This is a genomic window from Nocardia sp. NPDC059764 (assembly GCF_042732555.1).
GTDB lineage: Bacteria > Actinomycetota > Actinomycetes > Mycobacteriales > Mycobacteriaceae > Nocardia.
Window position 1 is genome coordinate 1 of record NZ_JBHWHH010000055.1, and the last position, 40,446, is coordinate 40,446.

General features: G+C 67.6%; 37 protein-coding genes and 1 pseudogene. 18 read left to right on the plus strand and 20 right to left on the minus strand.

Going from position 1 to position 40,446, the window contains the following annotated elements; genetic code table 11:
• The first annotated feature begins 177 nt into the window (after positions 1-177).
• From ACFV4K_RS14815 to ACFV4K_RS14825, 3 genes are all read left to right on the plus strand, one after another.
• Positions 178-588, plus strand: coding sequence for a hypothetical protein (locus ACFV4K_RS14815; protein ID WP_379275152.1), 411 nt, complete (start codon positions 178-180; stop codon positions 586-588).
• 100 nt (positions 589-688) lie between these two features.
• Positions 689-1,057 (plus strand): nuclear transport factor 2 family protein, encoded by a 369-nt coding sequence (locus tag ACFV4K_RS14820; protein WP_379275154.1) that lies wholly within the window; start codon positions 689-691, stop codon positions 1,055-1,057.
• Positions 1,058-1,130: 73 nt separating this feature from the next.
• Positions 1,131-1,949, plus strand: coding sequence for an alpha/beta fold hydrolase (locus ACFV4K_RS14825; protein WP_379275155.1), 819 nt, complete (start codon positions 1,131-1,133; stop codon positions 1,947-1,949).
• Positions 1,950-1,960: 11 nt separating this feature from the next.
• Here ACFV4K_RS14825 and ACFV4K_RS14830 read toward each other — a convergent pair whose 3' ends face one another.
• Complete coding sequence (locus ACFV4K_RS14830) at positions 1,961-4,699, minus strand: AAA family ATPase (RefSeq protein ID WP_379275157.1); 2,739 nt, start codon at positions 4,697-4,699, stop codon at positions 1,961-1,963.
• 306 nt (positions 4,700-5,005) lie between these two features.
• On the opposite strand from ACFV4K_RS14830, the gene ACFV4K_RS14835 reads away from it, so the two are divergent.
• Together ACFV4K_RS14835 and ACFV4K_RS14840 are read left to right on the plus strand one after the other, a co-directional pair.
• Entirely contained in the window at positions 5,006-6,487 is a 1,482-nt protein-coding gene (locus tag ACFV4K_RS14835) for an MDR family MFS transporter (protein WP_379275159.1), read from the plus strand.
• 116 nt (positions 6,488-6,603) lie between these two features.
• Positions 6,604-6,915: a hypothetical protein gene (locus ACFV4K_RS14840; RefSeq protein WP_379275160.1), complete on the plus strand. Its 312-nt coding sequence runs from the start codon at positions 6,604-6,606 to the stop codon at positions 6,913-6,915.
• Positions 6,916-6,922: 7 nt separating this feature from the next.
• Here ACFV4K_RS14840 and ACFV4K_RS14845 read toward each other — a convergent pair whose 3' ends face one another.
• The 6 genes from ACFV4K_RS14845 to ACFV4K_RS14870 all read right to left on the minus strand — a co-directional run bounded on the left by ACFV4K_RS14845 (position 6,923) and on the right by ACFV4K_RS14870 (position 13,014).
• On the minus strand, positions 6,923-8,389 hold the full coding sequence (locus tag ACFV4K_RS14845; protein WP_379275162.1) for a peptide MFS transporter: 1,467 nt from the start codon (positions 8,387-8,389) through the stop codon (positions 6,923-6,925).
• Positions 8,390-8,522: 133 nt separating this feature from the next.
• On the minus strand, positions 8,523-9,539 hold the full coding sequence (locus ACFV4K_RS14850; RefSeq protein ID WP_379275163.1) for an exopolyphosphatase: 1,017 nt from the start codon (positions 9,537-9,539) through the stop codon (positions 8,523-8,525).
• 52 nt (positions 9,540-9,591) lie between these two features.
• Positions 9,592-10,140: a DUF501 domain-containing protein gene (locus ACFV4K_RS14855; RefSeq protein ID WP_357280342.1), complete on the minus strand. Its 549-nt coding sequence runs from the start codon at positions 10,138-10,140 to the stop codon at positions 9,592-9,594.
• On the minus strand, positions 10,137-10,814 hold the full coding sequence (locus tag ACFV4K_RS14860; protein ID WP_379275167.1) for a septum formation initiator family protein: 678 nt from the start codon (positions 10,812-10,814) through the stop codon (positions 10,137-10,139). The genes ACFV4K_RS14855 and ACFV4K_RS14860 overlap by 4 nt, the downstream gene beginning before the upstream one ends.
• Positions 10,815-10,865: 51 nt before the next feature.
• Entirely contained in the window at positions 10,866-12,152 is a 1,287-nt protein-coding gene (eno, locus tag ACFV4K_RS14865) for a phosphopyruvate hydratase (protein ID WP_357091949.1), read from the minus strand.
• 109 nt (positions 12,153-12,261) lie between these two features.
• Positions 12,262-13,014, minus strand: coding sequence for a lytic transglycosylase domain-containing protein (locus ACFV4K_RS14870; RefSeq protein ID WP_379275169.1), 753 nt, complete (start codon positions 13,012-13,014; stop codon positions 12,262-12,264).
• A gap of 215 nt (positions 13,015-13,229) precedes the next feature.
• On the opposite strand from ACFV4K_RS14870, the gene ACFV4K_RS14875 reads away from it, so the two are divergent.
• The 8 genes and pseudogenes from ACFV4K_RS14875 to ACFV4K_RS14910 all read left to right on the plus strand — a co-directional run bounded on the left by ACFV4K_RS14875 (position 13,230) and on the right by ACFV4K_RS14910 (position 21,408).
• Positions 13,230-14,318: a TauD/TfdA family dioxygenase gene (locus tag ACFV4K_RS14875; protein WP_379275204.1), complete on the plus strand. Its 1,089-nt coding sequence runs from the start codon at positions 13,230-13,232 to the stop codon at positions 14,316-14,318.
• Between the two features lie 23 nt (positions 14,319-14,341).
• Positions 14,342-15,304: an ornithine cyclodeaminase family protein gene (locus tag ACFV4K_RS14880; RefSeq protein ID WP_379275205.1), complete on the plus strand. Its 963-nt coding sequence runs from the start codon at positions 14,342-14,344 to the stop codon at positions 15,302-15,304.
• Positions 15,305-15,473: 169 nt separating this feature from the next.
• Positions 15,474-16,850, plus strand: a complete 1,377-nt coding sequence (locus tag ACFV4K_RS14885) for an alanine racemase (protein WP_379275171.1) — start codon at positions 15,474-15,476, stop codon at positions 16,848-16,850.
• Positions 16,851-16,910: 60 nt separating this feature from the next.
• Positions 16,911-17,942 (plus strand): annotated as a pseudogene (locus ACFV4K_RS14890) (PLP-dependent cysteine synthase family protein); the annotation flags it as partial.
• 380 nt (positions 17,943-18,322) lie between these two features.
• Positions 18,323-19,720, plus strand: coding sequence for an MATE family efflux transporter (locus ACFV4K_RS14895; protein ID WP_379275172.1), 1,398 nt, complete (start codon positions 18,323-18,325; stop codon positions 19,718-19,720).
• A 96-nt stretch (positions 19,721-19,816) separates the two neighbouring features.
• A complete protein-coding gene (locus ACFV4K_RS14900) occupies positions 19,817-20,770 on the plus strand; it encodes a phosphodiesterase (protein ID WP_379275174.1) in 954 nt (317 codons plus the stop codon).
• Between the two features lie 77 nt (positions 20,771-20,847).
• A complete protein-coding gene (locus ACFV4K_RS14905) occupies positions 20,848-20,973 on the plus strand; it encodes an Rpn family recombination-promoting nuclease/putative transposase (RefSeq protein ID WP_379275176.1) in 126 nt (41 codons plus the stop codon).
• Between the two features lie 267 nt (positions 20,974-21,240).
• Entirely contained in the window at positions 21,241-21,408 is a 168-nt protein-coding gene (locus ACFV4K_RS14910) for a hypothetical protein (protein ID WP_379275177.1), read from the plus strand.
• A 114-nt stretch (positions 21,409-21,522) separates the two neighbouring features.
• On the opposite strand, the gene ACFV4K_RS14915 is transcribed toward ACFV4K_RS14910, so the two are convergent.
• The 7 genes from ACFV4K_RS14915 to ACFV4K_RS14945 all read right to left on the minus strand — a co-directional run bounded on the left by ACFV4K_RS14915 (position 21,523) and on the right by ACFV4K_RS14945 (position 27,472).
• Positions 21,523-22,362 (minus strand): DUF4389 domain-containing protein, encoded by an 840-nt coding sequence (locus ACFV4K_RS14915; protein WP_379275179.1) that lies wholly within the window; start codon positions 22,360-22,362, stop codon positions 21,523-21,525.
• 131 nt (positions 22,363-22,493) lie between these two features.
• Positions 22,494-22,874 carry a hypothetical protein gene (locus ACFV4K_RS14920; RefSeq protein ID WP_379275180.1) on the minus strand — a complete coding sequence of 127 codons (381 nt, stop codon included), beginning with the start codon at positions 22,872-22,874 and terminating at the stop codon, positions 22,494-22,496.
• Positions 22,875-23,140: 266 nt separating this feature from the next.
• A complete protein-coding gene (locus tag ACFV4K_RS14925) occupies positions 23,141-23,539 on the minus strand; it encodes a hypothetical protein (RefSeq protein WP_379275182.1) in 399 nt (132 codons plus the stop codon).
• Positions 23,536-25,824, minus strand: coding sequence for a hypothetical protein (locus ACFV4K_RS14930; RefSeq protein ID WP_379275183.1), 2,289 nt, complete (start codon positions 25,822-25,824; stop codon positions 23,536-23,538). Before ACFV4K_RS14930 ends, ACFV4K_RS14925 begins: the two co-directional genes overlap by 4 nt.
• Entirely contained in the window at positions 25,824-26,150 is a 327-nt protein-coding gene (locus ACFV4K_RS14935) for a hypothetical protein (RefSeq protein ID WP_379275185.1), read from the minus strand. The genes ACFV4K_RS14930 and ACFV4K_RS14935 overlap by 1 nt, the downstream gene beginning before the upstream one ends.
• A gap of 110 nt (positions 26,151-26,260) precedes the next feature.
• Complete coding sequence (locus ACFV4K_RS14940) at positions 26,261-26,593, minus strand: DUF397 domain-containing protein (RefSeq protein ID WP_379275187.1); 333 nt, start codon at positions 26,591-26,593, stop codon at positions 26,261-26,263.
• Between the two features lie 12 nt (positions 26,594-26,605).
• The gene (locus tag ACFV4K_RS14945; RefSeq protein WP_379275188.1) at positions 26,606-27,472 is read right to left on the minus strand and encodes a helix-turn-helix domain-containing protein; all 867 of its coding nucleotides are present in this window, start codon (positions 27,470-27,472) and stop codon (positions 26,606-26,608) included.
• Between the two features lie 551 nt (positions 27,473-28,023).
• Here ACFV4K_RS14945 and ACFV4K_RS14950 point away from each other — a divergent pair.
• Positions 28,024-28,257 carry a hypothetical protein gene (locus ACFV4K_RS14950; protein ID WP_379275190.1) on the plus strand — a complete coding sequence of 78 codons (234 nt, stop codon included), beginning with the start codon at positions 28,024-28,026 and terminating at the stop codon, positions 28,255-28,257.
• A gap of 295 nt (positions 28,258-28,552) precedes the next feature.
• On the opposite strand, the gene ACFV4K_RS14955 is transcribed toward ACFV4K_RS14950, so the two are convergent.
• The gene (locus ACFV4K_RS14955; RefSeq protein WP_379275192.1) at positions 28,553-29,806 is read right to left on the minus strand and encodes an FAD-dependent monooxygenase; all 1,254 of its coding nucleotides are present in this window, start codon (positions 29,804-29,806) and stop codon (positions 28,553-28,555) included.
• A gap of 405 nt (positions 29,807-30,211) precedes the next feature.
• Here ACFV4K_RS14955 and ACFV4K_RS14960 point away from each other — a divergent pair, with 405 nt between their 5' ends.
• A complete protein-coding gene (locus ACFV4K_RS14960) occupies positions 30,212-30,379 on the plus strand; it encodes a hypothetical protein (RefSeq protein WP_379275194.1) in 168 nt (55 codons plus the stop codon).
• Positions 30,380-30,388: 9 nt separating this feature from the next.
• Here the strand turns inward: ACFV4K_RS14960 and ACFV4K_RS14965 are convergent, their stop codons facing one another.
• Positions 30,389-31,843 carry a stealth family protein gene (locus tag ACFV4K_RS14965; protein WP_379275206.1) on the minus strand — a complete coding sequence of 485 codons (1,455 nt, stop codon included), beginning with the start codon at positions 31,841-31,843 and terminating at the stop codon, positions 30,389-30,391.
• Between the two features lie 440 nt (positions 31,844-32,283).
• Between ACFV4K_RS14965 and ACFV4K_RS14970 the strand changes: the two genes are divergently transcribed.
• From ACFV4K_RS14970 to ACFV4K_RS14980, 3 genes are read left to right on the plus strand one after another with little or no spacing between them, the layout of a single operon-like run.
• Complete coding sequence (locus tag ACFV4K_RS14970; protein WP_379275196.1) at positions 32,284-32,772, plus strand: hypothetical protein; 489 nt, start codon at positions 32,284-32,286, stop codon at positions 32,770-32,772.
• Between the two features lie 16 nt (positions 32,773-32,788).
• Positions 32,789-33,364 carry a TerD family protein gene (locus tag ACFV4K_RS14975; protein WP_379275198.1) on the plus strand — a complete coding sequence of 192 codons (576 nt, stop codon included), beginning with the start codon at positions 32,789-32,791 and terminating at the stop codon, positions 33,362-33,364.
• Positions 33,361-33,657 carry an MTH1187 family thiamine-binding protein gene (locus tag ACFV4K_RS14980; RefSeq protein WP_379275199.1) on the plus strand — a complete coding sequence of 99 codons (297 nt, stop codon included), beginning with the start codon at positions 33,361-33,363 and terminating at the stop codon, positions 33,655-33,657. Before ACFV4K_RS14975 ends, ACFV4K_RS14980 begins: the two co-directional genes overlap by 4 nt.
• A gap of 332 nt (positions 33,658-33,989) precedes the next feature.
• Here ACFV4K_RS14980 and ACFV4K_RS14985 read toward each other — a convergent pair whose 3' ends face one another.
• The 4 genes from ACFV4K_RS14985 to ACFV4K_RS15000 form a co-directional block, all read right to left on the minus strand.
• Positions 33,990-35,000 carry a hypothetical protein gene (locus ACFV4K_RS14985; RefSeq protein WP_379275200.1) on the minus strand — a complete coding sequence of 337 codons (1,011 nt, stop codon included), beginning with the start codon at positions 34,998-35,000 and terminating at the stop codon, positions 33,990-33,992.
• A 118-nt stretch (positions 35,001-35,118) separates the two neighbouring features.
• Positions 35,119-35,835, minus strand: a complete 717-nt coding sequence (locus ACFV4K_RS14990; protein WP_379275201.1) for a MazG family protein — start codon at positions 35,833-35,835, stop codon at positions 35,119-35,121.
• Entirely contained in the window at positions 35,832-39,449 is a 3,618-nt protein-coding gene (mfd, locus tag ACFV4K_RS14995) for a transcription-repair coupling factor (RefSeq protein ID WP_379275202.1), read from the minus strand. The genes ACFV4K_RS14990 and mfd overlap by 4 nt, the downstream gene beginning before the upstream one ends.
• Before the next feature lie 260 nt (positions 39,450-39,709).
• A complete protein-coding gene (locus tag ACFV4K_RS15000) occupies positions 39,710-40,357 on the minus strand; it encodes a TetR family transcriptional regulator (RefSeq protein WP_379275203.1) in 648 nt (215 codons plus the stop codon).
• Positions 40,358-40,446: the final 89 nt, after the last annotated feature.

Genomic DNA, 40,446 nt, shown 5'->3' on the forward strand with positions numbered 1-40,446 from the left:
AAGTGCGGGCGGCCGTTTCGTGTCCGGCTGCGCGCGAACGACTGACGGTCACGAACTTATCAATTGTCCAACATGGTTGGTTTGTTATGCACTACCCTGACCCGCGATGCGCCGCTGACTTCCTGAAATCTGGTGCAGGAAACAGTGAATCGGTTCCGGAACAGCAAGGAAACAACCGTGCACGCACGCAGCCTCGTCACCGCCCTCGGCGCGTTCGCCGCCGCCATCACCCTGGCCGCCGGTAACGCGCAGGCCATTCCCGCGCTGGCCGTCGACAGCGCGCGCGAGACCAATGGCAATGCCGTGATCACGATTTCGTATTTGTGTACCGGACCCGCCGCCGCCCTGTCGGTGACGGTGCGGGCGACGCCCTACCAGGGGTCCGGGGTCAATGGCAGCACCCTCGCACCGGTCGTGTGCGTCGGGCAGCCGCAGCAGGCCACGGTCACGGTCAATCCGGTGCAGCTGTTCGGGGAATCGGCCAAGTTCCAGTCGGGGGCGCTCACCGACGTGACGGTCACGGTGCTGGATCTGACCCTGAATTCGCCGGTCAACACCACCAAGAAGCGGATCGAACACCTCGGCTGAGCGAGACCGGTCGTCAGTACCTAATGACGACAGATTCCCGGTCGCCGCGATCTTCATAGCGTTGTCCTCATCAAGTTCACACGAACCGAGGAGAACGACGATGAGTGACATCACCGAACTCGTGCAGCGCTACCTGACCGCCTGGAACACCACCGACGCCGGGCAGCGGGCCGCGCTGGTCGCCGAACTGTTCACCGCGGACGCCGAATACACCGACCCGCTGGTGTCGGTGCGCGGGCACGCCGGACTCGACGCCACCATCGCCGCCGTGCAGGCGCAGTTCGCCGGGCTCGAGTTCACCCTCGGCGGGGCCGTGGACGCCAACCACCACATCGCCCGATTCACCTGGCACCTGGGCGCTCCCGGCGCGGAACCGCTGGTGATCGGCTTCGACGTGGCCGCCCTCGCCGCCGACGGACGCATCGAGCGCGTCTACGGCTTCCTCGACCAGGTCCCGGCCGGACTCTGATCCACGACCGGCCGGGCGGCACGCGACACCGCCCGGCCCTCCACCGAAACTTCGGTACGACAAGGGGATTCCCATGTTCTTCACCACTCCCACCGACGGCACCACTCTCGCCTACGAGGACTACGGCACCGGCGCACCGCTGGTCTTCATCTCCGGCTGGGCCCTGCCCACCGACATGTGGGAGTGCCAGGTGCCCTTCTTCCTCGAGCAGGGCTACCGCTGTGTCCTGCTCGACCGGCGCGGCCACGGCCGTTCGGACCGCCCGTCCGCCGGCTACGACACCGACACCCGCGCCGACGATCTCGCCGCACTGCTCGAACACCTGGACCTGCGGGACGCGACCCTGATCGCGCACTCCACCGGCGCGGCGGAAGCCGTCCGCTACCTCGCCCGCCACGGCGCGGACCGGGTATCGCGAATCGCCTTGCTGGGCCCCGCGATTCCGTACCTGCTCCAGACCGAGGACAACCCGATCGGCGTTCCCGCCGCGATGATCGACGCCTCCACCGCGGACCTGCGCGCCGACCGCGCCCAGTGGCTGGCGGACCGCGCCCAGGGCTACTTCGCCACCCACCTCGGCACCCGGGTCTCCCCCGCCGCCATCGAGGCCGAGGTGCGGCGCAGCATGAGCTGCTCCCCGATCGCGGCGCTCGAGGTCCAGAAGGCGGTGGCCCGCACCGACCACCGCGCCGATGTCGCCGCACTGACGGTGCCCACCCTGCTGCTGCACGGCCTGCACGACCAGTCCATCCCGATCGAGGTCAGCAGCCGCCAGGCCGTGCGGCTCTACCCCGAGGCGGTGCTGAAGGAGTACCCGACCGCCGGCCACGGGCTGTACCGGAGCCACGCCGACCAGGTGAACGCCGACCTCCTCGAGTTCGTCAAGGCGTGACGGCGCCGCGATCAATGCAGCTGCGCGGCAATTCCTTTCAACTCGCCGCGGGAAGTCACCCCGAGCTTCGGGTACGCCTTGTACAGGTGGTAGCCGACGGTGCGGTGGCTCAGGAACAGCTGGGCCGCGATATCGCGATTGGACAGGCCCTCGGCGGCCAGGCGGACGATCTGCAACTCCTGCGGGGTCAGGCCGGTGGCGGTCGTCCGCGCACCGGGGGGATCGGCGGCGGGGGCGCCCGCCGCCGACAGCTCGTGGCGGGCCCGCTCGGCCCACGGGCGCAGGTCCAGGCGATCGAAGACCTCGAGGGCCTCGGTCAGGTGGGTACGGGCCTCGGACTTGCGGCGGGCGCGGCGCAGCCATTCGCCGTACAGCAGTGCGGTGCGGGCGAATTCGATGGGGCGGGCCTCGCGATCATGGATCGCCAGGGCCCGGGTGTAGAGGTCCTCGGCGTGATCGTCGTCGAGCAGAGCGCGGCAGCGCAGTACCAAGGCCTCGGCCCAGGGCTGGCCCACCGATTCCGCCCAGCCTGCCAGCTTCGCGAACGGGGCGGCGGCGCGGTCCGGGGCTCCGAGCCGGACGGCGGCCTCGACCAGATCCGGAATCGAGCGGGTGGCGCAGATGTGGTGGCTGAAGGGGACTTTCGTCAAACGCTCGAAGCGGGACAGGGCGGGCTCGGCGCGGCCGGCGCCGAGCTCGAGCAAGCCCAGCGACCAGTGCGCCCAGGGCGCGCCGGGGGCGATCGATCCGGGGGTGTCGCCTTCCAGACCGAGGTCGGCGTGCGCACGGCATTCGGCCTCATCGCCGCGCAGGGCGTCGAGATGCGCCAGCACACTGCTGAGTTGGCGCACCCACTGCTGCTGGCCGGTGTCGCGGGCGAGGTCGCGGGCTTCGACGGTGGCGGTGCGCGCGTCGGTCAGGCGGCCGGTGAAGATATCGGCTTCGGCGGCGAAGAACAGCACGGTCGGCAAGCGGCCCGCGGCACCGGCGGCACGGTGCCGGGCCGCCAGGGATACGGCCAGATCGAAGGCGGGGCCGTCTTGGCCGCGGGCCAGGGCCACACCACACAGGATCAGCAGAACCTGGTCGGAAACCTCACCACGGGAACGGATCTCGGCGAGGGTCTCGGTGAGTGACAGCGGCGCGCCGGGGCCGGTGTCGAACAGTCGGCCCAGGAACCGCACGACCGGTGCCACGGCGGGTTCGTCCGTCAGACGTAGGTCGCCGAGGCGCTTCAGCACCTCGGTCAGTTCCGGCTCGCCCAGGTACCAGCCGGTGTGGATGGCCTGCACCAGCATTCCCGCGGCCTGCTCCGGATCGTCGGCGGCGATGCTCGCGGCCGCGTCGATCAGCAGCCGATGCGCCTCGGGGAACTCGCCCTGCCAGAACTTGGCCAGGGCCTGAACCTGGGAAAGACCGGCGCGCAACGATTCCGAGCTCACTTCCCGGGCGGTGCGGCGGGCCAGGTCTCCGGCCCGCTCGACATCACCCGATTCCAGGGCTGCCTGGGCGGCCAGGGCCTGTCGGCGCGTACGGTCCTCGGGCCCATCGCTCAGGCGCGCCGCGCGATCGTAGGCGGCGGCCGCCGCCGTGTGACCGCCGCGCTCACGAGCCCGAACGGCGGTGCGCTCCAAAGCATCCGCCACCTCGGCATCGGGACCCAGCGCCGCCGACGCCAGATGCCAGGCCCGCCGATCCGACTGCTCCGGCGCATCGAGGGCTTCGGCCAGGGCCCGGTGCGCGGCCAAGCGCTGTCCCAGCGGGGCACGTTGGTAGACGGCCGCGCGAATCAGGGGGTGGCGGAAGGTGATCGAGGTCCCGGAGCCGGGGCGCAGCAGATCCGCCGCTTCCGCGGGTGCGAGATCGTCGACCCCCGCGCCCAGGCTCGCCGATGCGCGCAGGATGACGGCGGCTTCACCGGATTCATCCGTGGCGAGCACGGTCAGCAGTGTTCGGGTCGCCTCCGGCAGGCGGCTGATCCGGCCGTGGAAGGCCAGGCGCAGCCGATCGGTCAGCGGCAGCGCGCCCGCGGCGAGATCGGGGGTGGCCTCGGCGGCCATGGCCAGCGGCAGTTCCCGCAGCGCGAGGGGGTTGCCGTGCGCTTCGGCCAGCAGCCGGTAGCGGACGGCCGGGGTGAGGTCGTGCTCATCGAGCAGGGCGGCGGCGGCCTCGGGTGACAGACCGGTCAGTCGCCGCTCGGTCAGGCCGACCGCCTCGAACGCGCCCTCCCCGTCCCGCACGCCGAACACCATGGCCACGCCCTCGGCCCGCAGCCGCCGGGCCGCGAACAGCAGCGCGTCCCGTGACGCCCGGTCCAGCCACTGCGCGTCGTCGACGACGACCAGTAGACCCGATCCGTCCGCGTACTCGGTGAGCAGCGACAACACCGCCAGTCCGGTGAGCATGGGTTCGCGACCGCCGGGGCCGAGCCCCAGCGCCGCCGACAAGGCCTCACGCTGCGGTTCCGGCAGGCCGGACAGCCGGTCCAACGCCGGGGACAGGAGTAATTGCAGACCGGCGAACGGCAGTTCCGCCTCCGCCTCCAGGCCGGTGCCGCGCAGCACCCGCAATCCCTCGGCACGCGCGGCGGCATCCTCCAGCAGCGCGGTCTTGCCGATCCCGGCCTCGCCGCGCAGTACCAGGACCGCGCTGCGACCCTCACGCACGCCGTCGATCAGCGCGCCGAGCGCCTGTTGCTCCTGCTCGCGTCCACGCAGCGGCGGAAGCTGTTCGGCCACGGTCGTTCTCACACCGTCCATCATGGCGGGTTACAGACCATGCGCCGCCGGGCCGGTGGGTACGGAAGATCGTGACCTGCCTCACTTTTCGATCTTTCCGGCAGTCATAGGCACTGGTGAGAGCGCATATTCAGCATCCCGCTCAGCGGTGAGACGCCCGATAATCGGATGAATCCTGTCGGACCCCGCCGGAATACTGGCCGCCGACCGATGAGTTGAGCGATCAGTACCCGTCTGCATCGATGTGGCACCCGGACGGCGATCACCGATTCCGCGGACCACCCACCCCTCGAACACGAACACCCCGGAGGTTTACCGATGCCCGCCGACTTATCCGCGAGCTCGACCAAGCAGCGGACACCAACGGTCATCCGGTTGCTGGTGCTCGCGACATTCACGGTCATCCTCAACGAGACCATCATGATCAACGCGATTCCGCGGCTCATGAACGATCTCCACGTGACCGAGCGGTCCGCGCAGTGGGTGTCCACCGTCTTCATGCTCACCATGGCCGCCGTCATTCCGGTGACCGGCTGGTTCCTGCAGCGGGTCTCCACCCGCCGCGCGTACGCCATCGCCATGGGCGTCTTCCTGGTCGGCACCGCGCTCGCCGCGGTCGCGCCGTCGTTCGCCGTGCTGCTGATCGCGCGCGTCATCCAGGCCGGCGGCACCGCCGTCATGATGCCGCTGCTGATGACCACGCTGATGACCGTGGTTCCCGAGCAGGATCGCGGCCGCGTGATGGGCAATGTCACCCTCGCCATCTCGGTGGCCCCGGCCATGGGACCGGTCATCTCCGGCGCGGTGCTCAACTACGGCTCCTGGCGCTGGCTGTTCGTGCTGGTGCTGCCGATCGCCGGAGCGGTGACCGTGTTCGGTCTGCGCAACCTGGAGAATGTCGGTGAGCCGCAGGCCGGTTCGATCGACTGGTTCAGTGTGGTGTTCGCGGGCTTCGGTTTCGGCGGTCTGGTGTACGGCCTGAGCAAGTTCGGTTCCGGCAGCGTCGCGACCCCCGCCCTGTTCGTGGCCGGTGGTCTGGCCCTGGTCGCCATCTTCGTGGTCCGTCAGATCTCGCTGCAGCGCAACGGCACCCCGCTGCTGGACCTGCGCGTCCTGCTGTCGGGCACCTACGCCAAGGCGCTGGTCCTGATGGCCGTGGCCTTCCTGGCCATGATGGGCTCGATGATCCTGCTGCCGCTGTACCTGCAGACCCTGCGGGAACTCACCCCGCTGCAGACCGGTCTGCTGGTCATGCCCGGCGGCCTGGCCATGGGTCTGCTCGGTCCCACCGTGGGCAAGATCTTCGACCGCTTCGGCGGACGGGTCCTGGTGATCCCCGGCTCGATCGGCATCACCGCCGCCCTGGTCGGCTTCACCCAGATCTCGCTCACCACCCCCTACGCCGCCCTGGTCGCCCTGCACATCCTGCTGATGGTGTCCCTGGCCGCCGCCTTCACCCCGGTCTTCACCCTGGGCCTGGGCGCGCTCCCCATGCACCTGTACTCCCACGGCAGCTCGATGCTCGGCACCCTCCAGCAGGTGGCCGCCGCCTTCGGCACCGCCCTGGTCATCACGGTCATGACCTCCCGCGCCACCCACCTGGTCGACGGCGGCGAGAACCCGCTCAACGCCCACCTCGACGGCATGCGCCTGGCCTTCCTGGTCTCGGCGGGCCTGGCGCTGATCGTCATCGTCATGGCGGTCCTGCTCCCCAACCGCTCCGACGCCCCGGCGCACGGCGAGCAGATCCCGGACACCCTGGACCAGCTCGACGACGCCCCGCAGCTGGTCAAGGACTGAATCCCGGTACCGAAAGCGCCCACGGCCGAACGCCGTGGGCGCTTTCGCATACCCCGCACCGTGTCGCGGAATCTCGGCATACGATTGGCGAACAGTCGGAGAGACAGGAGCCACCGATGACCAAGTTCCTCGTGCTCTACAAATCCGATCAGTCCGCTCGCGAACAGATCGCGCAGAGCACCCCCGAGGCGCTCGCGGCCGGGATGCAGGCCTGGATGGATTGGGCCGGGCGCGCCGGCGCCGCGCTCGTCGATCTCGGTTCACCCCTCGGACCGGGCTCGGTGAACGCCGATGGCGGTGTCGGCGGCTTCTCGATCCTGCAGGCCGATTCGGCCGGGGATCTCCAGAAGGTCCTGGAAGGCCATCCGCACACCGCATCGGGCGGCACCATCGAGGTCTATGAATTCCTCGCCATGCCCGGCATGTGACGGAGGGTCAGTGCACGCCCTCCATGTGGCGGCTGATCCACGGGGAGAGGGACCAGACGACGATGCCGACGACGATGGCCACCAGGCCGGTGATGCCGAAGTAGGCGAGTTCGCGGGAGGGGTCGTAGTACTTGGCGAGGACGCCGGACATGGAGGTGCCGATGCCGACCGAGAAGAAGTAGAGGGCCATCATCTGGGCTCGGAAGGCGTTGGGGGCCAGCTTGGTTGTGACCGACAGGCCGATCGGGGACAGCATGAGCTCGGAGACGGCGAAGGCGCCGAGGATGAAGAAGACGATGACGAAGGACACCGACTTGCCCTCGGTGCCGGAGAAGAGGGTGAACAGGAGGAAGGCGGCGCCCATGCCGATGACGCCGAGGGAGAACTTGCGCGGGGTGCTGGGGGCGCGCGTGCCGAGGCGGGTCCACATGATGGCGAACAGCGGCGACAGGGCGATGATCCAGACCGGTTCCATCGAGCCGATCCAGTTGGAGGGCGCGGTCCAGCCGAAGATGGACCAGGTCATGCGCTTGTCGGAGTAGGCCGACAGGACCGTGAAGATCTGCTGGAACAGCGACCAGAAGACGGCGTTGGCGATGAAGAGGGGCATGTAGGCGCGAACCCGGGTGCGCTCCACGGGGGTGACCTTGGCGCTGGTCAGCATGATGCCGAAGTAGACGATCGACGCGGCGGTGATGACGCCGGTGGTGACGTTGGGCAGGTTGGACAGCGTCACCAGCCCGGTGGCGGCGGCGATCGCGACGATCACCGCGAAGGCGGCCAGGACGGCGATCACCTTCGGGATCTCGGTGCGCGGCAACGGATTCGGGACGTCGCGGCCGTGCTCACCGAGGTTCTTGCGGAAGATGACGTACTGGGTGAGGCCGACCGCCATACCGACCGCCGCGGCGCCGAAGCCGAAGTGGAAGCCGATGTGGTCCTGCAGCAGGCCGGTGATCAGCGGGCCCGCGAAAGCGCCCAGGTTGATGCCCAGATAGAAGAGGGTGAAGCCGCCGTCCGCGCGCGGGTCGTCCTTGTCGTAGAGGGTGCCCAGCAGCGAGGAGGCGTTCGCCTTCAGACCACCCGAACCCAGCGCGACCAGCACCAGACCGACGCCGACACCGGCCAGTCCGGGCAGGATGGCCAGCGCGATGTGGCCGGCCATGACGATGACGCCGCCGTAGAAGACGGTCCGCTCGGAACCGAGCAGCCGGTCGGCCACCCACGCGCCGAGCACCGTCGACAGATAGACCAGACCGCCGTACGCGCCGACGATGCCGAGACCGGTCGACTGGGCCATGCCCAGGCCGCCGTCGGTGGTCGAATAGTACAGGTAGTAGCCGAGAATGGTGAGCATCCCGTAGAACGAGAACCGTTCCCACAACTCGACGCCGAACAAATTCGCGATACCGATGGGATGGCCGAACAGGGTCCGTTCAGTGGCCGGTTTCGCGTCGTGTGCTACTCCTGACATACCGAGACCCTCCCATATCGGGCAATCTGACAGCAACCTCACGAGTTAACCTACGTCACATTTTCCCAGGGGAAGGTCGGCCCGACCTCGACATCGGGCAAATGGCCTCGAACGCACTCGAAGAATGGCCTTATCAGGCAATCGAAAGCGCGATGCCGTCCAGGATGTCGTGCTCGCTGACAATAAGTTCGGAGATCCCGGCCCGCCGCGCCAGCTCATCCGCCAGCACCTCAGCAACCACAGCGCCACCGCCGATCACATCCACCCGGCCGGGGTGCATGGGCCCGAGCGCCGCCCGCTCGTCATGGTTCATGCCGATCAGCCGATCGCACACCTTGCGCAGGCCCGACAGCGGCATGCGGGTGAGATGCACTCGCTCCGAATCGTATTCGGGCAGATCCAGCGCGACCGCCGCGATCGTGGTCATGGTTCCGGCCACGCCCACCCAGGTGCGCGCCCGCTCCACCGGCACCACGCCGAAGGCCTGCGCCAGCCGCTCGGAGGCGAAGAACCGCGCGGACGCGACCTCCTCGCGGGTGGGCGGATTGCCGTGCAGGCAGCGCTCGGTGATCCGCACGCAACCGATATCGGCCGAATACGCCGACTGCACACCGGCGGCGTCGCCGAGCACCACCTCGGTGGACCCGCCGCCGAGATCGACCACCACGAAAGGCCCTGCGGCGCTGGACAGTTCGCCGACCGCGCCCGCGAACGACAGCCGCGCCTCCTCGTCACCGGTGATGACCTCGGCCTGCGCCCCGGTCACCACCCGGCCCAGTTCCTCGCCGGTCATGCCGAAGAAGTCCTCGCGGTTCGAGGCGTCGCGGGTGGCGGAGGTGGCGACCATCCGCACCCGCGTCACCCCGTGCTTCAGCATCAGGTCCACGTAGTCGCGCAGCGCGACCCGGGTCCGTTCGATCGCTTCGGGATTCAGCGCGCCGGTGGCGTCGACGCCCTGCCCCAAGCGCACGATCCGCATCTCGCGGTGCACGTCGGTGAGGTGCGGCGCGCCCGCCTCGTCGTGGGTGGCGTCGGCGATCAGCAGACGAATCGAATTGGTGCCGCAGTCGATCGCCGCGATCCGCTCGTGTCCTTCGGCCGCCGTGTCGCCGGCAGCCGCCGAGCTCTGGGCGAATTCCGCATTGCTCATCAGTGACCTCTGAATTCGAGTGGTGCCGAACGACTCCGGCGAACGCGCCGGGTCAGGCGTCGCCGGTGGCCGAATCGGTGCGGTACTGGTCGTATTTCGGCCAGTCGGCGGGGATGGCGGTGCCGCGCAGGCCGTGTTCGGCCGCCAGGGCGACGGCTTCGTCACCGAGCGTATTGAGCCCCGGCCCCTTGGCCAAGGAGTGGGCGATCAGGACGTGCAGGCACTTCACCCGGTCGGGCATGCCGCCCCCGGCGAAGTCGGTGCCCAGGTCCTCGATGGCATTGCGTTCGGCCAGGTAGCTGTCGTACGCGGCGCGGTAGGCGGCGGCCAGTTCCGGATCGCGGGTGAGGCGTTCGGACATGTCGCGCATCAAGCCCGTGGTCTCGAGCCGACTCGCTTCCGCGGTCAGCCGCGGGTCGGTCAGGTAGTACAGGGTCGGGAAGGGCGTGCCGTCGGGCAGCTTGGGCGCGGTCTTCACGACCGCGGGCAGGCCGTCGGGGGTGTGGTACGCGATGGCGAGCACGCCGCGCGGAGCCCGGCCCAGTTGCTCGGCGACGATCGCGAGATCGCGCTCGCTGGGTTCGTTCTCGGCTGCGGTCACCTGGGTTGTCCTTCCTCGGAGGGTATGGGCGGCGGGGGCGGCGCCGGGGTGGTGGTGGGTGCGGGAGCGGCGACCGGTTGCGGCGACGAGATGCTGCGCCACACCTGCGTGTACCAGGGGTCGGGCTCCCGCGGTTTGGCGGGCTGGGTCGGGATGGCCGGCTGCTCGATCTCGGGGATCTGCACGATGTAGGGGGTGTCCCCCGGCATCACCAGGCGCAGGCGGTCCCGGGCCTCGGCCTTGATGTAGTTCGGATCCTGTTGCTGCGCACGGCGATCACGCAGCACCGAGACTTCCTCTTCCAGCTGACGGTGCTGGGTGGCCAGTTCGGCGGCATCGGTGCGCTGGGTGAAATAGGTGCGCAGCGGGACCGCCAGGGTGAGCGCCAGGCCCGCCAATACCGCGGCCAGCAGGACCGCGCGACCCGTGGAAAGGCCCAGGATCTTGCGTTCGTGCCGTTCGGAATTCGCGGCGGGCGTGGTGCGGCGCTTGGCCGTGGCCTTGGCCGCGCTCCGAGTCTTGCTCGCGACCTTGGCGGCCGCGCCGGACTTGGATGCCGCGGTGGCGGTTTCGGTCCGCTTCCCGCCCGAGGCGGTCTTGGACCGGGTGGAGCGCGACGGGCGCCGGTCACTTCGTCCCGCAGGACTGGTACCGCGCGCCCGTCGCTCCGTCATCTCACACCTCGAAAGTCAGCTGATCGATTGCCTTCTCAGCCTTCGACTATGTCAGCCTTCGAACGCGAAACGCGGGAAGGCCGCGTCACCGGCGTAGCGCGCCGAGTCGCCCAGGGCGTCCTCGATACGCAGCAGCTGGTTGTACTTGGCGACACGCTCGGAACGAGCCGGGGCGCCGGTCTTGATCTGGCCGGAGCCGACGGCCACGGCCAGGTCGGCGATGGTGGTGTCCTCGGTCTCGCCGGACCGGTGACTCATCATCGTCTTGTAGCCGTTGCGGTGGGCCAGGTCGACCGCGTCCAGGGTCTCGGTCAGGGTGCCGATCTGGTTGACCTTCACCAGCAGCGCGTTGGCCGCGCCCTTGGCGATGCCCTCTTCCAGGCGGTCCGGGTTGGTGACGAACAGGTCGTCGCCGACCAGCTGCACCTTGTCGCCGATCTGGTCGGTCAGCGAGACCCAGCCGTCCCAGTCGTCCTCGGACAGCGGGTCCTCGATCGAGACGATCGGGTAGTTGCCCAGCAGGCCGGCGTAGAAGTCCGACATCTCGGCCGCGGTGTGCAGCTTGCCCTCGAACTTGTAACCCTCACCGGTGGTGTAGAACTCGGTGGCGGCCACGTCGAGCGCCAGCGCGATCTCGCTGCCCAGCTTGAAACCGGCCTTCTCGATCGCGGAGACGATCAGGTCCAGGGCGGCGCGAGTGTTGGCGACCGACGGCGCGAAACCGCCCTCGTCGCCCAGGCCGGTGGACAGGCCCTGAGCCTTCAGCACCGACTTCAGCGTGTGGTAGACCTCGGCACCCCAGCGCAGCGACTCCTTGAAGGTCGGCGCGCCGATGGGGGCGATCATGAACTCCTGGACGTCGACGCCGGAGTCGGCGTGCGCGCCACCATTGAGGATGTTCATCATCGGGACGGGCAGCACGTGGGCGTTCGGGCCGCCGACGTAGCGGAACAGCTCCAGGCCCGAGGACTCGGCGGCGGCGCGGGCCACGGCCAGCGACACGCCGAGCAGGGCGTTCGCGCCCAGGCGCGACTTGTCCGGGGTGCCATCCAGATCCAGCAGGGTCTGGTCGACGGTGCGCTGCTCGACGGCGTCGAGACCGATCACGGCCGGGGCGATCTCGTCGAGGACGCCCTCGACGGCCTTCTGCACACCCTTGCCCTGGTAGCGGTCGCCACCGTCACGCAGCTCGACGGCCTCGTGCTCACCGGTGGACGCGCCGGAGGGCACGGCCGCGCGGGTGAGGGTGCCGTCGTCGAGAGCGATCTCGACCTCGACAGTGGGGTTGCCACGAGAATCCAGGATCTCGCGAGCTCCGACCTGTTCGATGATGGCCACGAAACGACACTCCTTCGGCTGCTGACTCGGCAGGTCGCACGGCTATCCCCGTGCTGCCGAAAAGCCTAGCAGTGCGCAATTCGACTTCTGGGCCTCACTCCGGGACCGGTCAGACGGTGCGGCCCACACTGTAGGCGGCGGCGCGATACCGGACGGTATTCATGTAGCTGGTGGATTGGTTATAGGTGAGCAGAGCCTGCTGCCAACCGGGGGCGGCGGTCAGATCGCCACCCATGGCGCAGAGGTAGCGGGCGGCGGTGAGGGCGGCGTCGTCGATGTTGTCGGGATCGATCTTTCCGTCGCCGTTGGCGTCCACGCCCCAGCGCTGCCAGGTCTCGGGGATGAACTGGAACGGGCCCATGGCGCGGGCGTAGACCGGGTTCGCGTCGGTGGCGCCGACATCGAGGATGCGGGCGCGGCCCGGCGAACCGTCCAGGGCCAGGCCGCGGATCGGGGGCGACACCGTGCCGTCGTCGGCGATGCGGGAACCGGCGTGGGTGCCGTGCCGACTCTCGACGCTGGCGATGCCCGCCAGGGTGGTCCAGCCGATCCCGCACTCGGGCCTGGAACGGGCCATCACCGCGGCCGCGTACCCGTACGCCTCGAGCGCGAGCACCGGGATGCCGGTCGATTCGCGCTGTTCCTTCGCCCAGTCGCGGAGCTGAATCGCGGTGCGGCCCGGGGCATCCAGATCGATCGCGGGCACCGGCGCCCCCGCTCGGGGCGGCATGTCGTCGGGCACCGGCGTGAGATGGGTTGTCCCGCAACCGGTCAGCACGAGCAGAGCGACGGCCGCGCCCACCAGGCCGGCGCGGGTCAGCGGGGCCCGGAGCCCGGCCATTCGGATACGCACACCGTTCATCATCCAGATGGATCGGCACGCAGGCGAGAAACGTCAACGCGGTTCGCCCGAACGAGACCGATTCGATTACCCTCCGCGCGGGAATCCTATACGCATTCGCTATTTCTACGACACACCGTTAGGTAAGCCTTGCCAAATTAATGCGGGGGCAATACCGTCTTCGGTCGAGCCGAGATCACCATGTCACCGCCCCAGCCAGGAAGGCCCTTCCCTTGGTGAAAAGCGTTCTCTCCGAACGTCACCCGCTCCACCCCGACCACCCCGACCAGCTCGAACGCCGCGATCTGCCGGAAGCCGCGACCCGGGCCATCCGCTACCTCGCCGCTGAGATCGCGGTCACAGTGGGCGCCACGCCGGAGATCGCAGCCACCCTCTCGCATCCGGTCCTGGTGCGCCACATCGACGCCAAATACGGCAGGTTGCCCGACGTCGTGCACGAGGCCATGCGCCCGCCCGCCACCGCCGCGGGCGTCGCGGTGATCGGCCGGCTACCGATCGACGAGGATGTGCTCGGCCCGACCCCGTTCAACTGGGAGGAGGCCGCGCGCTGGGCCGGCGAACGCTCGCGGCGAGCCGGGTCGTTCGAACTCGACATCGCCATGCTGCTGCTGGCCCGGTGCGCCGGTGAGCCGTTCGGCTGGCACGGGCAGCAGGCCGGGCGGCTGGTGAACAACATCCTGCCCACCCCCGGCCACGAACATGAGCAGTCCGGGGCCAGCAGCACCGCGCTGCTCAGCCCGCACACCGAGGACGCCTTCCACCCCGAGCGCGCCAACCTGCTGATGCTGGGCTGCCTGCGCAACCCCGATCTGGTCGCCACCACCGTGTCCTCGATCCGGCAGGTGGAACTCGATGCGGCGCAATGGGACATCCTGCGTACAGCCCGGCTGCCGATCCTGCCCGACGTCTCCTACGGCGAGGATTTCGGCGGCCGGTCCGCGCCGCCGATCCCCACCGTCGGGGCCGACACCGACGGGCCGACACTGCGTTTCGACCCCGCGTACACCCCGATCGACCGGGCCGACGACGAATTTCGTTGTGCCTACCAGCATTTGACCAGCGAATTGCACCGTGTAAGTCGCGCGGTCGCTTTGGCTCCCGGCGAGCTATTGCTGGTGGACAATGATTCCGTGGTCCACGGCAGGGTGCCTTTCGCGCCGCATTACGACGGCACCGACCGCTGGCTCAAGCGGGTGAATATCCGTCTGCCCCAGCGCCGCCGCGCCGCGGCCGAAGCCGAGGAGGACGGCTACGGTCAGCGCGTGATCGCTCCCTTCAGCACGACCAGAGGACAGCGCCCGTGAACTACCGCCCCACCCCGCTCCGGGTGCTCAGCCGCAGCGATCTGGCGGATGTCCCGATCAGCCCCGCCGAGGTGGTGCGCGCCGTCGAGGACGCGTATCTCGCACTGGCGGGCGGTGATTCGGACAACCCGCGGAAGCTGAGCGTGGCGCACCCGGACGGCTGGTCGGTCGCGTACGCCATGCTGGGCCGCGACGGCCGCCGCCGGGTGGTGGCGATGAAGACCAGCTACAAGTTCGATCCGCACCACGACCGCTCCAACAAGCGGTACTTCACCACCATCTCGCTCTACGACGACTCCACGGGAACGCCCATCGCGCTGATGGATTGCGCCCGCGTCGGCGCGCTGCGCACACCCGCGGTCTCGGCTCTGCTGGTGCGCGAATGCGTCCGGCCGGGCGCGCGCAGCGCGCTGCTGATCGGCACCGGCACCCAGGGGCGCAACGCGCTGCCCCACCTGCTGGCGGCGAACCCGCAACTGAACCGACTCATGCTCTATGGCACCCACCCCGAAGGCCGGGAAGCCGTGTATCAGCAACTGCTGCACCACCATCCGCACGCGGAACTGGAGACCGTCGACGACCCCAACGCGGCCGCGCGGGAGGCGGACGTCGTCCTCGCCACCGCGGGTCCGGGCACCCGGGTCGCCATCGACTCCGAGGATCTCGCGCCCGGCTCGACCGTGGTGCTGGTCGGCTACGGCCTCGCCCCCTCCACGCTGGTGCACGCCGATCGCGTGATCGCCACCAGCGCCGAGCAGATGGCGCTCACCGGAACCGATATGGCGGGCCCGGACGGCCGACTACGCCGGGTCGACGCCGAGCTACCCCAGATCCTGGGACATCGCGCCGTCGGCCGGATCTCCGATGACGAACGAATCTTCGTGTACAACAGCGGGCTGGTGCTCACCGATATCGCCGTCGCCCACGCGCTGGCCAATCGCGCCATCGCCGAGGGACGCGGCACCGAGGTTTCGCTCTGGGACTGATCGCCGGAATTGACCGGCTGGATTCGCCTCAGAAATTCACCCGAAACGGCTATTCGCGACATTGATCCAATCGATAACCGCTCGGGTCTAACGTTTCGAACGACACACTCCCATGCATGTCGGCTATCGCCGCGCCCGAGAGGCAGCCCCCGCGCGCCCGAAAGGAAAAATGTCCGCCTCCACCGAGACCGTGGTCGCCCCTCCCGGTATCTCCACCATTACCGCCAGCCCGATGCCCGCGCACCGACACGCCTGGGAACAGGGGCTACTCGACCACCCGGAGGCGCTGCGGCAAATCGCCCGGCAGATCGACGGACCGTTCCACGTCATGTACCCCGAGCAGGTCGTGGAGAACATTCGAGGATTCCAGCGGGTATTCACCCGGGCCGGAGTGCGGGGCTCTGTCTACTACGGGAAGAAGGCCAACAAGGCCGACTGCGTCGTCCGCGCCTGCGCCGAGGCCGGCTGCGGCGTCGATGTCGCCAGCGTCGACGAGCTGAACGACGCCATCCGGGGCGGCATCCCCGGGACCGACCTGATGGTCACCGGACCGGCGAAATCGGATCGGCTGCTCGAACTCGCGACCCGGGCGCGGGCGCTGATCGCGGTCGACGACCTGGACGAGCTCACGCGACTGAGCAAGTTCGCGGAACCGAGCCGGGTCCTGCTGCGCGTGCTGCCCCCGGGCTCCACCAGCCGGTTCGGGCTGACCGAGCCGGAATTGGACCTCGCCCTCACCGAGATCGATCGCAACGTCGTTCACCTGCACGGCTTCAGTTTTCACCTCTCCGGCTACGAGGCGGCCCCGCGCGCGGCGCTCACCCACGCGCTGATCGAACGCTGCCGCAAGGCCCGCGTGCTCGACCATCCGATCAGCACCATCTCGATCGGCGGCGGCTTCGGCGTGGACTACGTCTCCGGCGACGACTGGGATGCCTTCCGCAAGGGCGTGAATCCACGCTGGTTCCACGGTGACCGGGCCCCCGGCGCGGGCTCCTACTACCCGTATCACTGCCCGGTGCCCGGGCCCGCCATGCTCGCCACCATCCTCGGAACCGACGACCTCGCGGACACGTTGCGCGAAACCGGCATTCGGCTGGCGATCGAACCCGGGCGGGCGCTGCTGGACCGCGCGGGCAGCACGGTATTCGGGATCCAGGGCGTCAAAACGCGGTACGCGCACGGCGTCCCATACGACATTCTCACCGCCAACGGGACCAGCCTCAGCCTTTCCGAACAATGGTTCAACAGTGAATACCTGCCCGACCCGGTGCTGTGGCCGCAACGCCCGGGAAATCTCACCCCGACCTGCGTCGGCGGGTCGTCCTGCCTCGAAGATGACATGCTGAGCCGGCGCCGGATCCCGCTCCCCCGGCCCGCCACCACCGATGATCTGCTCATTTACCCGAATACCGCCGGTTATCAGATGGACAGCAACGAGTCCTCATTTCACGGGCTTCCCATTCCGCCGAAGGTAGTCTTGCGAAGCTCGCCGGATCGACGACAATTCAATTGGCACCTCGATTCCGCTCTCGACGCGTTCTGAACCGTTTTCAGTCACCGCCCCGCGCCCCGCTCCAGCGACCTTCCCGAGGAGAAACACTCGATGCCGGTTATCGCCAGGCGAGTGTCCGAGCTGATCGGCCGGACCCCGCTGTTCGAGCTGGCCGTCAGCCCGGCCACCGGGACACGGCTGTTCCTGAAACTCGAGACCATGAACCCGACCGGGACCGCCAAGATCCGGATGGCCCGGGCCATGGTGCTGGACGCGGAACGGCGCGGGCAGTTGGGGCCGGGCGGGCACATCATCGAATCGACCTCCGGCAATACGGGTTTGGGGCTGGCGGTGGTCGCGCGCGAACGCGGGTACCGCTTCACCGCGGTGGTCGACCATCACGCGTGCAAGGCCAAGCTGAACGCCATGCGGGCCATGGGCGCGACGCTCGAATTCGTCTCCGACGAGGGTGACGACGGGCTGTCCACCTCCGCGCGGGAGGAGCGGGCGGCGGAGATGGCCGAGCAGACCGGCGCGTACTTCCCGGCGCAGCACGCCAATCCGGCCAATGGCGTCGGATATGTCGCGCTCGCCGGGGAATTGGTGGCCGACCTCGGACACGTCGACGTGCTGGTGGCGGCGGTCGGGACCGGCGGATCCCTGTTCGGGACGGCACGGGGGCTGCGGGAGAAGGGTTGTGATCCGCGGCTGATCGGCGTCGAGCCGGAAGGGTCCATCGCTTTCGGCGGGCCCGGGCACGACTACTGGCAGTCCGGGACCGGGACCCCGATCGGCGCGGAACCCGGGGTGCACGTGGATCAGGACCTCCATCTGATCGACGAGCGGGACCGGGTGAAGGTGTCGGACGTGAACGCCTTCGCCACCACCCGCGCGCTCGCCGCCCGGCTGGGACTGCTGATCGGCGGGTCGTCGGGCAGCTCGGTGTACGCGGCGCTCACCCGGATCGACGAATTCCCCTGCCACTCCACGGTTGTCGTGATCATCAACGACGACGGCGAGAAGTACCTCGACACCGTCTTAGACGACGAGTGGATGAGCGACCGCGACCTGCTCGACACCGAACGCGAATCCGAGATCGCGCGCCTGCTCGAGACCCACCGGCCCGCCGCCCGCCCCGACCCGCGCGAGCGCGCGGCGCTGCGGCACCTGCACTACGCGCTGCCCGACGACTACGCCGTCGAACGCGGCCTCACCGGACGGCCGCTGCGCGACTACGCCGACCAGAAGGTGCCCGAGGCCGGTCTGATCCACCAGCTGGAACTGGCCGACATGCCCGCCCACGAGATCGGGGAGCTGCTCGCCGCCGGCGACACCGGACTGGTCTGCCTCGCCCTCGACAAGTACCGGCAGCGGCTCGAGGACCAGGCCGCCATGGTCGCGCAACTGCTCTCGAAACTCCGTGGCACCACGCCCGAACCGTCCGGCACCCACACCATCCTGGTGCCGGACGCCACGCCCGTCGCGGACGCGGCGACCACACCCGCGGACGGGGCTGCCACGAAATGATCGGGGCGCTTCGGCAATCCGATGGGCGGCAGCTGACCTCGCTGGCCACGCCCATCGCGCTGACCCAGCTCGCCCAGGTCGCGGTGTCCACCACCAATATCGCGCTGATGGGGACGCTCGGCGTGCGGGAAGTCGCCGCGGGCGGGCTGGCGCTGGTGCTGTTCAACCAGATTCGGACCATGTGCGTCGGGTTGATCACCGGGACCGGGAATCAGGTGGCCACCGTGGTGAGCCGCGCCGAGAAGCAGGGGCGGCGGGCCGAGGCCATGGTGCGGGAGGTGGTGCGGTCGAGTTTCCTGATCGCCACCGTGGCCGGATTGCTCGGCGGCGCACTGCTGATCGGGCTCGGATGGGCGTTGCGGTGGCTGGGGCAGGACGCCGCGGTGCTGGCGCAGGCGCGGCCGATGATGGTGGCGCTCGCGCCGGGACTGGTGCCGTGCCTGTGGTTCCAGGTGCTGCGGCAGTACACGGTCGGGATGCAACGGCCGCAGGCGCTGCTGCTGGTGACGCTCGGGTCGGTAGCGCTGAATCTGGTGCTGGCGCTGGCGTTCATGCACGGCTGGGCCGGGCTGCCGGCACTCGGGTTGACGGGCGTCGGCGTGGCGACCTCGCTGGTCTTCCTGATCACCTTCGGGGTGTTCTGGGCGATGGTGCGGCGGGATCCGAAACTGCGTGCGACGCTGCCGGTCCGGATGTGGCCGGTGCACGCGGCGACGGTGCGGGAGGAACTGCGGCTGGGGACGCCGATCGCGCTCACCTACGGGTCCGAGGCGGGCATGTTCTCGGTGCTGGCGCTGGTCATGGGGAGTCTCGGGGCGGCGGCGCTGGCGGCGCACAATGTCGTCTACCAGATCGTGTACATCGTGTTCCAGGTGGCGATCGGGCTCTCGCACGGGGCGTCGATCCTGGTCAGCCGGGCGGTGGCGCGCGACGAGTACTCGCACGCGCGCTCGGTGGCGTGGCTGGCGCTGCGCTACGCGGGACTGGTCGCGGCGCTCACCGGGCCGGCGTATGTGCTCGCGCCGGACTGGGTGTTGAAGCCGTTCCTGGCCGACAGTGATTCCGCCACCGTGGCTTTGGCGCACACGCTGCTGCTGATCGCGATCGTGCTGCAGTTCTTCGACGCCGCCCAGAACATCGGGGTGGGGTTGCTGCGCGGGCTCAAGGACACCAAGGCCGGGTTCCGGCTCTCGCTGGTGGGGTATTGGGGTGTGGGATTGCCCACGGCGCTGCTGCTCGCGTTCCCCGTAGGATTGGGCGCGGCCGGGGTCTGGTGGGGACTGACGGCCGGACTGGCCACCACCGCTGCCCTGATGCTGCGTCGCTACTTCACCCTGCTGCACGCACGTGAGCAGGAACATCCGCGAGTGCTGGCCGGTAGCCTCGGGCACTAGCCCGACACCCAAACCTCACCTTCCCGCAAGCATGCCGTCATTGTGCGCGGGCAATCTGGAAGAAACGGCCTGACGAACATGCCGGGGAGGATGTCCGTGCACATCTCGCGAGTCGCCGAATACGCCAGGGCGGACCATGTCCTGTTCCACTTCAGCGACACCCACCTGATCGCCGCCGACACCGAGCTCTACGGCGCGGTCGACGCGGAGGCGCGACTGTCGACGCTGCTGGGCCAGGCCGAGGCCAGCGGCATCGCCCCGACCGCCATCGTCTTCACCGGCGACCTCACCGACCAAGGCGAGCCCGGCGCGTACCGCAAACTGCGGGACCTGGTGGAGCCGTGGGCCGAACGCATCGGCGCCCCCGTCGTCTGGGTGGCGGGCAACCACGACGAGCGCGGCGCCCTCCGTGAGCACCTGCTCGACGAAACCCCTTCCGCCGCACCGTTCGACGCCGTCCACCTGTTCGACGGCCTGCGCGTCATCGCCCTCGACACCACCGTCCCCGGCCACCACTGGGGCGAGATCACCGATGCCCAATTGGCCTGGCTGCGTGACGTTCTCGCCGAACCGGCCCCCTTCGGCACCATCCTCGCCATGCACCACCCGCCCATCCCCTGCGTCCAGGACCTGGCCGTCCTGGTGGAGCTCCGCGACCAGCGCCGCCTGGCCGACGTCCTCGACGGCACCGACGTCCGCGCCATCCTCGCCGGCCACCTACACCTGTCGAGCACCGCCACCTTCGCCGGAATCCCCGTCTCCGTGGCCTCCGCGACCTGCTACAGCCAGGACATGTCCGCGCGCGACGGCGGTCAGCGCGGCCGAGACGCCGCCCAAGCCTTCAACTACGTCCACATCTACCCGGACACCATCGTCCACTCGGTGGTCCCCATCGGCCACGGCCCCACCGTCGGCAAACCCGCCGACCCCGACCAGGCCGCCGCCAAGCTCGCCGAAGCCGGCATCGTCATCCCACCCGCGGCCCGCATCCCCCACGTCCTCCGCCACCGCACCGAAGCCTCCGAATCCGACGGCGAAACAGTCCTCTGAGCAATGCCCGCGCGTCGGATGGCGTGTAGCGGTGAATTCGCCTGCACCGGACTTCATTCGGCGTAGCTTGCCCGAATATGGCTGACCCGCCGAACAATCCGCACGACGCCTTCTTCCGCCACGTCCTGGCAAGACCCGCCAATGCTGCCAGCGAGCTTCAATCCGTGCTCCCGGCCGCCGTGGCGAGGCCCGCGGCAAAGTAGAGGGCCGTGCAGAGGCATTACGGGAACTGCTGTCGCTGAAGTTCGGGGAATTGCCCTCATCGATCATCTCGACCGTGCGCGCCGCGGATTTGCCCCAGCTGCGAACCTGGTCCGCACGAGTACTGACCGCCACCAGTCTCGACGAGGTATTCCGGTTGAGGACGCTGCCATACACGCACGTCCAGAGATCACCGCGATAGTCTCACCGCTGCTGGTACTCACATGCGATCTTCACAGGTGGTGTAAACGCTGGGGAGGCGACCCGCTATGACTGATCCGTTCCACGATATGAGCCCCGACGAGGTCGCGAAGATCAAGGACCGCCTCGTGTATTCGGGCGAGACCGTGAACGAAGAGGATCTGGGGATCACCATCGGTCCAGGCGCCGAACCCGTTTTCGTACCGCGTTCTATCAAGATGCCCTACGACGCTTAAAGCGTGGTCGGAGCGGGTGTTGACCGCTGACAGCCTCGACAAGGTGTTCCAGTAACGGATGTGACAGTCGAAGCCGGGCCGGGATTCGTCCTCGGCCCGGCTTCGACTACTGGCTCAGGGGGTCGGGCGGGGCCATTCGATGTGGGTGGGCTGGGTGGGGCCGTCGTCGTCGGTGTCGAAATCGGCGCGGGGGTTGAAGAAGCTCCAGATGATGCCGAGGACCAGGATGACCCAGAGCAGGATCTTGCCTGCTTGGGAGACCAGGAGGGGGCGGGTCGGGGAGACGGGGGTGAAGCCGGGCGGGAGGGCGGCCTCCGGTTCGGGGAGGGGGCCGTCGCCGAAGACCTGCTTGACGTAAGTGGGGGTGAGCATGAGCCAGTAGGACTCGGTGCGGATCTGGACTCGGAGGACTGCCGAAGTCGCCTGGAAGAGGGCGGCTGGCATGCGGCCGGTGATCAGGACGATCAGCCAGACGATCGGGGAGATGACCATCCAGCCGGTGGAGAGCCAGGTGGCGAGGACCTGGATGGGGAAACCGAGAATGAAGCGGAACAGGACGGCCCAGCGGTTGAGACGGGTGGGGGCCGGGAACAGTACGCGCACCGGGTAGTTCACGTCGGTGTCGACGGTGAACGGGGGGTACTCGTCGACCAGCAGATAGAGGTAGCCCTCCACGCGGGCCGTGTACGCGACCGTCCAGCGGAGGTAGTCGGCGCACCACTGGGGCAGGGCTCCGGTGATCAGGGCGCCGAACCAGCCGATGATGGCCACCACGAACTGGCCGAGGACCAGGATGAACAGCACGAACAGGTGCGGGATGGCGAGGATGAAGCGGATCAGGACGGTCCAGCGGCGCTGTTGCGCGGGCGGGAAGACATCCAGGTCGACGCTGGGCTCGAGTATCGGCTGCGGCGGCGGCATCGACGCCGGCGGCATCGGCGGGTATTCGACCATGATCGCGCCCTCGCTTCCAGATCCGTGATCGGCGGAAAGTGACGTTTCCCGGTCAGCGTCCCACATGAATCAAGGAGCGCGCCGAGGGCGCGCTCCACGAATTCAGGACAATGGGATGGGAATCGGGACGATCAGTTGATCTTGACGCCGAGACCGTAGTCGAGGGTGCGGTGCTGCGGCGAGGTCACCACGACCTCGTAGGAGCCGTTCACCGGCAGGGTGAACTTGGCCCACTGCTGCCCGGAGGTCAGGGTGCCGGTCGGGCCCTTCACCGTGACCACCACGTCCGACCAGTACGGGGCCGCGCTGACGATCATCGTCTGCCCGCCCCGGGCATCGAGCTTGTAGTGGTCGCTGTCGAACCCCTGCAGGTGGCCGCTGACGAAACCGTTGTCGGAGCCGTAGGCGAAATGGATCTGACGGGTCTCGTCCGCGGCGGCCGAACCGGTGCCCAGAATGGTGGCGGCGGAAGCGGCGGCGAGAACGGCGGAGGCGATGAACTTCTTTTTCATGCCGTAAGCGTCGACCCCGGCACCAATCGGATTCCAACAGAAGACTATTGGCCGAGATCCCGCCGCCAACGGTCACCAGTTGGGCGGCGCGGAGATCCTCGACCCGAACTCCTCCTCGTACCAGTCCTCGTGACTCAACGAGTCCGGATGCCCAGCCGACTCCTCCGCTGCTCGCGACTCCGCCCAAGCCCGCTGTGCATCAAGCTCTTGTTGCTCTCCGCGCGCCCACATCTCCGCGTACTCGGGCGGGAGCTCAATTTCGTCACTCAGTGGTCGCTCCCGCAGATTCGAGTCCGATTGTTGCGGTAGTCCTCGTACATCTGCTGCCCGACGCTGACGCCGCCACCGATCTTGTACAGCAGCTCCTCGATACCCACATAGCGAGAGTTGACCTCATATGCCTGCCCGGTGCCGATGACATCCCACGGTTTCAGGTGACCGTTCTCGAAGAGATCAGGATATTGCTGCTGCAATTCCGGCGAAATGGTCATCTTGGCCAGGGCGTTGTAATTCCATTCATCGAAGTTGGGCCATGGTTCGGAACACAAGGCCGGTTTCTCGCCGACAGGCGCTGACGGCTTGTCCGCGCAGGCTGTCATCCAAGGAACCACCATCAGCACCATGATCACGCCACCAGCTCGAAAAGCGCGCTTCTCCAGTTTCATCGCCCCTCCGGTCGTCCAGGTAGACCCGTGGCTACCTTGTCGTAGGCCTTGCTCCGCTGCACTCCGCCGTCAGAATCGCCGTCGAGCTTGTTCAGGAGCTCAGTCAGGCCGGCCGTATTCGAGCTAACGTCGCCCGCCTGCCCACTGGTCAGGATGTCCCACGATTTGAGTATCCCGTTGTCGAACAGGTTGGGATACTGCTGCTGTAGGTCGTTCGGTATCTGGGCCTGGCTGAGGATGTTATGGGTCCGGAATTCATCGTTCGGCCTTGTCAATTGGGGCGTCTCGCCCGGTTGGGGCTTCGGACCGATCATCGACTCCTTGATGGGATCGGCCTGTCCGTCTGCGAGGTCCCACACGATATCGCCGGTCAGCGGAAGCCGTTTGACGGCGATCGCGGTAACCGACTTACCAGTACTGAACCAGCGTTCCTTTCGCTCATATGCATCCTGAGCTGCTTGGTTCTTGTCGGCGACACGGTCCTTGGATTCCTCGAGTAGTCCGGCGTCGACGAGTCCGTCAATCCGCCCCGAGATTTCCAAGAACCGTGTTGCTTGTGCTGCTCGTGGATCATGCGCGAATTCGACCTCGCTGGCACGCGCGGCTCTCGCGGCCGCCTCAGCGAAGATTTTGCCCGCTTCGTCGTCGGTATTCATCAGCGAGAAGACATGTCTTGTCCCACGGAACGAACCGTTCCCGTCAGGGTCAACCCAGCTCTTCCCATGCTCATACGAAACATCAAATCCGGCTTTGTGCGCGCCGTTGTCGGCTGCGAGCTGATCGATATAGGGGCTCATGCTGGTCGAGAGCTGGCGGATCAGGAGGGGGTTGCGTTGCCCGGCGGATTGGCTGTTGTCTCCCGCCAGGTTGGCCAGGTGCTTCCAATGTTCGTCGTCGGCAGTGTATTTCGCGACGGCGCTCATGATGTTGCCCTCACGCTCGGCGGACTTGACGTCGATCTTGTCGTTGGGGTTCTCGATGGTTGCGGCGTTATCGTCGAAAGCGAAGAGCTTTGCCGCCGCCTGGCCGTCGTCGTACCAGTCACGGCTGAGGGTGTTGCCGATGAAGCGCTGGCCCTTGTCACCGTCGGTGACTATGTCGCGGACGGCGGCTTTGTCGTCGCCTACGGCGTTGAAGATTTCTTGGACCGACTTCGAGACCCAAGGGGTTTCGACGTTGGAGGGGTGCGACTTCGCCATGGAGACGGAGGCGTCCATGTAGGCGCCGGCCTTCTCGAGGAGGGATTTGTCGAGGTCGCTGCCCATGCGGTAGCGGCCGTCGCTCGCTCCTGCGATCTTGGCGAGGGATCGGGTTCTATCGAGGTCCTGGGTAGTGAGCGTTTGGTTGCCGCCCGGGGAAACCAGGAGGCCGGTTCGTTGAGTCAGTGAGTCGCGCATGGTGTCCGGGAGTTGGTTGAGACCACCCATGCCGCCGTTGGGAAGATCCTTGTCGCCCTGCTGGACCGGGCCCGCGGACACCTTTGGGTTGGAAACGATCTGGAGCGAGTTGGCGAGGGCCTGTTCGGCGTCCGGCGGGAGCTGGTCCATGATCTGTTCGATCTCCTGGGGGCTCTTGCCGTCCAGGGAGTTCGAGAGCTGGATCAGGTATTCCATCTGCGAGGCGGGGATCACGGCGGTGTCGCCCGCGCGCAGGGCGTCGATCTGCTCCTGGGTCAGTTGGCCCGCTTCGATCATTCGACGCGACGCCACATCGTTCAGCTTCGTCGGATCCTTGGCCAATTGCGTGCCGTCGGCAGCGCCCTGTTCGGAACCCAAGGACGCGGCCGCGGTGAACGCCGCCGCCAGACCCGCACGGGCAGCGTTCAAGGCGTCCCGCACGGTGCCGTCGGCGGCCATCGCCTTGCGGGTGTAGTCCCACAGATCAGTGGCCAGCTCGTTCGCCTTCGCCTGGTCGGCGGTGTCCTTGGCGAGGACCATCAAGGAGGGGCCCACGTACCAGCCACGCCCCTCAACATCGGCGAGGACGTTGCGAGCCTTCTGCAGCGGGTCATTGATTTCCTCGTAGCCCTGCCGGGCACGGGTCGCCAGCGCGTCGAGCTTGTCGGCGAGCGCCTGCATCGTCTTCAGATCCGCAGCCGCCCGCGACTGCGCCGCCTCGGCCGACTTTCCCTCCCAATGGGTTCCGTTGACCTGGGTGACCGCGTTGTTGTACTTGGTGAAGACGGCTTCCAGGTTGTCGCCGATCCACACCCACGACGCGGCGAACCGGTTGAGGATCCGGGGGTCGGCGGTGCGTAGCCACGCCAGCGGATTGTCCGTGGTCACTACGCGTTCTCCACCGTCCAGTCCCCCGTGGCCTTGCGGTAGACGTCGACGAACGAGTCGACCGAGGACTCCTCGGCCTTGGCGAAGGTCTTGGCGGCATTGATCATCACGTCGCCGGTCTCGCTCAACCGTTCCTTCGCGGTGGGGATCAGCGAATTGTCGATCAGGTCCGCCATGATCTGCCCGGCGGCCACACCCGACAGCAGTTTCTCGTCGGGGCCCGCGGTCGCCGCCGCGGCGGGCTTGGCCTTCGCCGCTTCCCCCGCCAGATCGTGCAGCTTGCCGCCGAGCTTTTCGAGAATGTCCAGATCCGCCTTGAATGTCATCAGTCCCCCGCTTCAAACTTGATCGACTGACCGGAACGTATCCGACACCGCATGGACGATCAACTGACCGACCGGTCGTGTTGCAGGGGATCGCAAGCGGAAGACGCTGCTCAGCGGGTGAATTCGCCGTTAGCGACGCCCTTGGTGAAGGCATCCCACTCGGCAGTGTTGAACTCGAGCATGGTGCCGTAGGTTTCGCTGAGAGTCGCGCTGCCGTCGGCGAAGACGTTGATGATCAGCTGATCTCCGATTCGGCCGGACCCGCCGCTCAACACCAGATCCAGGAAGGCGGGCCAGATGCCTGGAGTAATCGCGAGCGTCGGCTGATCGGGGCTCGGGCCGGTGTACTTGCTGTCGCGAATGAGGACACGGTCGACGCCGTGGGCGATCTCCACGCAGGTGTGGTCGCCGCCGCTGAAGGTGGATTTCCGAAAGCCCCACATCGGGCTGGTCTCCTATCCGATCTTTCTTGCGATCTTATCGATCAGCTCCAGAGACTCCCCTTGGCTGAGCGCGATGCGCTCCTCCTGCTCGAAAAGATACTCCAGCGCGTCGACTCTTCTCCCGTCCTCGACAATCTCACCCAGCGGCCCGTTCTCCATCCAGCCGAGGACCGGGAGCCAGGGCGAATCGAACGAGAGCAGATGAAAGGTGGAGGCGTTCAACGAGGCAAGCGACGTACCGGCTTCGAACGGTATGACCCGGATGCTCAGCGTGTCCGGGTGCCGATCCGCGAGGACGCTCAAGTGATGCAACTGATCTCGTTGGATGGCAGGGCTACCGACCTGATACATCAAGGAAGCTTGTCCCATGACAACCGACAGACGCATCGCATTCGGACCTTCGAGTCGGCGTTGCCGATGTAGACGTGCGCGCAAGCGCTGCTCAGCCTCCGTCGGCCGGTAAGTCGTGCCACTCGATTTCATCAGCGCGCGCATGTAGTCCTCGGTTTGCAGCAGCCCCGAAACCACCGCGTTTTCGAAGCTGCGCATCGCGCTCGCACCGCTTTCGAGCCCGCAGTACCGCAGCAACGGGTCGGTAAACAGAGCACTGAACTCCGCGAACGGCAGGCTGCCCTTCGCATCCTCACGCAGCGCGAGGAGTTCGTCCTGTTCGTCGGGATCGAACTCGAGCAGCTTCACCAGCGCCGACAACTTCTGCTCGGTCAGCACGCCGCGGCCCTTCACGAGCTTCGACCAGTACTGCGGGCTCACGTCGATAGCGCGTGCGAGTGTGTGGGCCTTCTCGCCGCGTTCTTCGGCACGAGAGCCGATGCGCAGCATCAGTTCCCAGCGAGCGATCGTCGGAGATACCGGTGCCATCGGACATAGATCCTTCCCTGCAAGGAGCTGCCATCACCGTAGCCGAGGATGCACGAGCCAAGCACACGCTTCGTTGTGCGGTTGACTAAACCGACGTATTCTCTGTGTATAGCGGCGAGGGCCGCCATCTATTTAAACCCATGATCTGCAAGCGTATTCAGCGAGGAGCTGGCGTAATGATTTGGGACATTTGGTTTTTACTTCTGATTACAGTCACCGGCGCGTCACTGCTGGGCTGCACGCGATGGGGGTTCGCCGATGCGAGCCCCGCCGCACCGAGTGACTCGACGCTGGTCACCGGGGGCTTTCCCTGCGTCCCACTACGGAACCGCCACCGCGTCCGCGGTCGGCATCGCGCGTGGTGAACGCCGCCCCTCCCCAATTCCTGCTCGTGATTCGGAGCCGATGATGACCAATCCCTATATCGCCCCGTCCGATCCGCCCCGGCGGGTTCGGACCGACAGCGTGAACGAGGCCCCGCCACGCTCCTGTAGTGAGCAGTGCGCGCAGGACGAATGCGCACAGTGCGACGACCGGGAGGGGCCGCGATCATGATCTGGCTGCCCGACTGGGTGAAGGTCGCTGCGCCGGTGCGGTTCCGGATGACCGGCCGCGACGATGCGGACTGCGTCATCACCGCCGTCTCCTCGACCGGCCGGGTCACCCTCTGCAATGGCGAGTGCTTCTCCCCCACCCATCTGACACCCGGAAGCCACGACGCCGCACGCTACTTCGAAAAGCTCAATCGCCTCTCCGGGGTGACGAAGTCCGCCCGCAGACCATGACGCCGGACGAACCCGGTGCGCGGAAGTCAGCGTGTCGCAACGTGAGTGCGGGTGGAATCGACTGGCGACCAAGGATCCGGAGCGACTCGGTCCCCACGCAGACCGCGCCTGATTCGAACGCCGTCATGGCGGCCGCGGTGGTTTCCGGCATCTCCCAGGGGGCCGGGGCCGGGAAGCACAGTTGTGTCCGACGGTGCCGACAGATCCGCGCCGTGACCGGTCGCTGGTGAAAATCGTTCTGCCGACGCCGATTCGGGCGCTCCCTCGGGCATTCGGCACGAGGCCGGTACGGGGGTCAGAACATCGACCGATCGGTCGGGATCGGTGCGCGTGGGTATCGTGGCAATGGCAGTGCCACCGCGAGTTCCCCCCGTCGGACCGCCCGTCGCCACCGCTGTCCGGAGTCGATGGCACTTCGGACCTTGCGGACGGCAGGCACCTGTGTGAGCAGGTGTAGCTGATACCGCCACGGCATTTGCAGCCCGTGCCGAACCGACATCGCATAGGCGAACTGCACGGCGCCGCGATCTAGATACCGGTCGGCGTGTTCGAACCAGGCCATGCTGGTGCGGGCGGCGGCCTGTATCGGGCGCAGCGCAACGCGCCGCTGCGCATCGTAGTCCGCCAGCGCGTCAGCGACGTCGTCGTGCTCGTACAGGGTCTGTGCGAGCACGACAGCGTCGACGATCGCCAGCCGGGTGCCCGAGCCGATGGTGAAGTGCGTCGTGTGCGCCGCATCGCCGAGCAGCACCACGTTGTCGTGATACCAGGTCTTGTTGGTCACCTCGGGAAAGCGGCTCCACCTCGCGAACTCGCCTCGCGATTTGCTGATCAACGAGTGACCGCCGAGAGCGCGCGTGAATATGTTCTCCAGAACACGCAGATTCTCCAGGTTGTCCAAGGAATCGAATCCCAGTCCACGCCAAGTCCGTGGTTGGCACTCGACGATGCAGGTACTGATCTTCCCGGCAACCGACGGGTAGGCATGGAACCAGATCCAACCGGCCGAGGTGTGTTCGAAGGCGAAGGTGAATCGGGTGAAGACCTTGTCCGTGCCGAGCCAGATATATCGATTCTCGCCGAGCGTGACGGACGAGCCGAAACGCTGATCACCCAACTGCCGTACCCGGCTGTTCGCGCCGTCGCAGGCGACGATGAGATCCATGTCGTCGAAGCCGGACAGATCGTGGACCTCTCGCCCGTGCTGGACATCGACGCCCAGATCGCTCGCCCGCCGCGAAAGCACGTCGAGCAATGCCGCGCGCCCCATACTGAACCCGTAGCCCCCGAAATGCGCGGTCTGGTCGTCGCGCACATGGATAGCCTGTCCACGCCACAGGACCGACCCAGCACGCACCGCCCGAGCGCTGTCGGGATCATTCCGATACAGAATGTCAAGCAAGTCATCCCAATACACGACGCCCCAGCCATAAGTGGCCCCGGGAGGATCGCGTTCGATCACCGTGATGTCATGGGCCGGGTCGCGCCGCTTCATCGAAATGGCGAAATACAACCCGGCCGGCCCGCCACCGACACACACGATCTTCATCTCGTCATGAGCTCCAGCCCGTTGGTCGAACCTGGCTTCACACGGGTCATCCTCGATCAACTGAGCCCGGCACGCTGAGTGTCGCCCGGGCTCAGCCACCGATGCTAGAAGCTACCCCAGCCACCCAAACCGGGCAGATTCCACCAGCCGTTTCCCCCTCCCCAACCCGGTCCGTTTCCCCAACCAGGACCGTCACCCCAACCCTGGCCATTTCCCCAACCCCAACCCTGGCCGTTTCCCCAACCCCAACCCTGGCCGTTTCCCCAACCCCAACCGTGGCCGTTTCCCCCTCCCCAACCGTGGCCGTTTCCCCCACCAGGACCGTCACCCCGACCCGGGTTGTCGACTAGTTGGGTTTCCGACGTGGGCGTTGTTGCTTGCGCGGTAGGCGCTTTCGCTGCGGCCGTGGCGATCGGAATCGCGGCAATCGCGGCAATACCGGCGGCGGCGGCCAATCTGGCGAACCTGGTGCGTGAACTCTTTCTCTCGGTCATGATAAGGCTCCAAAATGCTGTCCCGACCGGCTGGAATTCTACGCGCTTTCGCCGGACTTCAGAAGTGGTCGCGGTGTAGCGACGAGGGTCAGGCCGCACCGGATTCGAATGCCTTCATGGTTCCCGCAATGGCGTCCGGCTTCTCCCAGGGGGCCGGGTCCGGGAAGTAGGTTTCCAGGAATTCCGAGACCGCGCGGACGCGTTCGGTTTCCGGGACCTCGGGGAAGCTGCCGTCGTTGAGGCAGAAGAAGTCGACGTTGCGGCGTTTTGCCAGGCTGTCGAGGAGGGCCAGGCCGGTGTGGCTGGTGGTGTCGACATAGCGCATCTTCGCCGCTTCCTGGGGGACCGCACGGCCGGTGAGCAGGGCGTAGTAGTGGTAGAGGGAATTGGTGACCGAGATATCGGTGGCGGCGCGGAAGCGGCTGGCGCGGGTCCGGGCGAAGTCCTCGGCGAAGACCTGCTCCATTTCCAGCAGCACGCTGCGGCGCAAGGGAACCGGGGTGTGTTCCAAGTGGCGGGTGATGACGTTCCCGAAACGCTGGGACAGCAGGGCGCGGTTGACGCGGGCCGCGTTCTCGAAACCGCTGCGCCGTTCGTTGTTCGCGCCCGGGCCGATGCGGGTGCCCGCCTCGATGTAGCGGCTGATGCCCGCGGGGGTGAAGAACATGGATGGGCGCACCGGGCGTGCGAAGAACATATCGTCGTTGGAATAGAGGAAATGCTCCGACAAACCGTCGATATGCTGCAATTGGCATTCCACCGCATGGGAATTGAAGATCGGCAGGCCGCTGATATCCGAGAAGTGGTCCACCGCGCGGACGATGGTGACCTGCGGATCATCGCCCAGCCAGTCGGGGACGCGGGAATCGGTGGCGATGAAGATGCGGCGGATCCACGGCGCGTTCTTGCGGACCGAGCGCAGCGCGTAGCGCAGTTCGTCGATCTGGCGGATGCGGGCGTCGGCCTCGTCGCCCTCACCGACCACCACCTGCGCCAGCATTCCCGCACGGCGGGCCCGGAATTCGGGGTCGGAACCGTCCACCCAGGAGAAGACGATGTCGATGTCGAAGCCGACGTCGGCGGGGTTGGGCGTGAACATCCCCGCCAGGGTGGGCCAGCTGGCGTCATAGAGCAGCACGGTCGTGGGCTCCACGTCGGCGAGGTCGAAGACCATGCGGGTCAGCGCATTCGGGCGCGGGCATTCCACGGTGTCGCCGTGGTACTCCCACAGTTCCAGTTCCACGTGATGCGCCGGATCCAGATCGCGGCCGAGCCGGAAGACATTGTGCGGCTTCTCATTGCACGAGAATCCGGCGACCATGGCCGCCCCCAGTACGCGTCTCAATGCGGCTCTGTGGCCGCTGTCCACGGCCAGCACCAGCCTGTGGTCGGCATCGCGAACCAGCAGGTAGGGGACGTCCGCGGCGGCCAGTTCGGCGCGCAGGTAGCGCAGGTCGTCGATCACCGGTTGGGAAACCACCAGATTCGCGACCGTCGCGCTGCCCACCATCTCCACCATCTCCGGCTGCTGCCCCGCACCCATGTCCGCCATCGCCGTCTCCGCTCTCTTCGTACTGTTCACCTCACGTCTTCGCGGCGTCACGCCGGCACGCCGCATACTGGCCCGGGACACGCCCGGGTCGGCACACGCCGTGAAATCTGTTGTGCAGTCAGAAGAACGGAGCGAACGGGTGCTTCGGGTGTGTTTCCACAGGCGATCTTCACCGGGCGGTCATCGGCCGGCTACTCGCGTGACCCCGCTGGGTCGAGGGACTGTAACGAATGATGCAACCGTTATCGCTTCTCGTCAATCCGTTTCCCCGCAGGTCCTGAGGTGTTTTCACAGTCGTAACGGACGAAACACCCGTATCTGGCACGCCTGGGTCCACTTGCGGAGGCCAGCGGGCCAGCGCGGCAACGGCATACACTTGCGGGCAGCACAGTCCAGCCCGCTGTGCGAACCCAGATGGTGAGGGGACACAGATGGTAGCCGACGCCCGGGAACGTCAGGAGCCCTCGACGGACACGCAACTCGACCACCCCGAACTGGACGTTCTACCCGATTGGCCGCTCGACACCATCGCGGTCCTGGTGACCACCGATCCCGCCCCGCACGCCATTCCCGTCTCCTGGCCGGTGCGCGCCGGCGACCGGCGAATCCTGCTCAGCCTCAAGTCGGATCGCGGCTCGCTGGCCCGGCTGCGGGAGCGGCCGGAGCTGGCGCTGCTCATCCTGAGCGGCGGCGATGTGGCGTTGTGCGCCCGCGGCACCGGCAAGGTGATCGCGGATCCGCTGCCCGGCGCGGACGATTACGTGGCGGTGGAATTGACCGTCGACGTGATCGACGACCACCGCCAGTCGGCCTTCGCGGTGGTCTCGGGAATTCAGCGCACCGTCCTCGACGCCACCGAACTACGCTATCTGGAGAATCGGGTCGCCACGCTCAAAGCAATGGCGGCCGACCGCAACTGAGATCGAAGGAGATCGTGTGTCTGTCAGCTTGGCCAAGGGCGGAAATGTCTCGCTGTCCAAACAGGCCCCGAATCTGACCAAGGTCGCGGTGGCGCTGGGCTGGGATGTGCGCACCACCACCGGCGCCGACTATGACCTCGACGCCAGCGCCATGGCGTGCGGCTCCAATCAGCGGGTGCTGTCGGACGCGCATTTCATCTTCTACAACAACCTGCGCTCTCCCGAGGGCACCATCGAGCACACCGGTGACAACCTCACCGGCGCGGGCGACGGTGACGACGAGGTGATCAATGTCGACCTGGCCGCCATGCCGCCGACCATCACCAACATCTTCTTCCCCGTCTCCATCCACGAGGCCGATGTCCGCCGCCAGTCCTTCGGCCAGGTCCGCAACGCCTACATCCGCGTCATCGACGCGGTCACCAGCGCCGAGCTGGCCCGCTTCGACCTCACCGAGGACGCCTCCACCGAAACCGCCATGGTCTTCGGCGAGCTCTACCGCCACGGTGCCGAATGGAAGTTCCGCGCCATCGGCCAGGGCTACGCCTCCGGCCTGGCGGGGATCGCCCGCGACTACGGCGTGAACGTATGATCGTCGCCTTCTCGGTGACACCCATGGGCGTCGGCGCGGACGTGGGCCGCGCCGTCGCCGAGGCCGTCCGCATCGTTCGCGCGAGTGGCCTGCCCAATGAGACCAACTCGATGTTCACCACCATCGAAGGTGAATGGGACGAGGTCATGGCGGTGGTGAAGCAGGCCACCGACGCCATCATCGCGGTCGCCCCGCGCTGCAGCCTCGTCCTCAAGGCCGACATCCGCCCGGGCGTGACCGGCGCGATAACGACGAAGGTCGAAGCGGTCGAGCGCTACCTGTCCGAGGACTGACGGATCACAGGGGAGTCTTTGACGTAATGATTCCGTCAAAGTATGCGTCAGGGCTCCGCCTCGACGAAAGGGTGGTCAGCGCCCTCCATGACATCGCCATGTCCGGCAGGGTCCGCCGCACCCGCTACGAGCGGGCCGAGGGACTGAGTGTGCAACAGGCGCAACGGGATCTGCGCGACCTGGTCACGCTGGGGGTACTCGAGCCCGTAGGACGCACTCGGGCGCGCTTCTACACCGCGGGACCAACCTATCCGGCAAACGTAGTGGACGTCGTGAACACGCCGATCACACTCGAGCAGCCATACAACCCGACCAGCTGGCTGTCACGGCGGTCAGGAGATGCGCTGGCGGAGCCAGGCGGGGATCTCGTCGCCGGCCCGCGGGTAGGTGGCGAGTTCGCGGCGGCATTCGTCGGGCTCGGGAATGGGGAGCCAGTCGGGAATTTCCTTGAAGGACAAGGTGAATTGCGCCTTGGTGGAGTCGGCGCGGAGCAGGACCTGGCCGCTGAGCCAGGTGCCGGTCATCTGGTCGTAGCAGACTTCCTTCAGGCGGTTGAGCAGCATGAGCACTTCCTCGGAGGGTTGTAGCTCCTCGGAGGGGACGCCGGACTCGGGGACCTCGGGGACGGGGGTGCCGGACAGCTCCAGTTGCAGTCCCGCGTGGCCGTCGTCACCGACCAGGGAGAACCACAGCACCGCGAGGGTCCAGCCGGTGGGTAGCTCGTCGGTGAGGGCGCTGACCAGGGCGCTCTCCACCATGTCGCGATCGGCAGAGCGGGGCGCGGCGGGCGGTTCGGGGGCGGCGGCGGGAGCGTCCTCCACGGTTCTGACCACCAGGCCGGGACAGTGATCGCGCATGACCTCCACGACCACGGGCACCGGCGCGGGTAGGCGTTCGGCCACGATGTACAGCGGGCGGTCGATCTGGCGGCGGGCGATCACATCGCCGAGCGCCCGGACCCGGTGCCGGAACTCCTCCGGATCGCGCAGCACCACTTCGGCGAAGAGTTCGGTGCGCCCGCCCTTGCGTAATCGGCCGACGCCCAGCCGGATCCGCTCCACCTCGCTCCACGCCACGTGCGGGAAACCGCGATACGTGAAGCCGTGATCATTGAGCAGCAGCGTCGGCTGCGGGCGGAACAGATCGTCGGCCATGGTGTAGACGCCGAAACCGAACACCGCCATGAGCACTCCGGCCACGACCCGCATGACCGGATGTTCCGCGTCGTTGAACACCACGAAACCCGGTAGCACGGACATCACCAGGAAGAAGACCAGCGCGACGATCGCACCCGTTCTCCGCGGGTAGTACTCGGTGATCGATTCGCGCCCCGAAGCATGCACCCCTGTGACGCTAGCCGAAACCGGCCCCGCGCAACACCGCCGTTATCGCCCGGCATCGCCACCGCTATGCCGAATTTGCCGGGAATCACCATGATTCCAGGTCCGTCCGGTCGGCGGGTCAGCCGTGCGGCCAGTACCGATGCCAATCCTCGGCGGTCAGCGCGTCGCGCATGCCTCGATCGATTTCCGCGGCGTCCTCGGCGGCGCGCACCGTGGCGGCGAAGTCGAGAGTGGCCTTGCGCAGGCGTTCTTCGGCGCTGTCGGGGCCGCCGAGCTCCACCACCCGCAACGCGGGCGGAATCAGCTCCTCCGGTAAACCCGCCTTGATGCCGCGCGAGCGCACCTTCTCCGCGAGCGCCAGCGCGGGCTGCGCCATGGCGATCCCGTCGAGGCAGGAGCGCCGCGCCTTCTCGGCGGATTTCCGCTCCTCCCAAGCCTTTTCCTGCGCCGCGATCTTCTCCGTCACCGACGCGCCGGGAGCGGTGAAGGCGTCGAGCGCGTCGCTCAGGTGCGGGCTGCGGTGCACCAGCTTGGCGACCAGCGCCGCCGCCACCTCCGCGACCGTGAATTCGCCTGCGGCCTCGGCGATCCGGGAGTGGAACAGCACCTGCAGCAGCAGATCGCCGAGCTCCTCCTTGATGGTCTCGGCGTCCTCGTCCTGGATGGCGTCGAGCAGCTCGTAGGTCTCCTCCAGCAGATAGGGGCGCAGCGAATCGTGGGTCTGCGTCACCTCCCAGCCGCCGAAGTTCCACAGCCGATCCATCACCTCGACGGCCTCACCCAGCGCCTCGGTCATGCGCGCGGTATCGGCCGCGACGCCCTCCCCCGATGTCATCGGTCGGCCATCACCTCGGCCGGAACCCGGACATCCACGGCGCCGGGCGCCTTTCCGTCCAGGGCCAGCAGCAGATCGGCCACGAACTGCAGCACCTGGACGTCGCGGACGCGGGCCGCGCCGACACTGTCCTCCACCCGCGGCAACGGCAGCTGGACGATGCCGGTGGCCGCGCGGTAGGTGGCGTTCGGGTAGAGCCGCTTGAGGCGCAGCTGCTTGGAGTCCGGCAGTTGCAGCGGCGACACCTTCACCGTGGTCCCGGTGACGCCGATCTCGGCGATCGAGTAGGCGCGGGCCAGCAACCGCAGCTTGGCCACCGACACCAGGCGGCCCACCTCCACCGGTAGCGGCCCGTACCGGTCCACCAGCTCCTCGACCACGGCCGAGAGCCCCGAATCATCCTGAGCGGCGGCGAGTTTGCGGTACGCCTCCAGGCGCAGGCGGTCCGAGGTGATGTAGTCCGGCGGGATGTGCGCGTCCACGGGCAGGTCGATGCGCACCTCCTTGACCTCCTCGTCGACCGAGATCGGCCGGCCGTCGGCGGCGGCGCGATACGCCTCCACCGCCTCCCCGACCAGGCGCACATAGAGGTCGAAGCCGACGCCCGCGACATGGCCGGACTGTTCGGCGCCCAGCACGTTGCCCGCGCCGCGAATCTCCAGGTCCTTCATGGCCACCGCCATGCCCGCGCCCAGATCCGAGTTCTGCGAGATGGTGGCGAGCCGGTCGTAGGCGGTCTCGGTGAGCGGCTTCTCCGGCGGGTACAGGAAGTAGGCGTACCCGCGTTCCCGCGACCGGCCGACCCGGCCGCGCAGCTGGTGCAGCTGCGAAAGGCCCAGGGCATCGGCGCGTTCCACCAGCAGGGTGTTGGCGTTGGAGATGTCCAGACCGGTCTCGATGATGGTGGTGCACACCAGCACATCGAATTCCCGCTCCCAGAAGCCCTGCACGGTCTTCTCGAGCATGTCCTCGTTCATCTGCCCGTGCGCGACCACCACCCGGGCCTCCGGCACCAGGTCGCGAATCTTCTTGGCCGCCTTGTCGATCGACGACACCCGGTTGTGCACGTAGAACACCTGGCCGTCGCGCAGCAGCTCACGGCGGATGGCCGCGGCCACCTGCTTGTCGTTGTAGGCGCCGACATAGGTGAGGACGGGATGCCGTTCCTCGGGCGGGGTGAGGATGGTCGACATCTCGCGGATGCCCGCCAGCGACATCTCCAGGGTGCGCGGAATCGGCGTGGCGGACATGGTCAGCACGTCGACGTGCGTGCGCAGCGCCTTGATGTGCTCCTTGTGCTCGACGCCGAAACGCTGCTCCTCGTCGACGATGACCAGGCCGAGATCCTTCCAGCGCACGCCCGTCTGCAACAGCCGGTGCGTGCCCACCACGATGTCGACATCCTTGGTGGTCATGCCCTCCAGGATCTCGCGCGATTCGGCGGCGTCGGTGAAGCGGGACAGGCCCTTCACCACCACCGGGAATCCGGCCATCCGCTCGGTGAAGGTCTGCAGATGCTGTTGCGCCAGCAGCGTGGTCGGCACCAGCACCGCCACCTGCTTGCCGTCCTGCACCGCCTTGAAGGCCGCGCGCACCGCGATCTCGGTCTTGCCGTAGCCGACGTCACCGCAGATGACGCGGTCCATCGGGACCGCCTTCTCCATATCGGACTTCACCTCGGCGATGGCCGAGAGCTGGTCGACGGTCTCGGTGAACGCGAACGCGTCCTCCATCTCCTGCTGCCACGGGGTGTCCGGGGCGAAGGCGTGGCCGGGCGCGGCCTGGCGGGCGGCGTAGAGCTGCACCAGCTCGGTGGCGATCTCGCGAACCGCCTTGCGCGCCTTGCGTTTGGTGTTGGCCCAGTCCGAACCGCCCAGCTTGGACAGCGACGGCATCTCGCCGCCGACATAGCGGGACAGCTGGTCGAGGGAGTCCATCGGCACGAACAGCCGGTCGCCCGGCTGGCCGCGCTTACCAGGCGCGTATTCGATGACCAGGTACTCGCGGCGCGCGCCGCCGATGGTGCGCTCGATCATCTCCACGAAGCGGCCGATGCCGTGCTGATCGTGCACCACCATGTCGCCGGCGGTCAGGGCCAGCGGATCGACCTGGTTGCGGCGGCGGGCGGGCAGCTTCTTGCCCTCACCGGGCGCGGTGACCCGGTTGCCGGTGAGGTCGGATTCGGCGATCACCACCAGTTTGGCGTCGTCGAACACCACGCCGTCATGCAGCGAACCGCACAGCACGCCGACCAGTCCGCGGACCGGTTCGGCGCCGGCCTCCAGCGCCGCGGCGGGCACCTCGGCATCGGCGAGGCGTTCCAGAATGCGTTGCGCCGTACCGTGTCCCGCCACCACGATGACCGCGCGGCCGCCGGTGGCGACGTGCGCGCGCAGCGAGGCGAAGATGGTGGCGACCAGTTCCTCCGAACCGCGCGCGGAGGCGGCGGCCAGCACCGGCAGCACGATCTCGTCCGGGGCGTCGGCGGCCAGCGGGCTCAGCGTCCACCACGGCAGGCCGCGGCGGTCGGCGTCGGTGCGCACCACGTCCAGGCCGCGATAGCCGGAGGCGGCCAGGTCCAGGCCGTGCGCGCCCAGCGGCGCGGCCCCGCCGAAGGAGGCAGCCGTCCACGACGCCTCCAGGAATTCCTGCCCGGTGCGCACCAGGTCGGCGGCACGGGTGCGGACCTTCTCCGGATCGCACAGCAGCACATGGGTTTCTGCGGGCAGCGCGTCCACCAGCAGCTGGAGTTCGCCGGGCTGCAGCACCGGCAGCAGCGCCTCCATGCCCTCCACCGGGATGCCCTCGGCGATCTTCTCGAGCATCTCGACCAGCGCGGCGTCGGCCGGATTGTCGGCGGCCACCTGGGCGGCCCGCTCGCGCAGGGCGTCGGTCAGCAGCAGTTCGCGGCACGGCGGCGCGACCACCAGATCGATCGGCACCTCGTGGATGGACCGCTGGTCCTGCACCGAGAAGGCGCGCAGTTCGGAGACCTCGTCACCCCAGAACTCCACGCGCACCGGATGATCCGCGGTGGGCGGGAAAAGGTCCAGAATGCCGCCGCGCACCGCGAATTCGCCGCGCTTGCCGACCATGTCGACCCGCTCGTAGGCGAATTCCACCAGCCGCGTGAGCAATTCGTCGAAGTCGAACTCGGCGCCGGGTCGCAGCACGATCGGCTCGACCTCCCCCAGCCCCGCCGCCATCGGCTGCATGAGCGAGCGCACCGTGGTCACCACCACCCGCAGCGGCCCGGTCACCCCCGGATCCTCAGGATGCGCCAGCCGCCGCAAAACCTGCATCCGCCGACCCACGGTGTCCGCCCCCGGCGAGAGCCGCTCGTGCGGCAGCGTCTCCCAGGACGGGAACAGCGCGACCGAATCGCCCAGGATCTCGGTCAGCTCCGCGGTCAGATCATCGGCCTCGCGCCCGGTGGCCGTCACCACCAGCAGCGTCCGCTGCCCGGCAATGGTCGAGGCCACGAACGGCCGCACCGCCGACGGCGCGACCAGCCTGGCCTCCGCGCGCCCGATCAGGCTCGCGACCTGCGTCAACGCGGCGTCGGCACCCGCCACCGCAGCAAGTCCCGACAGGGGCGGACGGTCGGTGGTCATGGGAAGACTCCTCGGCGCAGAATCAGCGTTTCAGACGGCCAACCGAGTCTAGTGGCGCGCGCTGACAACCCACGATGCGCCCAGCCACACACCGCCCACCGGTTCGCGGCCCGCCCCGGCCTGGACTGCGGCTTGATAGACCTCCGCCTTGGAGCGGGGGAGCGAAGCGGAGGAGCGGAGGAGGGAAGGCCGGGGTTACGAGGGCCGCGACCGCCTCTCTCCACCCTGCGGCTTGCCCGGAGCGAAGCGGAGGGCAAATGTCACTGCACGTAGCGCCGGAGGCGGCGGGCGGCGAACTCGCGGAAGTAGGCGACCTTCTCCTGAGGGACGATGCTCGGCAGGAGGAAGTACCAGGCGCGTTCCATGCGGGTGGCCATCTGGTCGATGGAGTCGGTGCTGACCGCGACGATATGGACGCCGGTGGTCATCTCCTGTAGGAGCATGCCGATGGTGTCGGGGTCGAGGTCGGGCTCGAGGTCGCCCTGGGCGATCGCGCGTTCGGCGAGCAAACGGTGCGTCTCGCCCCAGGTCTTGGCGATGTTGTCACCTGTCGCGCCGCGGTAGTCGCCGATCTGGTGGGTGAGTTTGAGCATCGCGCCGACCATCGGGTCGTTCATGGTGAGATCGGCGACCACGTAGGTGATCCCGATGCACGCCTCCAGCGCGGGCACTCGCGGATCGAAGAAACCCTGGCATGCGCTGATCAGTCGCTCGTTGCCCTGATCGACGACCGCGCGCGCCAGTTCTTCCTTGGAGCCGAAGTGAAAGTACAAGGCGCCCTTGGTCACATTCGACTGCGCGATGATCTCGGACAGGGACGCGTTCGCGTAGCCCAGTCGGAGAAAGACATCGGCAGCGCCCGCGAGCACGGAATCGCGAGTGATCTCCGCACGCGCTTGCCTAGCCATCAGATCCGCCCGTCATCAAACCAGCCATCCTGAAGTAGACCGCCATCCCGAAGTTGACCGACATCACAGTTCGAACAGCACTCGAAGGA

Excerpts from the sequence above, each read along its gene's own strand:
- ACFV4K_RS14965 (WP_379275206.1), bottom strand. The coding sequence starts at position 31,843 with ATGGGTGCGGGGCAGCAGCCGGAGATGGTGGAGATGGTGGGCAGCGCG.
- ACFV4K_RS14980 (WP_379275199.1), top strand. The coding sequence starts at position 33,361 with ATGATCGTCGCCTTCTCGGTGACACCCATGGGCGTCGGCGCGGACGTG.
- mfd (WP_379275202.1), bottom strand. The coding sequence starts at position 39,449 with ATGACCACCGACCGTCCGCCCCTGTCGGGACTTGCTGCGGTGGCGGGT.
- ACFV4K_RS14925 (WP_379275182.1), bottom strand. The coding sequence starts at position 23,539 with ATGAAACTGGAGAAGCGCGCTTTTCGAGCTGGTGGCGTGATCATGGTG.
- ACFV4K_RS14950 (WP_379275190.1), top strand. The coding sequence starts at position 28,024 with ATGATCTGGCTGCCCGACTGGGTGAAGGTCGCTGCGCCGGTGCGGTTC.
- ACFV4K_RS14820 (WP_379275154.1), top strand. The coding sequence starts at position 689 with ATGAGTGACATCACCGAACTCGTGCAGCGCTACCTGACCGCCTGGAAC.
- ACFV4K_RS14835 (WP_379275159.1), top strand. The coding sequence starts at position 5,006 with ATGCCCGCCGACTTATCCGCGAGCTCGACCAAGCAGCGGACACCAACG.
- ACFV4K_RS14970 (WP_379275196.1), top strand. The coding sequence starts at position 32,284 with ATGGTAGCCGACGCCCGGGAACGTCAGGAGCCCTCGACGGACACGCAA.
- ACFV4K_RS14910 (WP_379275177.1), top strand. The coding sequence starts at position 21,241 with ATGACTGATCCGTTCCACGATATGAGCCCCGACGAGGTCGCGAAGATC.
- ACFV4K_RS14940 (WP_379275187.1), bottom strand. The coding sequence starts at position 26,593 with ATGTGGGGCTTTCGGAAATCCACCTTCAGCGGCGGCGACCACACCTGC.
- ACFV4K_RS14860 (WP_379275167.1), bottom strand. The coding sequence starts at position 10,814 with ATGACGGAGCGACGGGCGCGCGGTACCAGTCCTGCGGGACGAAGTGAC.
- ACFV4K_RS14885 (WP_379275171.1), top strand. The coding sequence starts at position 15,474 with ATGTCCGCCTCCACCGAGACCGTGGTCGCCCCTCCCGGTATCTCCACC.
- ACFV4K_RS14920 (WP_379275180.1), bottom strand. The coding sequence starts at position 22,874 with ATGAAAAAGAAGTTCATCGCCTCCGCCGTTCTCGCCGCCGCTTCCGCC.
- ACFV4K_RS14825 (WP_379275155.1), top strand. The coding sequence starts at position 1,131 with ATGTTCTTCACCACTCCCACCGACGGCACCACTCTCGCCTACGAGGAC.
- ACFV4K_RS14870 (WP_379275169.1), bottom strand. The coding sequence starts at position 13,014 with ATGAACGGTGTGCGTATCCGAATGGCCGGGCTCCGGGCCCCGCTGACC.
- ACFV4K_RS15000 (WP_379275203.1), bottom strand. The coding sequence starts at position 40,357 with ATGGCTAGGCAAGCGCGTGCGGAGATCACTCGCGATTCCGTGCTCGCG.
- ACFV4K_RS14905 (WP_379275176.1), top strand. The coding sequence starts at position 20,848 with ATGGCTGACCCGCCGAACAATCCGCACGACGCCTTCTTCCGCCACGTC.
- ACFV4K_RS14845 (WP_379275162.1), bottom strand. The coding sequence starts at position 8,389 with ATGTCAGGAGTAGCACACGACGCGAAACCGGCCACTGAACGGACCCTG.
- ACFV4K_RS14850 (WP_379275163.1), bottom strand. The coding sequence starts at position 9,539 with ATGAGCAATGCGGAATTCGCCCAGAGCTCGGCGGCTGCCGGCGACACG.
- ACFV4K_RS14935 (WP_379275185.1), bottom strand. The coding sequence starts at position 26,150 with ATGACATTCAAGGCGGATCTGGACATTCTCGAAAAGCTCGGCGGCAAG.
- ACFV4K_RS14915 (WP_379275179.1), bottom strand. The coding sequence starts at position 22,362 with ATGGTCGAATACCCGCCGATGCCGCCGGCGTCGATGCCGCCGCCGCAG.
- ACFV4K_RS14840 (WP_379275160.1), top strand. The coding sequence starts at position 6,604 with ATGACCAAGTTCCTCGTGCTCTACAAATCCGATCAGTCCGCTCGCGAA.
- ACFV4K_RS14895 (WP_379275172.1), top strand. The coding sequence starts at position 18,323 with ATGATCGGGGCGCTTCGGCAATCCGATGGGCGGCAGCTGACCTCGCTG.
- ACFV4K_RS14945 (WP_379275188.1), bottom strand. The coding sequence starts at position 27,472 with ATGGCACCGGTATCTCCGACGATCGCTCGCTGGGAACTGATGCTGCGC.
- ACFV4K_RS14955 (WP_379275192.1), bottom strand. The coding sequence starts at position 29,806 with ATGAAGATCGTGTGTGTCGGTGGCGGGCCGGCCGGGTTGTATTTCGCC.
- ACFV4K_RS14990 (WP_379275201.1), bottom strand. The coding sequence starts at position 35,835 with ATGACATCGGGGGAGGGCGTCGCGGCCGATACCGCGCGCATGACCGAG.